56 protein-coding genes (1 of these 56 running past the window's edge) are annotated in these 55,628 nt (G+C 66.1%); 17 read left to right on the top strand and 39 right to left on the bottom strand.

All coding sequences use genetic code 11. From position 1 onward, the window contains the following. The 3 genes in view from V9K97_RS00280 to V9K97_RS00270 are tightly spaced (each overlapping or abutting the next) and all read left to right on the top strand, a layout consistent with a single transcriptional unit that may run on beyond the window. Positions 1 to 644: the 3' portion of an ATP-grasp domain-containing protein gene (locus V9K97_RS00280; protein ID WP_337315770.1), read on the top strand. Its footprint begins 343 nt before the window's first position; 644 of the gene's 987 nt are visible here — the last part of the coding sequence; its start codon lies off the left edge, out of view; it ends in the stop codon at positions 642 to 644. Then, on the top strand, positions 631 to 1,722 hold the full coding sequence (locus tag V9K97_RS00275; RefSeq protein WP_337315769.1) for a hydantoinase/oxoprolinase family protein: 1,092 nt from the start codon (positions 631 to 633) through the stop codon (positions 1,720 to 1,722). The genes V9K97_RS00280 and V9K97_RS00275 overlap by 14 nt, the downstream gene beginning before the upstream one ends. After that, entirely contained in the window at positions 1,722 to 2,321 is a 600-nt protein-coding gene (locus V9K97_RS00270) for an amino acid kinase family protein (protein ID WP_258505724.1), read from the top strand. Before V9K97_RS00275 ends, V9K97_RS00270 begins: the two co-directional genes overlap by 1 nt. Before the next feature lie 34 nt (positions 2,322 to 2,355). On the opposite strand, the gene V9K97_RS00265 is transcribed toward V9K97_RS00270, so the two are convergent. From V9K97_RS00265 to V9K97_RS00245, 5 genes are all read right to left on the bottom strand, one after another. Beyond that, positions 2,356 to 3,048, bottom strand: coding sequence for a (5-formylfuran-3-yl)methyl phosphate synthase (locus tag V9K97_RS00265; RefSeq protein ID WP_337316021.1), 693 nt, complete (start codon positions 3,046 to 3,048; stop codon positions 2,356 to 2,358). A gap of 5 nt (positions 3,049 to 3,053) precedes the next feature. Next, complete coding sequence (locus V9K97_RS00260; protein WP_337315768.1) at positions 3,054 to 3,635, bottom strand: DUF447 domain-containing protein; 582 nt, start codon at positions 3,633 to 3,635, stop codon at positions 3,054 to 3,056. Continuing rightward, positions 3,632 to 5,107, bottom strand: coding sequence for a DUF6513 domain-containing protein (locus tag V9K97_RS00255; RefSeq protein WP_337315767.1), 1,476 nt, complete (start codon positions 5,105 to 5,107; stop codon positions 3,632 to 3,634). The genes V9K97_RS00260 and V9K97_RS00255 overlap by 4 nt, the downstream gene beginning before the upstream one ends. Continuing rightward, positions 5,086 to 5,679 (bottom strand): flavoprotein, encoded by a 594-nt coding sequence (locus V9K97_RS00250; RefSeq protein ID WP_337316020.1) that lies wholly within the window; start codon positions 5,677 to 5,679, stop codon positions 5,086 to 5,088. The genes V9K97_RS00255 and V9K97_RS00250 overlap by 22 nt, the downstream gene beginning before the upstream one ends. A gap of 78 nt (positions 5,680 to 5,757) precedes the next feature. Then, the gene (locus V9K97_RS00245) at positions 5,758 to 7,803 is read right to left on the bottom strand and encodes a sigma-54-dependent Fis family transcriptional regulator (RefSeq protein WP_337315766.1); all 2,046 of its coding nucleotides are present in this window, start codon (positions 7,801 to 7,803) and stop codon (positions 5,758 to 5,760) included. Between the two features lie 299 nt (positions 7,804 to 8,102). On the opposite strand from V9K97_RS00245, the gene V9K97_RS00240 reads away from it, so the two are divergent. Next, positions 8,103 to 8,534, top strand: coding sequence for a dihydroneopterin aldolase (locus tag V9K97_RS00240; protein WP_258508358.1), 432 nt, complete (start codon positions 8,103 to 8,105; stop codon positions 8,532 to 8,534). A 67-nt stretch (positions 8,535 to 8,601) separates the two neighbouring features. On the opposite strand, the gene fae is transcribed toward V9K97_RS00240, so the two are convergent. The 16 genes from fae to ampC form a co-directional block, all read right to left on the bottom strand. Continuing rightward, positions 8,602 to 9,114 (bottom strand): formaldehyde-activating enzyme, encoded by a 513-nt coding sequence (gene fae, locus V9K97_RS00235; protein WP_012748178.1) that lies wholly within the window; start codon positions 9,112 to 9,114, stop codon positions 8,602 to 8,604. Positions 9,115 to 9,197: 83 nt separating this feature from the next. Continuing rightward, complete coding sequence (locus V9K97_RS00230; protein ID WP_337315764.1) at positions 9,198 to 10,136, bottom strand: triphosphoribosyl-dephospho-CoA synthase; 939 nt, start codon at positions 10,134 to 10,136, stop codon at positions 9,198 to 9,200. Further along, entirely contained in the window at positions 10,136 to 11,092 is a 957-nt protein-coding gene (locus tag V9K97_RS00225) for an ATP-grasp domain-containing protein (RefSeq protein WP_337315763.1), read from the bottom strand. The genes V9K97_RS00230 and V9K97_RS00225 overlap by 1 nt, the downstream gene beginning before the upstream one ends. A 10-nt stretch (positions 11,093 to 11,102) precedes the next feature. Further along, the gene (mch, locus tag V9K97_RS00220) at positions 11,103 to 12,110 is read right to left on the bottom strand and encodes a methenyltetrahydromethanopterin cyclohydrolase (protein ID WP_337315762.1); all 1,008 of its coding nucleotides are present in this window, start codon (positions 12,108 to 12,110) and stop codon (positions 11,103 to 11,105) included. Continuing rightward, positions 12,107 to 13,279 carry an ATP-grasp domain-containing protein gene (locus tag V9K97_RS00215; protein ID WP_337315761.1) on the bottom strand — a complete coding sequence of 391 codons (1,173 nt, stop codon included), beginning with the start codon at positions 13,277 to 13,279 and terminating at the stop codon, positions 12,107 to 12,109. The genes mch and V9K97_RS00215 overlap by 4 nt, the downstream gene beginning before the upstream one ends. Further along, entirely contained in the window at positions 13,276 to 14,193 is a 918-nt protein-coding gene (locus tag V9K97_RS00210) for an NAD(P)-dependent methylenetetrahydromethanopterin dehydrogenase (protein WP_337315760.1), read from the bottom strand. The genes V9K97_RS00215 and V9K97_RS00210 overlap by 4 nt, the downstream gene beginning before the upstream one ends. A 55-nt stretch (positions 14,194 to 14,248) precedes the next feature. After that, positions 14,249 to 15,292 carry a beta-ribofuranosylaminobenzene 5'-phosphate synthase family protein gene (locus V9K97_RS00205; RefSeq protein ID WP_337315759.1) on the bottom strand — a complete coding sequence of 348 codons (1,044 nt, stop codon included), beginning with the start codon at positions 15,290 to 15,292 and terminating at the stop codon, positions 14,249 to 14,251. Positions 15,293 to 15,481: 189 nt separating this feature from the next. Next, positions 15,482 to 16,354 carry a helix-turn-helix transcriptional regulator gene (locus tag V9K97_RS00200; RefSeq protein WP_337315758.1) on the bottom strand — a complete coding sequence of 291 codons (873 nt, stop codon included), beginning with the start codon at positions 16,352 to 16,354 and terminating at the stop codon, positions 15,482 to 15,484. 5 nt (positions 16,355 to 16,359) lie between these two features. Next, positions 16,360 to 16,533, bottom strand: a complete 174-nt coding sequence (locus V9K97_RS00195) for a hypothetical protein (RefSeq protein WP_337315757.1) — start codon at positions 16,531 to 16,533, stop codon at positions 16,360 to 16,362. A gap of 321 nt (positions 16,534 to 16,854) precedes the next feature. Beyond that, complete coding sequence (locus V9K97_RS00190; RefSeq protein ID WP_337315756.1) at positions 16,855 to 17,205, bottom strand: hypothetical protein; 351 nt, start codon at positions 17,203 to 17,205, stop codon at positions 16,855 to 16,857. Continuing rightward, positions 17,202 to 17,636, bottom strand: coding sequence for a hypothetical protein (locus V9K97_RS00185; protein ID WP_337315755.1), 435 nt, complete (start codon positions 17,634 to 17,636; stop codon positions 17,202 to 17,204). The genes V9K97_RS00190 and V9K97_RS00185 overlap by 4 nt, the downstream gene beginning before the upstream one ends. Before the next feature lie 3 nt (positions 17,637 to 17,639). Next, positions 17,640 to 18,365, bottom strand: a complete 726-nt coding sequence (locus V9K97_RS00180; protein WP_337315754.1) for a helix-turn-helix domain-containing protein — start codon at positions 18,363 to 18,365, stop codon at positions 17,640 to 17,642. Between the two features lie 3 nt (positions 18,366 to 18,368). Next, complete coding sequence (locus tag V9K97_RS00175; RefSeq protein ID WP_337315753.1) at positions 18,369 to 19,217, bottom strand: OmpA family protein; 849 nt, start codon at positions 19,215 to 19,217, stop codon at positions 18,369 to 18,371. A gap of 31 nt (positions 19,218 to 19,248) precedes the next feature. After that, complete coding sequence (locus V9K97_RS00170; RefSeq protein ID WP_337315752.1) at positions 19,249 to 21,402, bottom strand: YadA family autotransporter adhesin; 2,154 nt, start codon at positions 21,400 to 21,402, stop codon at positions 19,249 to 19,251. Further along, positions 21,363 to 22,109 (bottom strand): LysR family transcriptional regulator, encoded by a 747-nt coding sequence (locus V9K97_RS00165; protein WP_337315751.1) that lies wholly within the window; start codon positions 22,107 to 22,109, stop codon positions 21,363 to 21,365. Before V9K97_RS00165 ends, V9K97_RS00170 begins: the two co-directional genes overlap by 40 nt. A 12-nt stretch (positions 22,110 to 22,121) precedes the next feature. Further along, on the bottom strand, positions 22,122 to 23,303 hold the full coding sequence (gene ampC / locus V9K97_RS00160) for a class C beta-lactamase (RefSeq protein WP_337315750.1): 1,182 nt from the start codon (positions 23,301 to 23,303) through the stop codon (positions 22,122 to 22,124). A 119-nt stretch (positions 23,304 to 23,422) separates the two neighbouring features. On the opposite strand from ampC, the gene V9K97_RS00155 reads away from it, so the two are divergent. Beyond that, positions 23,423 to 25,150: a hypothetical protein gene (locus tag V9K97_RS00155; protein WP_337315749.1), complete on the top strand. Its 1,728-nt coding sequence runs from the start codon at positions 23,423 to 23,425 to the stop codon at positions 25,148 to 25,150. 56 nt (positions 25,151 to 25,206) lie between these two features. Here V9K97_RS00155 and ilvB read toward each other — a convergent pair whose 3' ends face one another. After that, complete coding sequence (gene ilvB / locus V9K97_RS00150) at positions 25,207 to 26,988, bottom strand: biosynthetic-type acetolactate synthase large subunit (protein WP_337315748.1); 1,782 nt, start codon at positions 26,986 to 26,988, stop codon at positions 25,207 to 25,209. Positions 26,989 to 27,053: 65 nt separating this feature from the next. Here ilvB and V9K97_RS00145 point away from each other — a divergent pair, with 65 nt between their 5' ends. The 3 genes from V9K97_RS00145 (at position 27,054) to V9K97_RS00135 (ending at position 28,498) form a co-directional block, all read left to right on the top strand. Then, positions 27,054 to 27,548, top strand: coding sequence for an Lrp/AsnC family transcriptional regulator (locus tag V9K97_RS00145; protein WP_337315747.1), 495 nt, complete (start codon positions 27,054 to 27,056; stop codon positions 27,546 to 27,548). A 141-nt stretch (positions 27,549 to 27,689) separates the two neighbouring features. Next, positions 27,690 to 28,136: an SRPBCC family protein gene (locus tag V9K97_RS00140; protein WP_337315746.1), complete on the top strand. Its 447-nt coding sequence runs from the start codon at positions 27,690 to 27,692 to the stop codon at positions 28,134 to 28,136. Positions 28,137 to 28,144: 8 nt separating this feature from the next. Further along, positions 28,145 to 28,498 carry a DUF2200 domain-containing protein gene (locus tag V9K97_RS00135; protein ID WP_337315745.1) on the top strand — a complete coding sequence of 118 codons (354 nt, stop codon included), beginning with the start codon at positions 28,145 to 28,147 and terminating at the stop codon, positions 28,496 to 28,498. A gap of 22 nt (positions 28,499 to 28,520) precedes the next feature. On the opposite strand, the gene V9K97_RS00130 is transcribed toward V9K97_RS00135, so the two are convergent. Next, complete coding sequence (locus V9K97_RS00130) at positions 28,521 to 29,414, bottom strand: LysR family transcriptional regulator (RefSeq protein ID WP_337315744.1); 894 nt, start codon at positions 29,412 to 29,414, stop codon at positions 28,521 to 28,523. Positions 29,415 to 29,503: 89 nt separating this feature from the next. On the opposite strand from V9K97_RS00130, the gene V9K97_RS00125 reads away from it, so the two are divergent. Next, complete coding sequence (locus V9K97_RS00125; RefSeq protein WP_337315743.1) at positions 29,504 to 30,304, top strand: NAD(P)H-dependent oxidoreductase; 801 nt, start codon at positions 29,504 to 29,506, stop codon at positions 30,302 to 30,304. A 22-nt stretch (positions 30,305 to 30,326) separates the two neighbouring features. Here the strand turns inward: V9K97_RS00125 and V9K97_RS00120 are convergent, their stop codons facing one another. The 5 genes from V9K97_RS00120 to V9K97_RS00100 all read right to left on the bottom strand — a co-directional run bounded on the left by V9K97_RS00120 (position 30,327) and on the right by V9K97_RS00100 (position 34,667). Further along, positions 30,327 to 31,295 carry a Bug family tripartite tricarboxylate transporter substrate binding protein gene (locus V9K97_RS00120; protein ID WP_337315742.1) on the bottom strand — a complete coding sequence of 323 codons (969 nt, stop codon included), beginning with the start codon at positions 31,293 to 31,295 and terminating at the stop codon, positions 30,327 to 30,329. Positions 31,296 to 31,342: 47 nt separating this feature from the next. Continuing rightward, on the bottom strand, positions 31,343 to 31,708 hold the full coding sequence (locus tag V9K97_RS00115; RefSeq protein WP_258505702.1) for an AtuA-related protein: 366 nt from the start codon (positions 31,706 to 31,708) through the stop codon (positions 31,343 to 31,345). Beyond that, the gene (locus V9K97_RS00110) at positions 31,705 to 33,099 is read right to left on the bottom strand and encodes an acyclic terpene utilization AtuA family protein (protein ID WP_337315741.1); all 1,395 of its coding nucleotides are present in this window, start codon (positions 33,097 to 33,099) and stop codon (positions 31,705 to 31,707) included. Before V9K97_RS00110 ends, V9K97_RS00115 begins: the two co-directional genes overlap by 4 nt. 72 nt (positions 33,100 to 33,171) lie before the next feature. Next, positions 33,172 to 34,143 (bottom strand): Bug family tripartite tricarboxylate transporter substrate binding protein, encoded by a 972-nt coding sequence (locus V9K97_RS00105; RefSeq protein WP_337315740.1) that lies wholly within the window; start codon positions 34,141 to 34,143, stop codon positions 33,172 to 33,174. 143 nt (positions 34,144 to 34,286) lie between these two features. Further along, positions 34,287 to 34,667, bottom strand: a complete 381-nt coding sequence (locus tag V9K97_RS00100; protein WP_258505699.1) for a helicase SNF2 — start codon at positions 34,665 to 34,667, stop codon at positions 34,287 to 34,289. A 222-nt stretch (positions 34,668 to 34,889) separates the two neighbouring features. Here V9K97_RS00100 and V9K97_RS00095 point away from each other — a divergent pair, with 222 nt between their 5' ends. Then, the gene (locus V9K97_RS00095; RefSeq protein ID WP_337315739.1) at positions 34,890 to 36,188 is read left to right on the top strand and encodes a GNAT family N-acetyltransferase; all 1,299 of its coding nucleotides are present in this window, start codon (positions 34,890 to 34,892) and stop codon (positions 36,186 to 36,188) included. A 78-nt stretch (positions 36,189 to 36,266) separates the two neighbouring features. After that, positions 36,267 to 37,118, top strand: coding sequence for a PA4780 family RIO1-like protein kinase (locus V9K97_RS00090; RefSeq protein WP_337315738.1), 852 nt, complete (start codon positions 36,267 to 36,269; stop codon positions 37,116 to 37,118). A gap of 31 nt (positions 37,119 to 37,149) precedes the next feature. Here V9K97_RS00090 and V9K97_RS00085 read toward each other — a convergent pair whose 3' ends face one another. Both V9K97_RS00085 and V9K97_RS00080 read right to left on the bottom strand, forming a co-directional pair. Continuing rightward, the gene (locus V9K97_RS00085; RefSeq protein WP_337315737.1) at positions 37,150 to 37,485 is read right to left on the bottom strand and encodes a DUF1090 family protein; all 336 of its coding nucleotides are present in this window, start codon (positions 37,483 to 37,485) and stop codon (positions 37,150 to 37,152) included. Between the two features lie 123 nt (positions 37,486 to 37,608). Beyond that, positions 37,609 to 38,967 (bottom strand): homoserine dehydrogenase, encoded by a 1,359-nt coding sequence (locus tag V9K97_RS00080; RefSeq protein ID WP_337315736.1) that lies wholly within the window; start codon positions 38,965 to 38,967, stop codon positions 37,609 to 37,611. A gap of 395 nt (positions 38,968 to 39,362) precedes the next feature. Between V9K97_RS00080 and V9K97_RS00075 the strand changes: the two genes are divergently transcribed. After that, on the top strand, positions 39,363 to 39,767 hold the full coding sequence (locus V9K97_RS00075) for a hypothetical protein (RefSeq protein WP_157613390.1): 405 nt from the start codon (positions 39,363 to 39,365) through the stop codon (positions 39,765 to 39,767). A 19-nt stretch (positions 39,768 to 39,786) separates the two neighbouring features. On the opposite strand, the gene ybaL is transcribed toward V9K97_RS00075, so the two are convergent. The 7 genes from ybaL to V9K97_RS00040 all read right to left on the bottom strand — a co-directional run bounded on the left by ybaL (position 39,787) and on the right by V9K97_RS00040 (position 47,326). Continuing rightward, positions 39,787 to 41,487, bottom strand: a complete 1,701-nt coding sequence (gene ybaL / locus V9K97_RS00070) for a YbaL family putative K(+) efflux transporter (RefSeq protein WP_337315735.1) — start codon at positions 41,485 to 41,487, stop codon at positions 39,787 to 39,789. 81 nt (positions 41,488 to 41,568) lie between these two features. Next, entirely contained in the window at positions 41,569 to 42,912 is a 1,344-nt protein-coding gene (locus V9K97_RS00065; RefSeq protein WP_258505691.1) for a dicarboxylate/amino acid:cation symporter, read from the bottom strand. 126 nt (positions 42,913 to 43,038) lie between these two features. Next, positions 43,039 to 43,776 carry an acetoacetyl-CoA reductase gene (gene phbB / locus V9K97_RS00060; protein WP_126747179.1) on the bottom strand — a complete coding sequence of 246 codons (738 nt, stop codon included), beginning with the start codon at positions 43,774 to 43,776 and terminating at the stop codon, positions 43,039 to 43,041. Between the two features lie 177 nt (positions 43,777 to 43,953). Then, a complete protein-coding gene (locus tag V9K97_RS00055; RefSeq protein WP_337315734.1) occupies positions 43,954 to 44,505 on the bottom strand; it encodes a hypothetical protein in 552 nt (183 codons plus the stop codon). Between the two features lie 31 nt (positions 44,506 to 44,536). Then, the gene (locus V9K97_RS00050; RefSeq protein WP_337315733.1) at positions 44,537 to 45,325 is read right to left on the bottom strand and encodes a DUF899 domain-containing protein; all 789 of its coding nucleotides are present in this window, start codon (positions 45,323 to 45,325) and stop codon (positions 44,537 to 44,539) included. Positions 45,326 to 45,372: 47 nt separating this feature from the next. Beyond that, on the bottom strand, positions 45,373 to 46,059 hold the full coding sequence (locus tag V9K97_RS00045) for a Vgb family protein (RefSeq protein ID WP_337315732.1): 687 nt from the start codon (positions 46,057 to 46,059) through the stop codon (positions 45,373 to 45,375). 46 nt (positions 46,060 to 46,105) lie between these two features. Continuing rightward, a complete protein-coding gene (locus V9K97_RS00040) occupies positions 46,106 to 47,326 on the bottom strand; it encodes a helix-turn-helix domain-containing protein (RefSeq protein ID WP_337315731.1) in 1,221 nt (406 codons plus the stop codon). 79 nt (positions 47,327 to 47,405) lie between these two features. On the opposite strand from V9K97_RS00040, the gene V9K97_RS00035 reads away from it, so the two are divergent. From V9K97_RS00035 to V9K97_RS00015, 5 genes are all read left to right on the top strand, one after another. Then, positions 47,406 to 48,146 (top strand): NUDIX hydrolase, encoded by a 741-nt coding sequence (locus V9K97_RS00035; protein WP_337296108.1) that lies wholly within the window; start codon positions 47,406 to 47,408, stop codon positions 48,144 to 48,146. Positions 48,147 to 48,215: 69 nt separating this feature from the next. After that, positions 48,216 to 49,079 carry a cysteine hydrolase family protein gene (locus tag V9K97_RS00030; protein ID WP_337315730.1) on the top strand — a complete coding sequence of 288 codons (864 nt, stop codon included), beginning with the start codon at positions 48,216 to 48,218 and terminating at the stop codon, positions 49,077 to 49,079. A gap of 26 nt (positions 49,080 to 49,105) precedes the next feature. After that, positions 49,106 to 50,293: a nicotinate phosphoribosyltransferase gene (pncB, locus tag V9K97_RS00025; protein ID WP_337315729.1), complete on the top strand. Its 1,188-nt coding sequence runs from the start codon at positions 49,106 to 49,108 to the stop codon at positions 50,291 to 50,293. Between the two features lie 5 nt (positions 50,294 to 50,298). Further along, positions 50,299 to 51,999 (top strand): NAD+ synthase, encoded by a 1,701-nt coding sequence (locus tag V9K97_RS00020; protein WP_337315728.1) that lies wholly within the window; start codon positions 50,299 to 50,301, stop codon positions 51,997 to 51,999. 7 nt (positions 52,000 to 52,006) lie between these two features. Continuing rightward, on the top strand, positions 52,007 to 53,083 hold the full coding sequence (locus tag V9K97_RS00015; protein ID WP_337315727.1) for an NUDIX domain-containing protein: 1,077 nt from the start codon (positions 52,007 to 52,009) through the stop codon (positions 53,081 to 53,083). Between the two features lie 39 nt (positions 53,084 to 53,122). Here the strand turns inward: V9K97_RS00015 and V9K97_RS00010 are convergent, their stop codons facing one another. Next, the gene (locus V9K97_RS00010) at positions 53,123 to 54,259 is read right to left on the bottom strand and encodes a YihY/virulence factor BrkB family protein (RefSeq protein ID WP_337315726.1); all 1,137 of its coding nucleotides are present in this window, start codon (positions 54,257 to 54,259) and stop codon (positions 53,123 to 53,125) included. Between the two features lie 175 nt (positions 54,260 to 54,434). Continuing rightward, positions 54,435 to 55,628: autotransporter outer membrane beta-barrel domain-containing protein (locus tag V9K97_RS00005; protein ID WP_337315725.1), on the bottom strand; the 1,194-nt coding region annotated here is incomplete at its 5' end.

Genomic DNA, 55,628 nt, shown 5'->3' with positions numbered 1-55,628 from the left:
TCGGCTGCAGCGCCGGTGCCATCGAGCTGACGGCGGGCAAGAAGGCCACGCTCGCGCACCTGGCGGCCCATGGCGTGCCAACGCCCCTGGCCTTTGCCGATGCGCCCGAGATAGAACGCTGGGTTGTCAAGCCCGACGACGGCGCCGGCGGCGTGGCCACCCATGTGCACACGCGCCACGCAAACGCGCTCGAAGACCAGGACCGGCGCACGCGGGCCGGCGCCACCTTGACGCTGGAGCCATGGATCGAAGGCGAAGCCCTGAGCCTCTCGCTGCTGTGCACGGAGCAGAATGCCGAAATGCTGAGCATCAACCGCCAGTGCATTTCGATCGACTCGCAGGGAAGCCTGTCGTTCGACGGTGTGAGCGTCGATGCGGTGGACCGGGGCGACCCGCGCCGTCAGCCGCTGGCCGAACTGGCCATGCAGGTGGCCCGCGCCATCCCGGGGCTGCGCGGGTTCGCGGGTATCGACCTGGTGTGGCATCCGCGGCACGGGCCGGTGGTGATCGAGGTGAACCCGCGCGTCACCTGTGCCTATGTCGGCCTCTCGGCCGCGCTGGGCCGCAATCTTGCAGCCGAACTGCTGGCGGACCGCGGGCGCGGCGAACTCGCCGAACGGGAACTTGCACGTGCCGACGCCTGAACGCATCACCATCGGGTGGGACATCGGCGGCGCGCATGTGAAGGCCTGCCTGCTGCAAGGCGGCGAGGTGGTCGACGTGGCGCAATGGGGTTGCCCGCTCTGGCAAGGCCTCGATCATCTGGCGCGCGCGCTGCAGGCTGCGCGAACGCGTTGGCCGGTTTTCGATACGGCACGCCACGCCGTGACCATGACGGGCGAAATGGTCGACCTGTTCCCCGACCGCGAAGCCGGCGTGCGGGGCATTGCGGCCGCGCTGGCGGCCGCGCTTCCCTCCCGGCCGGGCGCGTTGCATTTCTTTGCCGGAGACGCTGGCTGGTGCGCCCCCGCACAGGTCACGCGGCATTGGGAGCACATTGCATCGGCCAACTGGCTCGCCACCGCGCGGCATGCCGCGCTGGTGTTTCCGCAAGGCGTGCTGGTCGACATCGGCAGCACCACTACCGACCTGATCGCCTTCGGCAACGAGCGCGTGCTGGCCACCAGCCGCACCGACGCCGAACGCCTGGTGAGCGGAGAGCTTGCCTACCACGGCGTGGTGCGCACGCCCGTGTGTGCGCTCACGCAGCGCATCGAATGGCGCGGCCGGGCAAGCCACGTGATGAACGAGTTCTTCGCCACCACGGCCGACGTCTACCGGCTGTGCGGCGAGCTCGACCCGGCGCACGACCTGTACCCGAGCGCCGACAACGCGGCCAAGAGCCTGGCCGCGACGCGCCAGCGGCTTGCGCGCATGGTGGGCCTGGACGAGCGCGATGCCTCCGCGGAAGAATGGCTGGAGCTTGCGCGTGCCTGGCGCGCGGCGCAGGTCGAGGCCATCGGTTCGCAACTGCGCCGTGTGCTGGCGGTGCATGCGCTTTCGCGCGAAGCCGTGATCGTGAGCGCGGGCTGCGGTGCGTTCCTGGTACCGGATCTTGCAGCGGCGGTGGCAACAGCCGCGTCCGCCCCGCACCGCTTTGCTTCTTATGGCGGCGACGTCGCCAACGTGGCCCGCCATGCAACCCCAGGCACGACCGCCTGGGCGCAGGTGTGCGCACCCAGCGTCGCCGCGGCGGCGCTTTTCGAAAGGGAGCACGACTGATGTGGGTCGTCAAGATCGGCGGCAGCCTTTGCTCGGACCCGGTGCTGCCGCAGTGGCTCGATCTGCTCACGCAGATCGGCGGCGGCCGCGTGACGGTGGTCTGCGGCGGCGGCACCTTTGCGGACGAAGTGCGGCGCGTGCAGGCGCATTGGCAGTTCAACGACCTGGCCGCCCACAACATGGCGGTGCTGGCCATGGCGCAGACGGCGTATCAGCTGCATGCGCTCAACCCGGCGCTGCAGCTCGCAACACGCAAGACCGAGATTCCCGACCTGCTGCGGCGCGGAAAAACCGCGCTGTGGCTGCCGCTTGAACTGCGGCGCGACAAGCCTGATTCGCGCACCGGCTGGGAGGCCACCTCGGACACGATTGCGCTCGACCTGGCAAAGCATCTCAATGCCGAGCAACTGGTGCTGGTCAAGTCTTGCGCCATCGATCCGCAGATGACGCTGGGCGAGCTTGGCGATGCGGGTGTGGTGGACCAGCAGTTTGCCGACCGCTCCGGCGATGCGGCCTTTCCGATCACGCTGCTTCACAAGAACCAGCTGGAGACCATGCGGGCGCTGCTGCTGGGCGAAGCCACCTTCGTTCCGCGCTGAAGCTGCTGGCCGGATACGGCCACACGCCGGGCACTCAGGCGAGCGCGATCTCCACAGCCTCGCCGTGCAACGATGCGGCCAAGGCCACAAGCCGCTCCGGGCACAGCGCCGTCTTGCGATCGGCAACACAAACAGCACTGCGAAAGCCCGCGAAGTCGGGCGCCAGGGATTGCAGCAAGGGAACGTGCGCCATGCGCAGCGCGCCCGCCAGGCCGACGAGCCGGCCCGAAGCGCGCACACGGCCGACGAAGGCGCGCAGGTCCGCCGTCGGCACGGCATCGAACAGGCTGCCGGCCAGCTTGTCGGCAGTGTCGGCCATGAGCGCCGGAAACCCGAGCGTGCAGGCATGCGCGACCAGCGCCGCGTCGATGCCATGGTCTGCAACGAAGACCGGCACCACCGGCCAGTCGCAGGCGGAGAGCGCGTCGAGCACCGCGAAAGCCTCGGGCCCGCGCTCGATGCCGACCTTCACGTAGTCGACACCGCAAACACCGACCGCATCGACTTGCGTGAGGATCCTGTCGAGCGCATGCATGGGCAAGTCGCCGATCGTCGCACTCACCGGCAGGCCGATGCCGTGCGCGCGCAATGCACTCACGATGGCGCCGATGGTTGCCACGGGCAAGCCGCCCAGTGCGCCATCGCTCGGCTCCTTCAGGTCGATGAAGTCGGCCCCGCCGCGCGCGGCAATCAAGGCTTCATCCACGCTGCGCACGCTCACCAGCATGCGGGTCACGATGCGCGCTCCGGTGTGCCGTTGCGGTGCTGCGCGACGGCGGCGCGCAGCCACTCCCAGGCCTCATGCTCTTCGGGGCCGGCGGTCTTGTCGATGGCAATCTGCAGGTAGGTCATTTCGGTTTCCACTTTCTCGGGGGGCAGCATGTGCAGGCGGCTGACCAGCACGGCGCCTTCGATCACCGCGGCCTGTGCCCGGTTGAAGCCGACGAAGGGCGCATGGGTGGCCTCGTGCACCGCCACCATCCGCAGCACCGGCCGCTGCACGTCGTCGCGCTGCTCGGCCAGTTCAAGCTCTACGTGGCGCAGTGCCGCGGCAAGCCGTACGCCTTCAATGCGTTCGGCGGGCAGCGTGGGCCACAGCTTGCGGCCAGTGACGCAGCCCGCAAACACGCGGGTGTCGCACACGATGTTGAGCACCGCATGACCAGTGGCCACGATGTTGTCGTGCGTGGTCGAGGGCTTGAACGGCATCAGCAGGATGCCGTCTTCGCGGTAGCGGATGCCCATTGGCGCCACGTGCGGCTTGCCGCCGGGCGCAACGGTGGTGACCACGGCTTCGAAGATCTGGTCGTTCATGTGGGTGATGGCGCGGCGGCCGTGCTCACGGCGCCGGGCTCTTGCGCGTTGTTCTTCGATGTCTTCATGGTCGTGCCCGGCGCGCACCAGCGCGCAAGGTCTTCAGCAGGCCGCGGCGCGGCGCAGCCCCAGTCGAGCGGCTGGTCTTGCACATAGCGTTTGCCAAGCTGCCATGCGATCTCGGCGCGTGCGAGTTCCACGCCCATGTAGAAGGCATGGTCGGCATCGTCCTGCAGCTTGAGCTGCGGCCAGAGCTCGAAGGCGCCCTGCCCCAGCCGCAAACCGTCGCGGTTGTACACGTGCAGGCCCAGCGGCGAAATCTGCACGCGAAAGTTGGGGTCTCGCACCTGCGAGGCAATCTCGCCGATTTCTTCCGGCGTATCGGGGAACGGATGCTTGGCATGCACCGTCATCAGCGCATCGCTCATGCCCTTGGGCAGCGTGGCATTGCGGGCCGCCGCATGCATGATGCGGCGCGCCCAGTCGGCCTCGCTCACCGCGCGGCGCGCATGCTGGCTCACCTGCGTGGTCAGCACTGCCGCCACGTTCAGCTCGGCGGCAATGCCGAACAGCACCGCGTTGATGCCGCTGGTGTCGGCCTCGGTCAGCTCGGTGACGTTGCCCACGCCAAGCATGATCGGCGCATCGGGAAAACGCTCGCGCAGCCGGTGGTAGCGCACGATGGAGGCGGTCAGGCCGAAGGGTATGGGGTCGAGAATCGAATCGGCGAGGAATGCGCGGCCACGCTGCTGCATTTGCGCCACCGCTTCGTACAGCGATTCTTCGTCGGCCGGCACGCGCGGTATCAGCACCGGTGTTGCGGCCACCTCGTCGGCAATCCACAAGCTGTCGAGCGTCAGGCTCAGCAGGTAGTCGGCGCCGGCCTTGCCGCCGAGCAGCAGCTCTTGCGGGTCGCTCGAATCGACGCTCACCTGAAAGCCCGCGGCCTTGAGCGCCTGCACGCTTTCTGCCAGGTGGTCGAAGCGGGTCTCGGGCAGGCAGCCCATGTCGATGACGTTGGCCCCGTCGGCCGCAAGCTGGCGTGCTCGCTCGACGATCTGCGCCACGGTGAGCCGCGGTGCATCGACGATCTCGGCAAAGATCGCGACCTCGTACTCGTTCAGGTCGACGGCGCGCGCGCTGCGGTTGAAATGGCGCGGCAGATCTTTCAGCTCTTGCGGCCCGCGCTCCACCGGGACGCCGAAGTATTGGCTCAAGGCCTCGACATCGCCGCGGCAGCGGCCCGGCACCATGATGCGGTCGGCGCGGCGTGGCGCGGTGCCCTCGCCATCAGCCTCGGTAATCACCGGTGCCGCAACGCGGCGGCGGATCATGTCGGCCGTCATCAACGCGGCCACCTGCAACCCGATCTCCCGCACTTCCCATGTGAACGGTGCCGCCTCTATGCCGGCCAGCACCCGCGAGAGGCTGGCTTGGGCGAGACGCCCGGTCAGGAAGACGATGTGTTCCATGCGAGAGAGAGTTCCTTCATGCGTGCATCGAGCACGGCTTCGAGTTCGGCGGGCGACGAGACCACCTGGCAAAAATCGATGCCGCGCAGCCGCTCGACGTTGTCCAGTTCGATGCGCCTCGGACGCAGCGTGACCCAGTCATGCGGAGACTTGGTCACCACCACCGGTTCCGTATCGCATGCAAACACGATGCCAGGAATGCCGAGCTTGCCGGCCTGGGCAAACATGTTGGTCGGCAGCGAGTCGCTGATGCCGAATGCGCACTTGGCCACCGTGTTGCTGGTGGCCGGGGCCACCACCACGGTGTGATAGATGTCGTCGTAGAGCATGCCAACGGGCACGCCGCTGGCCGTCTTGTCGCGGAACACCCGAAAGCGCGACTTCAGCGCCTCGATGTGCAGCTTGTAGATGGGCAGCACTTCTTCTGCCGCGGCCGAAAGGAACAGGTCCACCGAAGGCAGCCGCCGCGCAATGGCCAATGATTCTTCGAGAAAGTGGCCGGAGCCCGTGACGCACCAGGCCAGCCGCGAGCGTGGCGGCGCTGCAGGCAACGGCGGCTCGCCGTCTTCCATTGCCAGGGCCGCGCCGCGCGGATCGATCTTGTCGGTACCCGATGAGCCTCCGTTCATCATGTCTGGCGAGCCTGCGGCTCAATCGGGTGGAGAGATCTCGATGTGAAGCTTGTGGAGTTTTCGGTACAAGGTGTTGCGGCTGACATCGAGCGCCTTGGCGACGTTGCTCACGTTCCAGCGGTGCTGCTCGAGCATCTGCAGCAGCACCTGCCGCTCGTTGGCCTGGATCGGATTGAGCTTGACGGCCGGCGGCGCATCGGCGGCCGCGGCTTCGCCTTGGGCGTCGGCCGCTTCGGCAGTCGCGGCAGGCAACGCGTAGGCCGGTGCGGGCGAAGGTGCAGCCCTTGCAACAAGCGAAGGCAGGTGCTCCCGCGTGATGGTCTTGCCGTCTGCGAGCGCGGCTGCACTGCGCAGCACGTGACGCAACTGGCGCAGGTTGCCGGGCCATGGATAGGCCATGAGCATGCGCTCGGCATCTTCGCCAAGCCTGCAGTCGCTGCCGCCCTCGTCCTTCAGCACGTCGTGGATCAGCTCGCGCTTGTCGGTGCGGTCGCGCAGCGCGGGCAGGTCGAGCTCGATGCCGGCCAGGCGGTAGTAAAGGTCTTCGCGGAAGCGGCCTTCCCGCACCAGGCTTGGCAGGTGCTGGTGGCTCGCGCTCACGAGCTGGAAGTCGACCGGGTGCGTTTCTTCGGTGCCCAGCGGCGTGACCTGCCGCTCGTCGAGCACGCGCAGCAGGCGGGCCTGCAGCTCCAGCGGCATGTCGGCAATTTCGTCGAGGAACAGCGTGCCGCCATCGGCCTGCAGGATCTTGCCGCGCCGGCCGCTGCGCTGCGCACCGGTGAAGGCGCCGGCCTTGTAGCCGAAGAGCTCCGATTCAATGAGCGTCTCTGGCAGGCTTGCGCAGTTGACCGCGACAAACGCGCCTTCGGCATGCGGACTGGTTTCGTGGATGGCGCGCGCGAACACCTCTTTGCCCGAACCTGTTTCGCCGCACAGCAGCACGGGGGTTCGGCGCGCCACCACGCGGCGCGCGGTGTCCAGGTGCGCCACGAGCCGCGCATCCTTGAATGTGCGGATGCCGGGCGCACGCGTTGCGGCGGGCCGCAGCGGCGCCCGAAAGGCGTCGGCACCCGCCTCCGCCGCCATGGGCGCCGTGATGGCACCCGCGGCACGCGCACGCGCCGGCGTGGCCGCATCGGAAGCGGGACGACGCGCCACCGCAAAGAAGCGCAGCGCGGCGTTGGCCCGGTACGCCACCACCGGATGGAACGAAGAAGAAAGACTGCGCTGCACGATGTCTTCGAGCGACGTCTGGAACAGGTCGTCGATACGCTGCGTGCGGATCTCGTCCATCGTTTGCACGCCAAGCTGGAACAAGGCGCTGCGGTTGGCCGCAAGAATGCGCCCGTCGTCACCGACGGCAAGCTTGCCTTCGTGCAGTGTGTAGACAAACTCCGGCCGGCTGTGAAAGTGCAGCGGGTGCGCGTTCGAGAAGCGCTTGTCGATGAGGCGGTTCTCGATCATGCGCGCCGTCATGCCAAGCAGCACGAGCACGTGCTGCTGCATGAGGCTCGAGCGGCTGGTCACGTCAAGCACCGCGATGATCTCGCCGGACGGATCGAACACCGGCACCGCCGAACACGTGAGCTGCGTGAAGTGGCTGAAGAAATGCTCTTCGCGCCGCACGGAGATAGGGTGCGCGGCCGCAAGGCAAGTGCCCATGCCGTTGGTGCCGGCTTCAGCCTCGCCCCACATGCCGCCTGCGCGCAGGCCCATGGGTTCGGCTTCGGCGGCAAACTCCGGCGACGACACCATGTGCACGATGACGCCGTCGGTATCGGTCAGCACCACGGCGGATTCCGCATCTGCCAACTGCTGGTAGAGCGTGGTCATCTCGTAGCGTGCGCATTCGATGACGTCGGCATGCTGGTTGCGCCGGCTCTGCAAGGCCGAAGACGCAATGACCACCGGTTCGCGCGGACGGCCCGGATCGAGCTGGTACTGGTTGAGGCAACGGCTCCAGGAGCGGGTGACCAGGTCGTTGCCCTCTTCGTGAAAGCCCCGCCTCACCACGTCGAGCACCCGGTCGGCGTGCCGGTCGCCTTGTCGCAGCGTCAATGTCATTGGATGTCTCCAGCGCGTTCCATCGTGTCTCCTTGGTCGGTCCATTGTTGTACTTGCCGACACGCTGCACACCCGGTGAAACACCAAGCAGTGAAAAGCGCCGCAGTGGATCCGCTCTCTCTGGCCTGCATTTTGCGTTGATGAATCCTGCCTGGGGGCATCGGCTCGCCGGCAGACACACTTTCAAACACATTCGAATCCACTGGAGACATCGCTTGAACACCAGCCAGAGCCCTTCCGTCGGCCACTTTGCTTCGAATGTTCCTCATGGCTCCAGTGCGCCCGCGGGTGCAACGCCCATGGACCTGATCTTCATCGAGGGCTTTCAAGGCAACACGGTCATCGGCATTCACGAGTCGGAACTTCACCACGCGCAGCCGCTGGTGATCGACGTGCACGCCGGCCTGCCCCGCGCACGCGCCTGCGACACTGACCGCATCGGCGACACCATCGACTACGGCGTGGTCCGCGAGCGGCTGCTCCGCCTCATGGCGGAACACCGGCTGCAGCTGCTGGAGGCTTTTGCAGAGGCCATCGCCGACATCCTGATCGACGAGTTCAACGCCAGCTGGGTGCGCGTCAAGGTCGTGAAGCCGCGCAAGTTCGACGATGTGCAGGCGGTAGGTGTGCAGATCGAGCGCCACGCCGCAACGCATCGCGCTTCGAAGCCGGCCCACAGCGCAACCGTGCTGAAGTTTCTCGCCAGCGGCATGGTGCCTGCGAAACACTGAACGAAATACCGAGCAAGAAAAAGAAGCCGACCGGTTCACGCGTCGGCTTCTTCCTTTCAGGTTTTCATCAGAGGTGCGCAGCGAACGGGTGTGCCGTGGTGCCCTTCTTGTCGACCACCTCAGCCGCGGTCGGCGAGCCAGCCACTGCGCGTTGAATGGCTTCGCGCGTAGCCTGATAGTTGTAGTCCTGGATCTTCTTGTCGTCGTCGGCAAGCCAGTGGATGAACACGCCCACGCAGATGAACAGGTTGTCGGCCTCGGCCATGGGAATGGTGCCGTCTTCTACGCTGTCGGCCACTGCCAGTGCAACGGCGCGCTGCGCCGGCCCGAACATCTGCACCGCCTGTTTGGCGCCCTTGATGGTCACTTTGTTGAACATCACGGTGGCCGGCTTGGTCAGCAGGTTGGGCGCCACCACTGCGAGCAGCGAAGTGAAGCCGTCCTTGTTGTTCGTCAACGCGTTGGCGAAGGCGGTCTCGGCGGCGCTTCCGCGCGGTCCGATGATCAGGTCGATATGGGCTACTTCGTTGCCGTCGCCGACGAGCGATTCGCCCACCATCAGTCGATCTATTTTTGCCATGGTTTCGGGTCTCCTCTTAGAGGTCCAAGGTGGTTAGGGTCATTACGACACCGGTCAGAACGACCAGCGCAATGCCATGGTTATCACGATCCGTGCCATCCGCCTGCGGGGCCGCGCGCGGGCGCCGCGCACGAGCGGATCCAGCCCGAAAGCAGCAACGCCGCCACGGTGAAATCGGCGCTGGTTCCCGGGTTGATGCCCGCCTCCTTGAGCGAAACGTCCCATGCCGCGAATTCGGGGTCCGCATCGAGCACCACGCCGTCGCCGGCGCGCTCGCGCCAGGCCTGCGCCGCCGTCATGACAGTCTGTGCCACGCGCCCGCCGTGTTTTCGAACAATGTGTGAATCGGGAAAGGCGCCCAGGCAAGCCAGGTAAAGCCGTTGGACGGAAGCCACAGTGGCCGCATCGGGATGTGCCTCGACGTCAGCCGGCGCGTTGCCCGGGCCCGCTTGATACACGGGCATCTGGAACGCCAGCGCGAACAGGTCCGCGAAGCCGTCGCGGTATTGGCGCGCGATGAGATCGCGGTCGGCCGCAAGCGCCATGGCTGCACGCAGGTCGACCGTTGGGGCGCCGTGCACGTCTTCCTTCGGCGCGCTTCCAAGGCCACCTGGGTGCGCACGAGCGATGGCCCGGTAGGCTGCGCGGGTATCGTCGATGTCGAGGGTGGCCAGCACGGACTCCACAGCGGCACGCAACGCAGCCGGGGTTGCTGCGGCGGGGTTCTGCTCCACGGCCAGCGCAATGGGTGCGCACAGCAAGAGAATGCCAAGGTTGGTGTTGCAGCCCGCGACCGCCCAAGTGGCCTCTACAGCGGCTTCGATGCGTTCCCCTACGCGCAGCCCGGGCGCGAACAGCGGGCCTGCCGCGGCCCTGGCGCTCTCGATGAACATCGACGCCTGCATGCGATGGCCGGGCGAATCGCGGCTGACGTTGCCCGGTTTGCGCACTGCAACATCGAGCCAGCAGGCGCGCAGGAAGCAGGCACGCGCCCGTTCGATGGCCGCCTGCCGCGCGTTCATCAGGCGCGGCGCTCCGGAGGCAGGGTTTCTTGCACACGGTTGTGGGTCTGAGCCATCTTGCGGTCGAGCAGGTCATCGACGATGGCGCGTGCGATGTTGAAGTCCGTGACGCGCTGCAGCCCCTGCCAGGCTGCCACGCCGTTGACTTCCAGTACCTGGATCTTCGGGCCACTGGCGGCGGCGATGAGGTCTACACCTGCGTAGTCCATGTCGAGTGCATGGGCCGCGCCCTCGGCCATTTGCGCGAGTGCCGGTTCGAGCTGGGCGGGCTCGCAGCGCGCGCCCTGGGCCACGTTGTGAACCCAGTGCGTGCTGACGCGCCGCATCGCAGTGATGGCACGCCCGCCGACCACGAGCACGCGCCAGTCGAAGCCAGGCGAGCCCATTGGCGGCACAAAGCGCTGCAGGTAGGCGAGACCCGCATAGCGCGCGTCGGTGTCGGGCATGGGGTGATGTACGCCGTCTACCTCGCCCACGAGCTGCAGGTCTTTGCCTTGCGAGCCGAACAAGGGTTTGATCACCAGCGCGTGCCCCGCGGCCGTTTCGCGCATGGCGATGCGCCTGGCCTGCGCGGCAGACTCGGTTGCCCATGTGGCGGGTGCGGGAATGCGCGTGGCATGGAGCAGCAGGCTGGTCATCGACTTGTCGACCGAGCGCTCGATGGCGCGCGCATCGTTATAGACCGGCACACCGAGCTCGCGCAATGCATGCAGAACGCCGAGTCGCTTGGTCACCTGCTCGAAGCTTCCGCCGGCAATGCCGCGCACCAGCACCGCGTCGGGCAGTTCGCGGCCGTAGCCGGGAATGACCAGGCCGTGCCACGCTGCGGTGGTGTCGATGTTGCAGTCGGCCAAGTCGACGCAGCGGCCCACCGCGCCGCGTGCGCGCAATGCGGCTTGCAACTGGCGGGTATGCCAGCCGATCTCATCCGTCATGATGGCAATACGCGTGGTCATCGTGCGGCCCTCATGCTTGCTGCAGCCACAGGCGCTGCAGCAGCGCCATGTCGGGCGCGCCGCCATGCCATGTGTTGCCGCTGTCGATGTTGCTCACCCACACTTCGGCGGGCGCAAACAGCGCACCGTCGATCTTGTAGAAGTCGTATTCGACCTCCTTGAAGATGTGGGCGAACGAGCGGCCGTGGTCGCGTGAATTGCGCGACGGCAATGCACGGGCCAGTTCGCGTGCTGCCTGGTCGTCGCCTCGAACCGTGAGGTGCACGCGGCCGCCGTAGAGAATGGAATCGTTGGTGCGCCCCATCGCCTCGACGCCATCGGCACTGGGCGAAGGCAGCGGTGCGGTGCCTGCGCCATCGACGATATTGGCGAGCGCGAAACCAAGCTCGTGCGACTTGTGCAGCGCCACTTCGAGCACGCGCGCCACCACCTGCGTGGTGCCTGCAAGGCTGGTGGTGGGCGTGAGGATCAGCGTGAGCGCGTCGGCCGCCAGGTTGCAATCGCGCAGCAGCTTGTCGATCACGACCTTTGGCGGTGCGCGATCGACTTCCAGCACCAGCACGCCGCACTCTGCGTGATCGCGATAGTCCAGTTCGGCGAAGAGCTTTTCCTTGACCGCCAGTGCGCGTGCGGGACCGGAGCCGAGTGAGAAAAACTTCTTTCCGCCGGTTTCTTCCTTGGTCGCCGAAAGGCTCCAGCCGGCGTACTGGCTGCCGAGGCACGCAAGCACGGGCTGCGAGCTGCGCACGTCGAGCCATGTAGGCCAACCCTCGGCATCGTTGCCGCTGCGCAAGTGCACATGGCCCAGCCCACCCATGCAGATTTCGCCGACGCGCAGGCCGGCCTCGATGCTGCCCGGCGCCTCGATACCGGCATCGACGATATGCACGCCGCTCTCGTCGCGGCGCACGTGCAGCCCGAGCGCATCGGCATCGTGCAGCAGGCGTTCGACCAAAGGCCGCGCCATGCGGTTGACGCTCAGGCCCTCGGCAAAGGCCGGCGGTGGTGTGTTGCTCATGCCGATGTCTCCAGTGTTTTGAACAACCGCTCGCGGCTTTCGGTGAGGCGGGCGCGCACCTCGTCCGCGCTGGTGCCGCACGCGGTGAGGGTGCACAGGGGATCGTCGATATCGAAGCGCTGGCCCGCGCCGGGAATGTCGCGGATGCCCGGCCATTCCGCGAGTTGCCGGGCCACGACCTCGTCGAGTTGCATGGGTCGCGGCGCGCAGACGATTTCGATGCCTTCAATGTCTTGCGCATGCGCAGACATCGCTGGCAGCTCGCCATGCAGGCAGGCGCGCAGGTGCGCGTGCATGAGGCCAGGCATTCTGGCCGGCGAGCGGTAAAGGCTCATGCTGGCCGGCGGCCTGGGGTTGACTTCGAGCACGCCGATGGCGTCGTCGTCGCGCATGAAGTCGAGGCTGCACAGGCCGCGCAGTTCGAACTCCGCGGCCAATGCGCGTGCGATCCCGGTCACACGCATTGCGATGTTCTCCGGCACAGGCACCGGCCCGACCGCACCGCAGAACACGAAAGGCCGCGCGCCGAAAGGCCGCACGGTCATTTCATTGAAGCCGAGCACATGGACCTCGCGCCCATTGGCGATGAAGGTGGCGGACATCGGCTGGCCCGGCATCTCGCGCTGGAAGTAGTCATGCGAAGACAGCGGCTCTTCCACCGGCCACGGCGCGTGGCGAACATGCCAGCCGCCGCAGCCGTGCGCGTCTTTCATCAACCATCCGGCGGGGTCTTCGGGAGCGTCCAGCAGCACCTGCGGGTAGGGCATCACGCGTGCGCGAAGAAATCCGAAGAAGCTGGCCGGGTCTCGCAGGCGGCGCACGGCATCGGGCGCGGTGCCGATCAGGGGCAGCACAGCCGCGCCCTGTTCGAGCAAGCCAGGCTCGCCCTCGAAGCCGCTGCCTGCGATCCAGCCCACCACCGGGTCGCCGCCCTCGCCTTCTTGGGCCAATTGGCGCAATGCGGCCAGCGTGCTCGCCGCATCGATCTGCAAACTGCCGGGCGTGCCGATCGGCAACCAGCGCGATGCGGCGCGGCGCGTGTCGAGGTCGCCGAAAAGGTCGAGCGCAACAACGTTGAAGCCGTCGTTCGCCGCCGCCTCGGCCATGGCGCGCGCGGAGATGGCGGCGACGGCAATGGTCTGCATCTCGCGGACAGGCGTGGCTGTCAAGACGCCTTCGCGGCCTGCTCGACCAGGAATGCGCGCGCCACCTCAAAGGCTTCGGCAAAGCTCAGCACCTGCGCCTTCTCGGCCTCGCACATCTGCACCAGCAGCCGATGCTGCGTCTGGTACTTGACGTTGCCCACGGCCAGCGCGCCGATGCCCACGGCCTGCGTGCCCGCGATCGGCTTGGCGTCGTCCATCACGCCGACACCCGCAATGCCTTCGGGCGGCACGGCGTTCACATCGGCGGCAACCTTGAGCCGCGTGGCGGCGCTGAGCGCTTCGCTGGACACCACCTGCACGCCCGCGGCCGCGCAGGCCAACAGCACGTCGGCATCCGCGATGGAGCGCCGAACGGCATCGGGGTCGCCGCCCGAGAGGCCGTGCAGCTTCACGCCGAAGCGCTGGCCGGTTTCGTCCGCCGCTTCTTGCGCCGCGTCGATGCCGTTGCGGCTGGAGAGGTAAACGTCGGCGCCGGCCTGCGCCGCGATCACGCCGGCCACGCGCCCCACCGGACCGGTACCACCAAGGATCACCACACGCTGGCCCTCGAGGCCCTGGGCATGGTGGCGCTTCAAGGCGGCCTCCACGCAGGCCACCATGGCCGCGGCGGTTGTGTAGGCGCCGCTGGGGTCGGCCATGACTGAAACGACGAAGGGCTTGACCATCGAGGTTCTTGCGCGCTCGAGCATGTCGGCGGCCAATTGGGCATCGCGCCCGCCAATGAAGATGCCCGTTCGCGCAACACCCTTGGGACCGCGCGAGAAGATGGTGTCTTGCGTGAGCCCTGTGATGCGGTCGAGCGCCACATCGCAGTAAGGCACGATGATCTGGTAGCCCGCGTCCGCCGCCATGTTGATGTCGAAAGGACTCATCTGCGGACCGGGGGTGAACATGTGAAGAATGCGGGGACGTTCCATGAGGGCCTGCGTGGTGTGGAAGAAGTGGCGTCGGGTTGGGACGAGAGCGATGAGTTCAGCGGGTGCGCGGCTGCACGATGCGGTCGTGCACCGCCGCGCCGCTGTTGCGGCCCGAGACAATGTGCAGTTCCAGCTGCGGTGCGGCGCGTTCGGATGCGCGCGCGGCATCCACAAGCAGTTGCGCCTGTGCTTCCGTGGGCACGATGGCAAAGCCGGTCGGCCCCCAGGAGCTTTGGCCGATGGCGGCGCCGCCCGAGCGGCTCGCGTCCGCGAACCATTGCATCAGCCGCGCGACCGCCGGGCTGGTGAAGATGCCGCCCTGCGCCGGCGCGAAGTGCTCGCCGAGCAGCTGCTGCATGCGGTTGATGCCGGCGGCAAACGGTGCGAACTCCGCGCTGGCGGCGGCGGGCAGAACGCGCATCAAGACCTGGTGGCAAATTTCTGCAGCGGCCGCTTGCGGCAACGGCGGCAAGGCTGCGATGGCTTTTTTCTCTTCTCCGCCTGAAAGCCCGCGGTGCGCGGGATCCTGCACGACGACGATGCGCCATGCCGGCGGGAATGCGATGCGCGACAAGAGCGGCGCGGGCAGGCCATCCGGACCGGGGCCGCCGTCGAGCAGCAGGCCGCCCGCGTCGAAGCCCGCAATTCCGATGCCCGAGCGCAGCCCGCGGCCAAGCCAATGCGCCAATGTGGCAGTGCCGAGATCGAGACCATGCCACTCGGCAAAGGCTCGTCCGATGGCCGACGCCAGCTGCGTGCCCGAGCCAAAGCCCGCGTGTGCCGGCAACACCTGGCGCAATCGAAGCGAAAGCGGCGCGTGGCAGCCGCTGCGCTGCTTCAGCCGTTGGAGATGGGCTGCGGCCCGGTCGAGCTCCGCCCCCGCGGCCGGCGTGTCGGCCGTCAGGCGGTCAGCGTCGGATGCCGTCAGTTCGACCTCGGTGGTGAACCCGTCGATGACCACCCCGAGGCTGCCGAACGAGCGCCCCAGTGAACCAGAAGGGTCGAGAAAGCCCAGGTGCAGGCGCCCGGGAGCACTCACGCCCACTGTGCGAAAGCTCAGGTCGTGCCGCGGAGCAACGGCGAAGTCGGCGGAGGTCATGGGTGGGTTCGGGCGGCGGGACGAAGTCATGGACTTGCATGTCATAGCAAGGGCCGTTCCGTCTGCGCGTCCACAGGGCGGCGCACGCGGGCTCGCGTGCGGTGAGTGCGGGCGATGTCCCAGGAGCGTGACAATGTGTCACGCCTTTTCCAAGGCAAGGAGGATGGCTGCCGCAGTGCGGCGACGGTGCTATCGGAGAAGCACCAGGCCCGACGGCGTGGCAGCGTCGGCCAGCGAAATCGGCTCGAAGCTCAGGCCGTGCATCTTTGCGAACGCACCGGGCGAGCAGCCCCTGTGCTTGCGAAACACCAGCCCGAAGTAGGCAGGATCCGTGAAGCCGCAGCTGTAGGCCACCTGCGAGATCTGGGTGTTAGAGATGCTGGAAGTGCGCAGCATCCGCATGGCGGCCTCCATGCGTTCGTGCAGCACCGCATCCAGAAAGGTCATGCCGCGTCCGGCGCTTGCGAAGGCCTTGTGCACGTAGCGCACCGAGACGTTGAAGTCGGCCGCGAGCTTGGCCGCGCTGACCTCCGGGTCGGCATAGTGATCGCGAATCCACATGCGCATGCGGGCGTGCAATGCACGATCGCGCGCCGACACCGCTTCCGCGTCGTGCACGAGCTTGTTCTGCGAAAGCGCCATCGACAGCATGGACAGCACATGCTCACCGACCAGTTCGCGCTCGAACGCGCTGGCCGCGGCATTCAGATGCTCCAGGCTCATGGCGCGCAGGTAACCTGCCAGCACGCTTGTCCACCCCTTGTCGCCCTTGAGCGCAACAGCGGCGGCGTTGCTCGCATCGGGCAGCCAGCGCGCCACAAGCGATTGCGACAAGCCGATGATCCAGGCATCGGTCCCGTGATGCGAGCACAGCCGCATGGGCTCGTTCGAATCGATGATCAACATGTCGTTGACACCGATGGTGGCGCTGCGGCCCTGCTGCTCGCTGGTGGTGAAGCCGTTGTTCAGCTTCACCAGAAGATGAAAAGGGTACTCGGCGGCTTCCTGTATCCGGCTGGGCACGCCGCGGTACACGTCGAGCGGGCTTCCACGAGCCCGCATGAAAGTCACGCCATTCGAATTGACGACGACAGTTCCTGGCGGAAGGTGTCGCGCTCGGGGCTGTCGTAGCTCGTGAAGCCGCGCTTGGTGCCCATCTCCTCGGCCCAGAACGCAAACTTGTCGCGCGCCGACAGCGCATCGGTGTCGATGCGCAAGATGGCGGAGGGTTTTTCGTCCATGGTGGCTTGGGCCTGCGGGATTATTTGGCAACTGTTAACAGTTTGCAATCCGGGCATCTTCTGATGCCGTGCATCTAATCCATAGAGCCGCGCGGGACTTCCCAGCCGCCCGGCGGCTTCAGCAGTTGCTTTTCGCCTCTTGCGAAGCCAACTTGACGCATTGCGCCGCAGCATTTCGCGGTGCCGGGGACTTGGCAAGCCACGTCAGAGCCATGGCTTGGCCGGCCAGAAAGCCGATCAGCACACCCGCGAGGGTTGTTCGCCAGGTGCGAAAGAACGGAATCGCGTCGATATTTCCGCGCCAAAGCGACGAAAGCTGGTTCACCACTCGCCCATTTCGCGCACGCGCTGGTCGAAATCCATCCGATCCAACCGCTCCAATTGCTGCATTCGTTCGAGCACGCGCTCTTCGTTCGTGTGCCGCGTTCCGTTGAGCCTTGCAAGGCTGCGCGAGATGCTGGCCCACAGCGAGCGGGTTTCAGCAGGCTTTTGCCGGCGAGCGGTTCTTGAAGTGTGGACCAGACTTTTCATGGCGTTTCGTTGGGATGGGCGTTCGATCTGGAGAGCAACGCTGTCCCGAACGAAAACGCGTACCGCGTACGAACTGGAAGAAGCCGGAAATCGGTCATTTCGCACACTCGCTGCAGCAGACGCTCCGTCATGAACGTTCATCGCAACCTCGTGCTGTAGCGCCGGCTCAAACGGCTGCGAAACCGTTCGGGTTCGGCCCTGGGCCGGCCTTCGGGTCGCGGCAGCTCCGACAGGAACATCGAAACGACCAGCGCCGCCGCACGCTCGAATTCAAGTACCTGGAGCACGCTGTAGTGGCGCCCTTGCAGGCGTCCATCGGCACTGGGCAAGCCCCGGACTTCAAGCAGAACCTCGGCCGCCAGGTCGCGGTCGCTGCGCGGCTTTCCGTTGGAAACGAGCCAGTTGTCGATGTTGTCGCTTGGCATGAACCGAAAAGCGGCAATCACCGGAACATATTTGCATTCCTCGCCGATCAGGATCGGCAGATCCATCGGACGGCTGAATTTCTCTTCTTCAGTTTTCAGCATATTTGCCTCCCATCTTTCAATGCATGCCGCAAGCGGCTTGGCCAACTGCTAGAGCGCCCTGGCCGCCTGGCTCAACTGGTAGCCCGTGCCCCAGATCGACTGCAAGCTCAACCCATGCTTGCCCGTGTGCAACCCGAGCTTTCTGCGAAGGCACGACATGTTGGTGTCGAGCGATCTCGATTGCAGGTCGAACCCTCTCTCCCACACGGTGGACCAAAGCCACTCGCGGGTCAGCGGCCTGTCGATATTGCGAAAAAGCTCCATCGCCAGGTCGAACTCGATCGGTCGCAACTTGACCTCATCGCCCGCCACATCCGCCTTGCCCAAGGGCAAGACGAAGCGGTAAGCGCCCCACCCGGCCACGCGCTCCGGCACAGGAATGCGGTGCTGGCCGAAGAACGACTCCAGTACCGCGTATGCGCCTTCGAACGTGCTGGGGGTCACCACCACGCTATGGAAAGCGCCCGAATACACATCGGACAGGAACCGGGCCTGGCGCTTGGAGGTACTCAGCACCAGGGGAAGGTAGGTGCCCAGGCTCTTTCGCAGCTGCGCAACGAGCAGTCGCGCTTTTTGCGGGTCCTCCGGGCACATCAGCAGCACAGCGCCGAAGGGCGCCGCCGAGCTGCCGCACTCGTGCAGCAACTCGGGCACGCCGCCAAAGGTGACGGGCGTGTGCCCGAGCCTGCGAACGGCGCGACGCACGCGCTCGCGGGTTTTAACGGTGGAATCGACGATGGCAATTCGATATCCACCATCACCTTCGCGCAACACGGCTTACTGTTCCCCGGACACCTCGATGTCCACGCGCCGGTTGGGCTGCAGGCAGCTCACCAGCTCCGGCGTCTTGCGCATGCCCGGGCATTCCGCCACCGGTTGCCGCTTGCCCATGCCCTGCGTGCGAATCGCCCGGCCGTCGATGCCCTGCTGTACCAGCAGGTCGCGCACCGTGTTGGCCCGCGCCATGGACAGCGCATCGTTGTACGAATCGCTGCCCAGGCGGTCCGTATGGCCGGTGACGCCGATCGCAGTCAGCGACTTGACGTTGCCCTTGATGTCGCGGGCCAGCGCCTCGACCTTGCGGCGGCCCTCCGGCATCAGGTCGGCCGCGCCGCCGCCGTCGAAGCGAAAGAGGCCGTCGGCTCCGAGCGTCACCTTGCGCAGCACCGGAGGCGGCACCGGGACGGGTGCCACCGCGGCTACCGGCTGCGCCAGCACGTCGCTGCAACCGGCCGGCAGCCAGTGGAAGGTCTGTGCCTTGTAGTCCTTGTCGAAGATCGCCTTGTACTGGCAAGTGGTAACCCCGCCGCCGGCCTTGCGGAAGTGAAAGATGTAGTCCCATTCGCGCGGGCCGGCCATGCCTTCCCTGAAGTGCGGACGGCCGAGCAGGTCGTACAGCTGGTCCTTGGTGACGCCTGGCGCCACCGCGCGCAGGTTGGCCAGGTTGGGGAACGTGCCCTCCTTGAGCCAGGCGTCGTTGTCGATGCTGGGGAAGACCACTTCCGTGGCCTTGCCGTCGTCACTGATGCCCTTGCTCACCGAAGAAGTACCGCAGGCCTGGAGCACCAGAAGGGCCGCAGCCCCCGCTGCGATGGCCGAGAAGCGGTGAAATTGCGTTTTAGTCATGATGATGTGTTCCTGTTTTGTTGCGGACGGCTTACCAATGGAAGCCCGCACCGGCCGACACGCCGACCTTGCCGCGCGAGTTGGCCGAGCCGCTGAACTTGACGATCCAGCGACCGTTGTCCGACAGCTTGGAGACGCCGATGGCCAACGCGGCCTGGCCGTCGTAGCCCGCCACGCCCGCGGCCAACATGCTCTTGCCCGGGATGTAGGCTTGCGGCATGCCCGCCATGGCCATCGCGCCCGCCGTGCCGGCGCTCGCGTCCTTTGCTGCGCCCTTGATGTCGCCGCGCAACTGGTTGACGCGCGAATCGGTGTACGCGTTGGCGCCGGCGATGCCGCTGTTCAGTTGATTGACGTTGACTGCATCGTTGCCGGCGACGCCCGGTGCCACGTTGTGGATCGTGGTCGGGCCCGTGTTGTTGCCCAGCGTCACGTTGTTGTAGTTCACCGAACCATCGGCGTTGGTGTCGTACTTCACACCGCCGGCCTGCACCGCCTGCAGTTGGCGCACATTCACCGCGTCGGTCGCTTGCGTGCCGCCCGCCACATTGGTGATCTGCCGCTCGTTGCCGGCGCTGCCCACCGACACCGCGCCCTGCGTGGAACCCACCGCCGTGTTGGAGAACAGCTCCGTGCCGCCCGCCATGCCCGCACGGTCGGCCGTGGAACCCGCGCCCAGCGCCACGCCGTTGGCGGCCGTGGCCACAGAGCTGTTTCCCACCGCAATGGAACCCGCGCCTTGCGACACGGCCTGCGGGCCGATGGCCACGCTTTCGGCGCCCGCGGCATTCGAATCGGCCGCCGCCGAGTTGGCGTGGAAGTACTTGATGCCGGCGCCGCCGATCGCGATGTTGTTGATCGCCTGGTTGGTCGCGTAGAGCTGGCTGCCGTTGATGGCGTCCGTGCTGGTGGCGCTGATCTGGCCCGCCGCCACGTTGGTGATCTGGCGCTCCTGCCCTGCACTGCCCACGCTCACCACGCCGACCGGTGCCGCACCTGCGAAGTTGTAGGTGTCGCCGCGAATGGTCACGCTGGGCGTGGCCACTGCCGTGCCGGTGGTCGAACTGTTGCCCAGTGCCACGCTGTTGGCGGTAGTGGCCGTGGCGCCGGTGCCGACGGCTACGCTGTTGTTGGCGCTGACCGAAGCGCCAGAACCCACTGCGGTGCTCTCTGTGCCGCTGGCCACCGGAGCCACATAGCTCGTCGTTTGCGAGCCGGTGATCCACTTGTTGCTAGCCACTGCAATCGTCGCATTCACAGCCTTCAGCTGTGCGACATTGACTGCATCGCTATCAGCCGTGCCCGCCGCCACACCGGTGATCTGGCGGAAGATGCCGTTGGCGGCATCGCCCACCGAAACCGCACCGCGCGTGCCTGTCGTGGCATTGATTGCCGCGATCTGCGCCGCATCGCCCGGCGGAGGAACGTAGCCGGCAATGCCTGATGCCGTGCTGGCCACTGATCCGCTGCCCAATGCCACGGCATTGTCAATCGTTGCTCTGGCGTTTGAGCCGATCGCGACAGTATCGTTAGCGGTCACATTGGTGCCTGCGTAAGACCCGATTGCCACGTTGTTGTCACCCGTGAGCACGTTGCCCGAGGCGCCGCCGACCGCGATGTTGAAATTCCCGGCCATCAGGACGCCGGAATCAGCTCCAAGCGCGGTGTTGCCAGCGCCTGTGGTGTTTGTCCCCGCGCCGTTGCCGACCGATGTATTTGCACCAGTCGAGTTGATCGAACCCGCCGTGTTTCCGATTGAGACGTCCGTATCGCCGTTGGCCCTGGCGCTATTACCCATTGCTATCGCGCGGTCGCCTGCTGCCGTAGCAGCCACACCTGCGGCAATCGAATTCAGCCCGGTCGCTCCATCGTTGTCGTAGTTGCCGCCCTGCACGCTGTTGTCGTTGACGCTGTAGTAGTGCGTTGCGCCGGCATCGACCTTGGTAGTCAATGCATACAACTGCGAGCCGTTGATGGCGTCGGTGCTGCCCGTGCCGATCAGGCCGGCAGCCACGTTCTGCACGCGGCGTTCCGCGCCCACCCCGCCCACGCTGACCACGCCCACTGGTGTGCCGCCGGCATAGTTGTAGGTGTTGCCGTTGATGGTGCTGCTGCTGTACGCCGTGGTACCTGCGGTCTGGGCGGTCAGCGCGCCCTGCATGGCGGCGTTGCTGCCCAGCGCCACCGAGTTGCTGAGGGTGGTGGTGATGTTGCGATGCCGCTGTTGGCCTGCAGGCTCCCGGCTATGGCAACGGCGTGGGTGCGTCCGTCCAGACCGGTGAAGCTGGGCTGGCTGGATTTCTGCGCAAGCGAATAAACCAGGCAGTTGTGCCGTGCCAGGTCGGCCGGCACCAAGGGTGTCCCGTGCGCCTTCAAATAGGCGGGCGACGCAACCCACCATTCTTCGCAGCTGGCCAAGCTCTTGGTAATCAAGGTGGAATCCGGCAGCGCATAGGCCAGGCGCAAGCCGACGTCGAAGCCTTCTTCGATCAGATCGACGAAACGGTCGTTGCACACCAGATCGACCGACACCTTGGGATAAGCGGCAATCAAGGCCGGCAACCAGTGCGCGAGCTCCTGCAGGCCGAACGACATGGGAGCGTTGATGCGCAGCACGCCAACCGGTTGCACCTGGTGCCGCGTCACCGCGAGCGCAGCCTCCTCGAGTTGCTCGAGAATTCGCGTGCTGTATTCGTGATATGTCTGGCCAGCCTCCGTCAGGGCAAAGCGCCGAGTCGTGCGATTCAGCAGCTGAGTGCCCAGCAGCGCTTCCAGCTGGGTGACCTGCCGCGATACGACGGTGTGCGACACCTGCAATATCTTTGCGGCGGCCGAGAAGCCTCCCGCCGTCACCACGGTCTGAAACGCCTTTATTGCCGCGATCTGGTCCATGTCGATGACGCCTTACTGCCTGGCTCGGGCGCAGCAGTCCAGTTGCTCGAGAATTTGGTGTGCCAAGCGAACGCGCGACTCGTTGGGATAGTTCTTGTTGGCCAGCACCACGATACCGATCTTCTTTGCGGGCACAAACGCTACATAGGCACCAAACCCGTTGGTCGATCCGGTCTTGTTGATCCACACCTCCTTCTGCGGAGGCTGAGGCGATTTCAGCTCAACTACAGCATGGCTCTCCAACGCCATCTTGGCGGAATTGCCCTCCAGCAGCGCGTTCAATGTGGCCGGATAGCTGTATTGCTCCCAGATGAGGTCCTGCGTCATCGCACCCAGCTTGTAGTAACCGGTGTGCGTGCCGGTGATCGCGCGCTGGAGCTTTTCTTCCAGCGATATCAAGCCCATGTTGGCTTCGACAAAACGAATCAAGTCTTTGGCGCTGGTTTTCACTCCATAAGCCTCGGCGGCAAGCACCCCGGGGTTCACCCTGACCGGCTCGTCGTTCCTGTTATAGCCCTGGGCGTAAAGCGGCATCTTGCCCCCTGGCACATTGATGAAGCTGTCGAACATGCCAAGCCTGCGAAAAAGCTGCTGCTCCATCGCTTCTTCAAAGGGCATCTGCATGCTTTTTGCAACGACCACACCGAGCATTCCGATACTGGGGTTCGCATAGCTTCTCTCCGTGCCTGCAACGTGCGCGGGCTGCCAGGCCTTGAAATAGTCCATCAGCTGCCCCGTGTTCCCGATGGCGTCGGGAACCCGCAGGGGAAAGCCTCCAGCGGTGTGAGTTCCGAGGTTGACCAGCGTGACCTTATCGAGGCTGGTGCCTCGAAGCTGAGGCAGGTACTTGCCCGGGCTGTCAGTGAGTGAAAGCTGGCCGTTGGCCTGGGCGTAGGTTGCCAACGTGGCGGTGAATGTCTTGCTGACCGATCCGATTTCGAAGATCGTGTCTTCTGTGATTTTTTGCTCCGTCTTCTTGGAAGCCACACCGTAGCTGTAGAACCACTGCTCGCCCCCCGCGGCAATCGCAATGGCCAGACCGGGAATGCCGTGCTGCCGCATGGCGTCTTCGGCTGCGTTCTTTACAACGGCGTCCATGTCCGCCTTGCGGGCGCTCGGCATGGCGTAGCTGTTGAACGAGGCGACACACGCAACCAGCAACCATCCAGTGCTGAGCTTTTTGATCAGGCGCATTCGATCTCCCCGGGTCTCTTGTTCATGACAATCGGAATTATCAGCTTCGCATGGCCGGGCGGCGCCTTCGAGCCGGCTTGGCCGTCGGTTTGCGTGAGCGGCGCGGCACAATCGGCCGCGTGCCGCTCTTCAAAGACAAACTGCTTGCCGTCCTCCCGCTGGCTCTGGCTTTCGGCATGCCCGTTGCCAAGGCGAATGAGCCTCTGCTTCTCGTCACCTCGCCGGTAACCCTGCAGGCCGCCGAAAAATCAGGCGCCAGCTTCGCTCGATGGTTCGGCGAAATGCCCGCGTCAGGCGACGGAACCGTCACCAACCACAAGCTGATGGCTTCGCCGGCGTGGCAATCCATCGCGCGCCCGCTGAGCGAAAGCCTCGTGCGCATCCAGCGCAGCGACAAGCAGGCCGGTGTCGGGATCTCGCGCTATCCGCACCGGCTGTTCGACGCGCGCTGGCTCGCGAGCCCCGATGCGTTTTTCGAACTCGTGGGCGTCGCCAACCGCATGGACCGGCGGCCGTTCCAGAGCGGCGCATGCGGTGAGACGCGGCTCGTGTACCGGCTCGCCTACCGCACGCCCGCAATGCAGTCCCGCCTGCCGATGACCGTCAATGTCGAACTCCGTGGCGATGCGCCCGATGCGGGCGGTAGTTGCGCGCGCGCCGTGCGGCGCTGGCAACCGCCGAAGACTTCGATGACTGACGAAGCGCTCGGCCGCTGGCTGGTGTCGCCCGACGGTCCGCTTGCGCCGGAGCGCCTGGCGACCGCGCGGATTGCGCAAATCACCACCAACCTGCAGAGCGTACGCTGGCCCTCCGCGGTTAGGCCCGACTTGGGTGGCCACGCGGAATACATGCTGCGCGCCTTCCGCTGGAACGCAGGCGCACAACGCTTCGACGTAGCGCCGCTCGAAAACACGCCCGACGTCGCACGACTCAAGGCCAACGCTCCGTTGCGCAACGAGCTGCGGCAGTGGCTGCAGCAGCCTGCCAACATGCGCGCGCTGGATGAAGCCACGCTGCAGTTGCCCGAGAAGTTCCTGGCGACTGAATCCGTCTCCGTAGCACCTCGCGGCCTTGAACGGCTGGCAAATCGCCCCTTTGCCCAAGTCTTTCCGTCCGGCGAATGGCAACCCGTGCCCGGCAGCCGCACGCTTCAATCGCCGCAGGCGATACTGCGCCGGCTCGACGATCTCAGCTGCGCGGGCTGCCACCAGAGCCGCGCGGTCGCGGGCTTTCACCTGCTGGGCATCGACCGGCGCGGCGCATCGCGCACCTTCACAGCGGGCAATGCGCTTGCACTGCCGCACTCGCCACACCTGCAAGACGAACTTTTGCGGCGCGGCCGCTATGTGCATGCGGCCCTGTCGACACCTCAGCCCGATCCTTTCCGCCCGCTGGCCGAACCAGACGACGCGAACGGCACGGTGAAAGAAGCAACAGTCGGCGCAAGTTGCGAACCCACCCGCATCACACAGTCGGCCAATCCCTGGCTCGATCGCGCAGAGAAACTGCCGCGCATCGCCTGCGAAGGCGCCCTTTCCGTCTGCGAGAAAACCTCGGTCGGTTTTCCGGGCGGCATGTGCTCCGGACCGTGCGACCCGCGTGACAAGAACGGCACCTGCGGCGGCATCGCGATCTTGAGCGACTTCAACCAGTGCCTGGCCGCGAACAAACCATTTGGCGAATGCCTGAGCAAGCACACGCGGCCCGGCAACCTGCGAAGCTGCTCGGCGCAGCAACCCTGCCGCGACGACTTCATCTGCGCGCAGGCAGAGGGCCAACCCGAAGGCCGCGGCGCATGCATTCCGCCCTACTTCCTCTTTCAGATGCGGGTAGACGGCCACTCCTGAAGACGGAAGTCTGCAGGCCGCGCGACCACTGCGCCTGCCTCGTGCATCAGGGCCGCTCAGCGCTCCTCGAACCAGCGGTCTTTCCCAAGCATGACGCGGTGATGCCCGTGCCCCGAAGGCATCATCGGAAAGCAGTTCTCCTGCGGCGCGACCTGCACGTCGAGAAAGAATGGACCGTCGCTCTCAAGGCATTCATTCAGCGCGGCCTGGAGCTCGGCAGGGTCCGACACCCGCCGTGCGCCCCAACCGAAGGCCTTGGCCAGCGCCACGAAATCGGGCAGCGCCTCGTTCCAGCTGTGGCTCAGCCGGTTGCCGTGGTTGAGCTCCTGCCACTGGCGCACCATGCCCATGTAGCCGTTGTTGCACAGCACCAGCTTTACCGGCGTGCGGTGCTGCACGGCGGTTGAAAGCTCCTGGATGTTCATGAGCACCGAGGCATCTCCGCTCACGCAAACGACCAGCGCCTCCGGGTGCGCCACCTGCGCGCCGATGGCCGCAGGCAGTCCGTAGCCCATGGTGCCGGCACCGCCCGAGGTAAGCCAGCGGCGCGGCCGCTCGAAGCGCAGATATTGCGCAGCCCACATCTGGTGCTGGCCCACGTCGGTCGACACGATCGCGTCTCGCCCGTCGATGGCCTGCTGCAGCGACGCCATCAGTTGCTGAGGCAGGATTGCATCGCTTCGCGGCTCGAAGCCGAGGCAATCTTCCGCACGCCAGCGCTCGATGCGCTGCCACCAGGGCGCGAGCCGCTCCGGCGCAAAGCTTTCGGCGGGCAGCATTGAAAGCAGGGCATCGACGATGGCGCCGCAATCGCCCACCATCGGCACATCGACCTTCACCACCTTGTTGATGCTGCCCGGATCGATGTCGATATGGATCTTGCGCGCATGCGGGCAGAACTCATCGAGCTTGCCGGTGACGCGGTCGTCGAAGCGCGCACCCACGCACACCACCAGGTCGGCCTCGTGCATTGCAAGATTGGCCTCGAGCATTCCGTGCATGCCCAGCATGCCGATGAACTGGGGGTCAGACGCAGGAAAGGCGCCGAGCCCCATGAGCGTGAGCGTGCAGGGTGCATGCAGGCGGTGCACCAATTGCGCGAAGGCCTCACACGCAGCGGGTCCCGAGTTGATCAACCCGCCGCCGCCATAGAGCACCGGCCGGCGCGCCGTTGAAATCAGGTCAGCCGCCCGCTGCAGCATGGCGCGTGGGGGCAGCGCCGCCCTCCCTGCGCGCAAAGCACGCATCGGCGCAGATGCGGTGCCATGGCCCAGCCGAGCAAGCTGAACGTCCTTGGGTACATCCAGCAGCACCGGCCCCGGCCTCCCCGAGGCCGCGATTTCGAGCGCGCGCCGCACCAGTGCCGGCACGTCGTCGGCCTTGCGCACCTGCTGGTTCCACTTGGTCACGGGCCGCGACATGCCGAGCGCATCGCTCTCCTGGAAGGCCTGCGTGCCGATCACGCCGGTTGCCACCTGGCCGCTGATGCACAGCAGCGGAACCGAATCGCTGATGGCGTCGAGCAGGCCGCTGATGGTGTTGCCAACGCCCGGCCCCGAAGTGACGAGCACCACGCCCACGCGCCCCGTGGTGCGCGCATAGCCTTCGGCCGCATGCACCGCCGCCTGCTCGTGCCGCACCAGCACATGGCGCAGCCTCGGCTCGCCATGAAGCGCGTCGTAGAGCGGCAGCGCAGCGCCGCCGGGGTAGCCAAAAAGCGTGTCGACGCCGCATTCGACCAGCGTGTCGAGCAGGGCCTCGGCGCCGTTGCGAACGCGGGAAACCGGGCCGGGCGGCAGGGGTGGAGAAGAAGTGGAAGGAAGGTCGAGCAGTCGCATGCCGTCGATTCTTCCGGCTTTGATGCAGAATTTGCATCTTTCTTTTGGCTCATTCGGCTTAATTCATGAAAACCAATCGTCAAACCGGCAATAACGGAGAAGGATCTTTCGACAAGACCGATTTGGCGATCCTGCGGGTGCTGCTGCTCGACTCCCGCAAGACACTGCAGGAAATCGGCAACGAGGTCGGCCTGTCGCCCACCAGCTGCTGGACGCGCATCAAGAAGCTCGAAGCCACGGGCGTGATCAAGCGCTACACCATCGACGTCGACCCGGCCAAGCTCGGCTATCACGACTCGGTCATCGTGCAGGTCACGCTCGAAAGCCATACCGACGAAACCCTGTACGACTTCGGCCGCACGCTCGCCACCATCCCCGAGATCCAGGAGGCCTACCTGGTCTCGGGCGACTACGACTACTACATCCGCATTGCTGTGCGCGACACGCGCGACTACGAGCGGTTGCTGCGCGAAAAGCTCTACAAGATTCCCGGCATACGCCACAGCAAGTCGCACTTCGTGCTGCGCGTGCTGAAAGAAACCAGCGTGCCTGTGATCTGACCGGCACAACGCGGGCTCGAATCGGTACTATCGGCCGGCCGCCGGGCGGGTCTAAAAAAACAGAGCGTCGTGTCGATTTCCCGGCGGCTCGTTCGTCGTGCCAGTAGAGGGTCGTCCTCTGCACTTCAGGAGAACACATCCATGGCTACCAACACCATTCGTCTGCACCGCGTACTGCGCACTCCGCCGGACCGGCTCTACCGCGCCTTTACCGAGCCCGCCGCCTTCGAGCGCTGGCTGCCGCCCTTCGGATTTACCGGCAAGGTCCACAGCATGGAGCCAGTGGTCGGCGGCACCTGGCGCATGTCGTTCACCAACTTTGGCACGGGCCACAGCCACTCGTTCGGCGGCAAATACCTGGAGCTCGTGCCCGGCGAGCGCATTGCCTACGATGCGGCCTTCGACGACCCCAACCTGCCGGGCACCATGAAGACCAGCGTCACGCTGACGCGGGTGTCTTGCGGCACTGAAATCTCCATCGTCCAGGAAGGCATTCCCGACGTGATTCCTGCCGAGATGTGCTACCTGGGCTGGCAAGAGTCGCTGGTTGCGCTGGCCCAGCTGGTCGAGCCCGATATTCCGGGTTGAGAAAACCGATGGCGCCCCGGCAGTCGTTCTCCACGATGCCTTTTGCGAAGGTCTATCCCTTGTATGTTCAAAAGGCGGAACGCAAGGGCCGGACGAAAGAAGAAGTCGATCAGATCATTTGCTGGCTGACGGGCTATGACATGCCCGGGCTGCAGCAGCAGATCGAGCAGGCGAACAATTTCGAAACCTTCTTCGCCCAAGCTCCGGCCATTCATCCGAACAGTTCGCTCATCAAGGGCGTGGTGTGCGGGGTTCGCGTGGAAGACATCGACGATCCGCTGATGCAGAAGGTCAGGCATCTGGACAAGCTGATCGATGAGCTCGCCAAAGGCAAGGCAATGGAGAAAATTCTGCGAAAGTAGTTTTTCTGCAAGCGGTTGCCGTTCACAGGCTTTCGGCAATCCGCTCCCGCAGCCATCGGTGCGCCGGGTCGCGGTGCCGTCGCTCATGCCACAGCATGGCCATTTCGTAGCCCGGCACCTCCAGCGGCGCATCGACCACGCGAAGCCCCGGCGCGCCGCGCGCCAGCCGCTCGGGCAGCATCGCGACCATGTCGGTACTGGCCAGCACCGACATCATGAAAAGGAAGTGCGGCACCGACAATGCCACGCGGCGCTCGAGCCCTTTCTTCGCGAGCGCCTCGTCCGTGGGCCCGATAAAGCCGCCGCCGCCCTGCGACACCACCACGTGCTCCAGCGCGCAGAACTGCGCCAGTGTGAGCCGGCGCTTCAGGCGCGGATGGCCTGTGCGCCCGGCAAGCACATAGCGCTCGTGGAACAGCACCCGCCGGTGCAGCCCGGGGGGCGCACCCACGCTGGTATGAAAGAACAGGTCGATCTCTCCCTGCTCCAGCTGCCGGGGCATGCGCGAAGGCACCGCCTCCACCACGGCCAGGCGGGTGTTCGGCGCTGCCGCGCGCAGCCCGGCAAGCGTAGGCAGAAGAATCGCCGACTCGGCATAGTCGGCCGCGGCCACGCGCCAGGTGGTGGTGGCCTCGGCGGGGTCGAAAGGCCCGGTGGGCGCCACGGCGCGGCCCAGCGACTCCAGCGCCGCACGCAGCGGCTCGCGCAATTCATCGGCGCGGGCGGTCGGCCGCATGCCGCGTTGCGCGGGCACCAGCAGCGGGTCGCCGAACACTTCGCGCAGCTTGGCGAGCTGCACGCTTACCGAGGGCTGTGAGAGGTTGAGGCGCTCGGCTGCACGGGTGACGCTGCGTTCTGCCAGCAGCACATCGAGCGTGAGCAGAAGGTTGAGGTCGAGCCGATTGAAATTGTTCAACACTATTCCTGGAATTTTAAATATTCATTTCCAATATAGCTCGGCTGTACCTAACCTGCATGCATCGTCATTCAACGCAACATGCAGCCGTGAAAATTCTTCTTGTTCATGCCCACCCCGAGCCCCGCTCCCTCAACGGATCGCTCAAGCAGTTCATGGTGGAGCGCCTCGTGCAATCCGGACACGAAGTGCGCGTGTCCGACCTTTACGCCATGCGATGGAAGGCAACGCTCGACGCGGACGACTTCCCGCACATCGAGCCCGGCGCGCACTTCGACCCGGTGACCGACTCGTTGCGCGCATTTGAGGGCGGCACCCAGCGCGACGAGGTCGCGGCCGAACAGGCCAAGCTGCGGTGGGCCGATGCGGTGATCTTCCAGTTTCCGCTGTGGTGGTACACGATGCCGGCCATCCTCAAGGGATGGATCGATCGCGTGTATGCCTACGGCTTTGCCTACGGCGTTGGCGAGCACTCCGACTCGCATTGGGGTGACCGCTTCGGCCAAGGCGTGATGAGCGGCAAGCGAGCCATGCTGGTGGTCAGCACCGGTGGCTGGGCTTCGCACTACAGCGCCAGAGGCATCAACGGACCGATGGACGACCTGCTGTTTCCCATTCACCACGGGGTGCTGTACTACCCCGGCTTCGACGTGCTGCCGCCCTACGTGGTCTACCGCACCGGCAAGGTCGACGCTGCCGCCTACGCAAGGATTACCGAAGAGCTCGGCCGTCGCCTGGACACGCTGTGGACGACGGACCCGATTCCGTTCCGCCCGCAGAACTTTGGTGACTACGACATTCCGGCGCTCACGCTGCGCGACGAGATCGCGCCGGGTGAATCAGGCTTTGCGGCGCACACTGCTCCGAAGAAGGGCGCGAACGTGCGCTAGCAGCGGCCGCCGCCTTCCCCGGTTACTCGGCTTCGATGCCAGCGGCCTTCACGATGCGGCCCCATTTCTGCGACTCCGCCGTCTGGAACTTGGCGAGCTCCTCAGCCGAGGTGGTGAACACTTCGGTGCCCGTCGGTTCGTAGAACGCGGTCTTGGCAGACTCGCTCTTCGCGGCCTTCACCAGCAGTTCGTTGAGGCGCTTGACCACGGCCGGCGGCGTCTTCGCGGGCGCATAGGCCGCAAACCAGTAGCCCATTTCATAGCCCTTCACGCCGGCCTCGGAAATGGTGGGCACGTCGGGCGCGAGCGGTGAGCGCGCCGCGCTCGACACACCCAGCGCGCGCAGCTTGCCGCCCTTGACCTGCGGCAGCCCGGTGGCCGCGTCGGTGATCATCATGTGGATCTGCCCGCCCAAGAGGTCGGTCACTGCCAGCGTGTTGCTCTTGTAGGGCACGTGAAGCAGCTTGATGTCGGCCATCTGCTGCAGCAACTCGCCCGCCATGCGGCTGGACGAGCTGCCGCTGCCAAAGCTGTACTTGCCCGGCTCCTTCTTTGCGAGGGCGATGAATTCGGCCACGCTCTTGGCCGGGAACGAGGGGTTCACCACCATGATCTGCCCACCCTTGCCCAGCGCGGCAATGGGCGAAAAGTCTTTCACCGGGTCGTACGGCAGCTTCTTGAACAGGTGCTCGTTGGCCGCGTGCGTGGTGTTGGTGGTGATCAGCACGGTGTAGCCGTCCGCCGCGGCCTTGGCCACCTGCTGCGAGGCGATGAAGCCGCTTGCACCTGCCCTGTTGTCGATGACCACGGGCTGCTTTGTTTCCGCCGTGATGCTGTTGCCCAGCGCGCGTGCGATCTGGTCGGTGGCCGTACCGGCTGCAAAGGGCACCACGAAGGTGATGGGCTTGTCCGGAAAGGCCTGCTGCGCATGGCCAAGCAGCGGCACCAGGGCCAGTGCGGCAGCCGAAAGGGTGAGGGAACGTCGTTTCATTGTTTTGTCTCCGGATGGATGGGTGAGGAAAAGAAGTCGAATTGCCGCTATGGCCCCGCCAGCAGCGGCACAAGCGGGCGCGGCACGCGAATGGGCATGTCCAGCAACAGGAACGAGAGCGCCTTGCCGTGCGCATCGAGGTTCAGCGCATCGTTGACGCCGCCGTCGAGCACCGCATCGAGCACGAAGTTCATCGCATGCAGCCTGGGCAGCAAAAAGCGCTGCACCCGCGAGGGCTCGCGGTGGCGAAACTGCGCGGCCACGCGTTCAGGCGTGAGCTGCTCGGCCAGCAGCGGGTAAAGGTCCGGATGCCAGGCGATCACGCTGATGTTGGAGCGATCGCCCTTGTCGCCGGTGCGGCCATGGGCGGCACGGTAGAGCGGCACTTCGATGAAGTCTGTCGGCGTGTTCATGCCAGAGCCTCCGCGCCAAGCAGTTCGAAGCTCACCGGCACCGCTTCGCGCGGCAGCAGGCACGACAAGGTATTGAGCCGCGGCGTGAGCGCGGTGCGCACACCGCCGCCGCCCGCCGGCCCGCAGGTGTAGAGCGCCACGACTTCGCGCGTGAGGCGCTCGGCCTGCGCACGGTCTGTATGCGAGGCCGCGATGCGCAGGCGCACGTCGCGCAGGCCGGCGTCCGGCGTATCGGCCAGCATGCGGCCGGCGTCGTCGCCAAGAATGCTCAGCGCACCGATCAGGTCCACGCGCAGCGCAAGGCCGCCCAGCCGCTTGCGCAGCACGTCCGCCGCGAGCCGCGCACGCGCCTCGGCGCGCGGCCCCGCATAGGAAATTTCGCCCTCGGCCAGCCAGCCGCCTTCATGGCACACATTCACCTTGTAGTGGCTCGGCCGCGCATGGCCGCGCACGCCCGACAACGCCACGCGATTCGCAGCGTCCGGCAGCTGCGTGACCTCGGCTTCGGCGATGTCGGCCACCACGTCGGGCGTGAGGTAGGCGCTCGGGTCGTGCACCTCATACAGCAGCTGCTCCTTCACCGTGGCCTCACTCACGAGGCCGCCGGTGCGGTCGGCCTTGCCGATGGTGCAGTGACCGTCGGCATCGATCTCCGCAATCGGGAAACCCACTTCTTCGAGGCCCGGCACATCCTTGTAGCCGGGGTCGGCAAAGTAGCCGCCGCAGACCTGCGCGCCGCATTCGAGCAAGTGGCCGGCCATGGTGGCTCGGCCCAGCCGGTGCCAATCGTCGGCGCGCCAGCCGAAGTGCGACATGGCCGGGCCTACCGTGAGAGACGGGTCGGCCACGCGGCCGCACACCACGATCTGCGCGCCCGCGTCGAGCGCTTCGGCAATCGGCTCGGCGCCGATGTAGGCGTTGGCACTGACGATGTGCAGGCCGTCCATCTGCGCGCCAAGCGCTTCGTGCAACAGCGCAAGATTCGAGGGGCCGGAGAGATCGTCACCCTCCACCACCGCGATGCGCGGCGCAGCGGCCCCGAGCTCGCGTGCCATGCGGGCGATGTGACGGGCCGCGGCGCGCGGATTGGCGGCGCCAAAGTTGCTCACGATGCGAATGCCGTGCGCCAGGCAACGCGCCAGCACGGGCCGCAGCATGGCATCGAGCAAGGGCTCGTAGCCGGCGTCGGGGTTGTCGCGTCGGCGCAGTTGGGCGAGCGCGAGCGTGCGCTCGGCCAGCGTCTCGAAGATCAGGAAAGCGCGTTGCTCCGCCGGGCCGCCTTGCAGCCGGGCGATCAGCGTATCGACCACCGGCCCGGCCGCGTCGGTGCGGTCGCCGGAAAAGCCGGCAGCGCAGCCGATCAGCAGTGGGGGCGAGGCGGTGGCGTTCATCGAGGCGGACTTTAGGCAGCCCGCCTTCATCCGTAAAATCGAAAATTCAGATCGATTGATCCAAATTCCGGATCATTGATCGAGCCGGATGCCGACCTTGCCGATGATGGCCCCCCACTTGCGGCCCTCGCTGTCGATGAAGGACCTGAATTCTTCAGGCGAGCCGCCTCCCGTCACAAGCCCCTGACCAGCCAGCAACTCGCGCACGGCCGGCTCCTGCAGTACGGTGTTCACGTCGGCATTGATGCGGCGCACCACCTCTGGCGGCGTGCCGCTTGCGGTGAACAGGCCGTTCCAGGCCAGCGCCTCGAAACCGGGGTAACCGGACTCCGCGACCGTGGGCAGGTCTTTCATGAGCTCGGAGCGCTTTGCGCTGGTGATCGCCAGCAGCTTGATGCGCTTGCCCTGGATAAGCGGCAGCAGTGCCGGCGCCACGGTGAACAGCGCTTGCGTATCGCCCGCCGCCACCGAAAGCCCGGCCGGCGGCGAGCCCGCGTAAGGCACGTGCACCGCCTCGATGCCGGCGGTGCTGCGAAACATTTCCATCGTGAGATGGGAAGAACTCCCCGCTCCCACCGACGCATAGCTGAACCCGTTGCCCTGCTTCTTCGCCCATGCCACGAACTCCGGCAATGTGTTCGCGGGATTGCCGGCCTGCACTGCCAGCACATTGGGCTGCGAGGTCGTGAGCACGATGGGTACCAGGTCGCGCGCGGGTGCATACGGCATGCGGCTGTACATGTAGGGGCCGAAGGCAATCGGCCCGTTGAAGCCGATGCCCAGCGTGTACCCGTCATGCGGCGCCTTCGCCACCGCGTCCATGCCGATCAGGCCGCCCGCGCCGGGTTTGGTCTCGATCACGACGGGCTGCTTCCACATTGTTCGCAGCCGGTCGGCCAACGTGCGCGCGATCAGGTCGAGCGAGCTGCCCGGCGGCGCGGGAACGATCACGCGCACAGGCTTTGCCGGCCACTCCTGTGCTTGGGCAGCCAGGCTCATTGCGCATGCGAGAAGGAATACGGCGAGCTTGCCCCTGTTGTTCATTTTCAAGATCCTGGCTTGAGCCGACCGGCTACCTTAGCTCAGCATTGCGCCGCTGGCGTGCCCAAAGAAAAAGCCGGCCTGCTTTCGCAGGACCGGCCTTCGGTGCATCGTCCTTGCAGACGAGGTGTGCGGCTGCCAGGCAATTACAGCGGCAAGGCGTCGCCGCGCGCGGCAGCATAGGCTTGGGCACGCACCGTTGCACGGTCTACCGCGCCCGCCACCATCGGGGCGACACCCGACGAGGCGCCTTCGGCGTACGGATCGGCGTTGCGAACCGTGGCCACCGCTTCGGCGCGTACGGCTTCGCGGCTGTTCATGGCGACCGGCGCAGAGGTTGGTCCCGAATCGGCACCGGTGGCGTAGGGATTGCCCACACGCGCGGCAACCACAGCGCCGGCGGCCACGTCGGCGCGGCTTTCGGCGGAGGTCAGGGGATGGACGCCTTCATAGGTTTCGGCATGGGCGGCACCAGCAGCAGTTACCAGGGCCAATGCAGCGGCGGAAAAAAGCTTGGAGGCGGTCATTCAGGTTCCTTTGTTCAATAGCTTGAAATGGGTTGGAGATGCTTCGAACCGTTCTTGCTCGATGCGCAGGTCCGTGAAATCAATTCTGCGACCACATCTAAGTACAAACCCTTGTCGAATGGAATCCCGGCAACCGCGACGTGGAAACGATGCGCCGGCTTTTGAAATGACGCGCGAAAACTGGTATGGCTCAGCAGTGCGGATGCCACAAGTCACTTCACATTGCGCAACAAGGCCGCTACATTCGACGCTTCGACAAACAACCAGACCGGAGGTGCGCGATGGAAGACACAGCTATTCAACGCCCCACTCCCGGCCGGTTTGTCGATTCTTCAATGGCCTGCTGACGCGCTTTCTCCCGTAGCGCGAGCCCTGAACGGGCACAGCCGGTTCGACCATTGCGGCACTGCTGCCGCAGCGACAAACCGCCCGAGATTCAAACGCCGCCGTCGGCATGCAGGTGCCGGCCGCGATTGCCCGTTTCCAGAATCATCAAGGCTCACCATGCTTGAACCCCGTGCCGCGAATGTGCGGCATTTCGCAACTTCTGTTTTCGATCCTCAGCAGGCATCCGCTGAAGAGTGGAGGAAGGCCCTTGCCTACTGGCGCCTCCGCAACGAGCGGGACTTTCCGGGCGAACCCTGGCCGAGCGATGCAGACACGATGCAGAACGTGCGCCAGCACACGCCCCTGCAGGTCGTGCATCGCATTTTTGCGCTGGATGGCTGCGGTAGCATCGTCGGCAGCCTCAACATGAGCTTTCGCCGCGAAGGCACGCCCGATTACCAGGCTTATGCGCCCTTCGTGGATGTGTGGGGCGGTGTGCTTCGGTCACATCGGCGGCAAGGCATTGCCACCATGCTCATGCGCGCGCTGCTTGCCGCCATGAAAGAGCGCGGCAAGACAATGGCGACCATCAAGGCCTCGCTTCCCGAGGGGCACGCATTTCTCGCGGCCGTCGGTGCGGCCGAGAAGCACCGCAGCATCGAGAACCGCATGGTGTTCGCCGATCTCAATGACGCCGAACTCGCTCGCTGGCGGGCCCATGCGTTCGCAGCGGGCCGCGGGTTGCGCTTGGAAATCCACGCCGGCCGGGTGCCCTTCGAGCGCCTTGGGATGCTGATGGCGCCGCTGTCCGCGCTGCTGAACGACGCCCCCACAAGCCAGCTCGAGTGCCCACCCATGCGCTATGAGCTCGAGGACTTTCGCGCCTGGTATGCCGAAATCGACCGGCGCGGCGGCGAGCATTTCCTCGTGCTGCTGCTCGACGGCGACGAAGTGGCCGCGGTGTGCGACGCCAGCTGGAACCAGCTGTACCCCGACCGCATGTTCCAGCGGCTCACAGCCGTGGATCCTCTCTGGCGCGGAAAGGGCCTGGCCAAGGGGCGTGAAGGCCGTCATGCTGCAGCTGGTGCGCGAGCGCCATCCCGCCGTCATGATGGCCGTGACGCACAACGCCGAGGTCAATGCCCCCATGCTCGCCATCAACCGACGGCTGGGCTTTGCCGCGCACAGGCATGATGCGGCCTACCAGATCGGCCCGGAAAGCCTGAGGGCCTTCCTCTCGATCCGCCCGCTGGCCCCGAGGGAGCAACATCGATGAAAGCACCGCCACGACTGCAGTCGCTGGTCGACGAAGGACTGATCGACACGGTGGTACGCCAGCTGATGAGCGGCAAGGAAGCCATGGTGTACGTGGTGCGCTGCGGCGACGAGACACGTTGCGCCAAGGTCTACAAGGAAGCCGACAAGCGCAGCTTTCGTCAAGCCGTCGACTACACCGAGAACCGCCGCGTGCGCAATTCGCGCGAAACGCGTGCCATGGCCAAGGGCACGCGCTTCGGCCGCCAGGTGACCGAGGCCATCTGGCAAAGCGCCGAGGTCGACGCGCTCTACCGCCTGGCGGCAGCCGGCGTGCGCGTGCCGGTGCCCTACAACTTTCTTGAAGGCGTGCTGCTGATGGAACTGGTGACCGACGCCAACGGCGACGCGGCGCCGCGGCTCAACGATGTGGCCTTTACGCCTGAAGAGGCAGTGCGCCACCACGGCAGCCTGCTGAAGGAGGTGGTGCGCATGCTGTGCGCGGGCGTGGTGCACGGCGACTTGTCTGAGTTCAACGTGCTGCTGTCGGTCGACGGCCCGGTGGTCATCGACCTGCCGCAGGCGGTGGATGCGGCGGGCAACAACCACGCCAGGCGCATGCTGCTGCGCGACGTGGAGAACCTGCGCAACTTCTTCGGCCAGTTTGCGGCGGAGCTGCTGGACACACACTACGGCGACGAGATCTGGCACCTGTATGAGCGCGGCCTGCTGCGCGTCGAATCGGTGCTCACCGGCACGCACGTGCGCGACACCGGCCCTGTCGACCTGGGCAATGTGATGCGCGAAGTGGACGATGCGCGCGAGGAAGAAGCGGCGCGCCGGGTGCGCATGCAGCTGCCGCGGCTCTAGGCAGCAGCTTGATGCTTGGCGGGGCAACCTGTCATGGCCGCTGGTTTCTCTGGTCGCGCAGTTGATCTTCGGCGCGTTCGAGTTCCGAGCGAAGCGCGCGGATCTCCTGCTCGAGCTTGTCGATGCGGGCCGCGCGGCTCTGCTGAGTTTCCGAGCCGTGACAACGCGTGCGCAGCGCGGCCAGGGTTTCGGCCAGCTGCCGCCGGCGCAGCATCTGGCCCCGGGAGCGCGCAAGGTCCATCTCACGCTCGAGCGCAGCTTCTTCCGCCTCGCAGGACGCACCCTCCGCTTGCCTGGCCTGCTCCACCGGCTGGGCAAAGACGGGAGCTGCCCAAGCCAGCGCGATAGCCATGAACCAGCGCTTCACGCGCGGTTTCCCTCGCAGGCTTGAAGCTCATCCAACCCATAGACATCCATTGCGGCTCCCATTGCATGTGCGGTGCAGGCGCCCGCGTTCGGGCGCATTCTGTCCCAGTTAGAAGGAAGCGCTTCACGCCAGTTCCTCCACCCGCAGCGCCGTGATTGCTCCCGCCACCGCCGGGAGCGCCTGGAGTGCGCCCAGGGCCAGGTCCATCGCGGCTTGCCGCACCGGTTGGGTCAGCACCAGCACCTGCGGGGCAGTGCCGGCCTGCCCGGCCGCAAGCGCGACTTGCCGCACCGGCAGCTGTCGGCCGGCAGCCCAGCCCGCTACGGCCTCGATGCCGCTTGCGGCATGCACGGGCACTCGCAGGTAGTGCGACGAACACACGTCGGCGCGAGAGACCACAGGCAGAGTGTTCATTGCATGCGCATGAAAGCCCAGGTGCGGCACCCGCTGGGCGGCGCTGGTGCCCGCCAGGCGTGCGACATCGACCAGGTCGGCAATCACCGCCGACGCGGTCTGCTCCGAGCCGGCGCCCGCGCCGTAGTACATCGTCACGCCGGCCGCGTCGCCCTTGACCATGATGCCGTTCATCGACCCGTTCACATGCGCCATGAGGTGCGAGGCCGGCACCAGCGCGGGCTGGACGCGCAGCTCCACGCCGTCTTTCCGCCGCCGCGCCACGCCCAGCAGCTTGATGCGGTAGCCCAGCTGCTCCGCGCAGGCCACATCCACCCGCTGCAGCGCCGTGATGCCTTCCACCTGCACGTCATCGAAGCGCACCGGCGTGCCGAACGCATTGGCGGCCAGCAGCGTGAGCTTGTGCGCGGCGTCGATGCCCTGCACGTCGAAAGCCGGGTCGGCTTCCGCGTAGCCCAGCGCCTGGGCCTGGACGAGCGCGGCGCCGAAGTCCAGGCCTTCATCGCGCATCTTGCTCAAAATGAAGTTGGTGGTGCCGTTGATGATGCCCGCCACCCATTCGATGCGATTGGCCGTGAGCCCTTCGCGCAGCGCCTTGACGATGGGAACGCTCACCGCCACCGCGCCTTCGTAGGCGACGGCGACGCCATGCTGCCGGGCGGCTGCGAAGATTTCGGCGCCGTGCACCGCCAGCAGGGCCTTGTTCGCCGTGACCACATGCTTGCCGTGGGCAATGGCGGCCAGCACCCAGTCGCGTGCCGGGCCGGTACCGCCGGCAACTTCGACCACCACGTCGACGTCGGGGTGTGTGGCAACGCGCAGCGGGTCGTCCGTCAGCGGAACGTTCCCGCCCACGACGGCGGCGGCCCTCGCCAGGTTGCGCGCCGCGACCATCACCACCTCGATCGGCCGCCCGGCGCGGCCGGCAATCTCGGCCTGGTTGCGGGCCAGCACGCGAAACGTGCCCGAGCCGACTGTGCCAATGCCGATCATGCCCACGCGCAATGCGTGGGGAGCCGCGCTGCGGCTGGGCAAGGGTTCGAGTAACTGGACTGGATCGCGGTACATGGAAATCTCCGGATGAAAAAACAAAAACCCAGCTGCCAGAGCTGGGTTTCAATCATTCGGAGAGAAGAGCGATACACCAGGTGGCTGCCGAAACGGCCACCTGCGCGTGCTCAGGTGGCCGCGGTGGTAATGGTGGTAATCATTCGTGCAACCAATGCCCCATTCGCCCGCGCAAAGGCAGGCGGCATCATGCGGGCCATGGAGGCGGCGCAATCGGCGGTGGGGAAAAGGCAGCAAGACATGAGAGGCGCAGTGTACAGGAGCCTGCCGGGGCATTGCGCACGCTTTGCCGTGCCAACCTGCGGAAATATAGGGAGCAGGCCTACAGCGCACGGGCCGCCGGAGGCCTAGCGTGGTGGGCAAAGCAAAGAACTGCATCACCTGGAGGCAGCACCATGAAGAACTTCGTCCTAGAACCCCGCATGCGAGCAACCATTGGCGGCGCCTTTTACCCGAGCGGCTACTCGATGGTGATGTTTCCGAGCGCGGAAGACGCCAACCGCATCGGCCATCAGCTGCTCCAGAAGGGCGTGAGCGGCGACGAGATCTACCTGATTCCGCCGCAAACGGTGCTCGAGGAGATCACCCCCACTGTGAAGGAATCCGACGACCCGCTGCCTTCGGCGGGTACCGACGCCGCCACGGTGCGCGCCTACACCAAGCTCGCGCGCGAAGGCCACACGGCCTTGCTCGTCAAGACGAAGAACGAAGAGGAAGCGAACCGCCTGATGGAGGTGGTGCGCGCCGTGCCGTATTCGATCGCGCAGCGCTACCGCACGCTCGTCATCGAAGACCTCTGAACCGCTTGCCCCCGGCGGTTCACGCCGCTGCCGCGGCGCGCCGAACAACGTCGCGCGCCATCGCCTGCGCCAGTTCCTGTTCGCCAAGAAATACCGTTGCCGCCGTCTGCTGGGTCAGCAGTTCGGCTTCGTCTTCGTTGTGGCTGCGAATGACAGTGTCGATTCCGGGGTTGAGCGTGCGCGCGGTTTCCATCATCTGGCGCACGTTCAGGGCGTCAGGCGTTGCGACCACCAGCACACGGGCTCGCGCAATGTGCGCCTGGATCAGCACCGCCGGGTCGGCCGCATCGCCCCACACCGCGGCAACGCCGGCTTCGCGCAATTTCTCGACCAGCTCGCGGTTCTGCTCGGCCACCACATAGGGAATGTCGTTGGCCTCCAGCTCGGCCGCAATGCGCCGCCCGACGCGGCCGTAGCCCACCAGCACCACCTGCCTGGAGAGGTATCTGGCCTCGGTGGTGGTCGGCAGCTCGGCCAACGGATGGTCTCGCGACTCGAGCCCGCGGGTCACCGGCAAGCGGGCATGCAGCCACTTCTGCAACGGCGCGATCAGGCTGAACCACAGCGGATTGGTGGCAATGGAAATCAGCGCGCCGGCAAGGATGAGGCTCTGGCCCTCGACCGGCAGCACGCCAAGCGATACGCCGAGCCCCGCCAGGATGAACGAGAACTCCCCGATCTGCGCGAGGCTCGCGCTCACCGTCAGCGCCGTACCCAGCGGATAGCGGAAAGCCAGCACCAGCGCGCAGGCGGCAAGCGACTTGCCCAGCACGATCACGCCCACCACGGCCAGCACCTGCAGCGGACGCTCGATGAGCACCGAGGGGTCGAACAGCATGCCCACCGACACGAAGAACAGCACCGCGAAGGCGTCGCGCAGGGGCAGCGATTCTTGCGCGGCACGGTGGCTGAACTCCGATTCGCGCATGACCATGCCCGCGAAGAATGCGCCCAGCGCAAACGACACACCGAACAGCGCCGCCGATGCGAAAGCGATGCTGACGGCCGCCGCAATCACGCACAGCGTGAAGAGCTCGCGTGAGCCGGTACGTGTGACCTGCCAGAGAATCCAGGGGAAGGCCCGCCTTCCGACCACGAGCATGAGCGCCACAAAGCCGCCCACCTGCAGCAGCGTGAGCCCGAGCGTCTGCCACAGCGGGTCCGCGGAACCTGCCGCATCGGCGGCAGGGCCACCCAAGGCTCCTGCAAGCGGCGGCATCAGCACCAGAACCAGCACCATGGCCAAGTCTTCGACCACCAGCCAACCCACGGCGATGCGGCCGGTGAACGAGTCGAGAATGCCCAGGCTTTCGAGTGCCCGCAGCAGCACGACCGTGCTTGCCACCGACAGGGCCAGCCCGAAAACCAGCGCCTCGCCCCAGGACCAGTCCCACCAGAGCGCCAGCGCACCGCCGAGCAGCGTGGCCACCGCAATCTGCGCCAGCGCTCCTGGCAAGGCGATCTTGCGTACGGCCAGCAGATCGTCCAGCGAAAAATGCAGGCCCACGCCGAACATCAGCAGCATCACGCCGATTTCGGCCAGCTGCGCCGCAATGCCCGCATCGGCCACGAAGCCCGGCGTGAAAGGCCCGATGATCACCCCCGCCAGCAGGTAGCCCACCAATGCGGGCAACCGCAGGCGCACTGCGAGAAAACCGAACACGAGCGCCAGACCCAGGCCGGCGGCGATGGTGTTGATGAGGGAAACGCTGTGGGGCATCGTTCCATTTTGCAGGAACGATGCGCGGCCTTTTACTTCATCCGGCCCTTCATGGGGCCGTCATCGTGCCTTCAGGGCCGTTCAGTCGGCCATCTTGCTGACGCGCGCACCTTCGAGCACCTCAGGCTCCTGCGACTCGACCCAGCTTTCATTGTTGAGCCCGGCCTTCAGCCGCTCGGTGTCGAGTTCGTTGGTCCACTTGGCCACCACGATGGTGGCCACGCCATTGCCGATCAGGTTGGTCAGCGCACGCGCTTCGGACATGAAGCGGTCGATGCCCAAGATGAGCGCAAGGCCGGCCACCGGCACATGGCCCACGGCCGACAGCGTGGCGGCCAGCACGATGAAGCCGCTCCCGGTCACGCCCGCTGCGCCCTTCGACGTCAACAGCAGCACGGCCAGCAGCGTGATCTCCTGGGTCAGCGTCATCGGCGTGTTGGTGGCCTGCGCAATGAAAACCGCCGCCATCGTCAGGTAGATCGAAGTGCCGTCCAGGTTGAACGAATAGCCGGTCGGAATCACCAGGCCCACGCAGGCCTTCTTCGCGCCCAGGTTTTCCATCTTCTCCATCATGCGCGGCAGCACCGATTCCGAAGACGACGTGCCCAGCACGATCAGCAGCTCTTCCTTGATGTACTTAATGAACTTCCAGATGCTGAAGCCGTGGAAGCGCGCAATGAGCCCCAGCACCACGAAGATGAACAGCAGGCAGGTCAGGTAGAACGTGCCCATGAGCTTGCCGAGCGAGAACAGGCTGCCCAGGCCGTACTTGCCGATGGTGAACGCCATGGCGCCAAAGGCGCCGATGGGCGCGAGCTTCATGATGTAGCCCACGATCACGAAGAGCACGTGCGAGCCCTTCTCGATCACGTCGAACACCAGCGTGCCGCGTCCGCCGAAGCGGTGCAGCGCAAAGCCGAACAGCACCGCGATGAGCAGCACCTGCAGGATTTCGCCCTTGGCAAAGGCATCGACCACCGTGCTGGGAATGACGTTGAGCAGAAAGTCGACCGTACCGGTCATCTTGCCGGGGCCGGTGTAGGCGGCGATCGACTTGGTGTCGAGCGTGGCCGGGTCGATGTTCATGCCCGCGCCGGGCTTCAGCACGTTGACCAGCAGCAGCCCGACCACGAGCGCGATGGTGCTCACGATCTCGAAGTAGAGCAGCGCCAGGCCGCCGGTCTTGCCCACCTTCTTCATGTCTTCCATGCCGGCGATGCCGACCACCACCGTGCAGAAGATGATCGGCGCGATGATCATCTTGATGAGCTTGATGAAGCCGTCGCCGAGCGGCTTCATGGCTTCGCCGATGGCGGGATAGAAGTGCCCGAGCAGCACGCCGATGACCACCGCGGTGATCACCTGAACATAAAGCGAGCGGTAGAGAGGAAGTTTCTGGGTCGGTGTGATTGTTGTGTCTGCCATGTCGTGCCTCCAGGGGGTGCGAAACTTTATGGCCGTTCTCGCGGCTTTCCATTCGTAGAAGCCACATCGCTGGAAACAAAAAAACCCGCCGAAGCGGGTTTTTCGATCAGGTTCCGGTCAGCATGCTCAGTGCATGTGAAGCCCGCCGTTGACCGAGAAATCGGCCCCGGTGGAATAGCCGCCCTCGTCCGTGGCAAGCCACGAAATGATGGAGGCGATTTCGCTGGGTTCGCCCAGGCGCTTGACGGGAATGGTGGCCACGATCTTGTCGAGCACTTCCTGGCGGATGGCTTTCACCATGTCGGTGCCGATGTAGCCCGGGCTCACGGTGTTGACCGTGACGCCCTTGCTCGCCAGCTCTTGCGCCAGCGCCATCGTGAAGCCGTGCATGCCGGCCTTGGCCGCCGAATAGTTGGTCTGCCCCGCCTGACCCTTGGCGCCATTGACCGAGCTGATGTTGATGATGCGGCCCCAGCCCTTCTCGACCATGTCGCCCACCACCTGCTTGGTGACGTTGAACATGCTGTTGAGGTTGGTCTCGATCACCGCGCTCCAGTCCTCCGGTGTCATCTTCAGGAACATGCGGTCCCGGGTGATGCCGGCGTTGTTGACGAGCACGTCGATGGGGCCGTGCGCCGCCTTGGCGGCGGAAAACGCCTCCACCGTGGATTGCCAGTCGCCGACATTGCCGACCGATGCGTGGAACTCGAAGCCCTGGGCTTTCTGCTCGGCCAGCCATTTGGCATGGTCGCGCGTGGGGCCGCAGCCTGCGACGACAGTGAAGCCGTCCTTGAAGAGGCGTTGGCAGATGGCAGTTCCGATGCCACCCATGCCTCCGGTGACATATGCAACTTTCTTGCTCATGAAATTTTCCTTGATGTGTGCGACGCAAAAGCCTGAACGGCCGCCTTCACTCTAGCGAGTTTCAAGCCATCGTTCTCTGAGGAAAACACTGAGCCAAGCTTGCAACCAGCTGTCAGGGCACCGCCAATGTGCAACCAGATGCGCAAGTCTGTACCTTGTTGCTCCTTTCGCAGCACCTCACGAGTTCGAAAGTATGAGTTTCAGCCCTCGGCACACTCCGCTGGCGACCAGCGCCGTCACGGCAAGCATGGCCGCGGTGTGAACGCCAACCGCCGCAAGCGCCAGCATCAGCGTGCCCGATGCGGCAACGTCCAGGGCCGGCGTGTCGCCCATGCAGAGCGGAACCAGCGCCGGCACCAGCATCAACCCGGCCCCGTGCGCGGTGGCCATCATGAAAGACCAGAGCGCCAGCCCGGCATGCCCCGCCGGCGCACGCACCGCCTTGGGTGTGCGGCCTGAGAGGTGCAGCACCACGAAGACGACGACCAGCACGCCCGCCACCACTTGCATCACCGTCCGGTCCACCGACACGCCGAACGCCACTGCGGCCGCCACCAGCGCGACCGACGCGGCGTGCCCGACCGCAATGGGCACCAGGGCCCGCAGCGCCTGGCCCCGATCTTTCGACCGGACGCCCCAGGCCGCGGCCCACATCCAGCCGGTGGCCGGGTTCAGCCCGTGGATGGCGCCGAGACCCACCACCACCAGCCAGGGCCAGAGGCTTTCCACTGCATGACCTCGCGTTCAGCCCGGTTGCCGGTCAGTTCGACGGATGGCAGCAGGCATGGGCCGCCGGTTTGCTGGCTGGCGCGGGCTCGTAGCGGTCGTGGTGGCGCACCCAGTCCATGGTGTAGACCGCGTTGTGCTCGTCGCGGCCCTTGGGCGTAAGGTCGAGCAGGTTGTACGTGCCCATCATCACTTCAACGCCGCGCTCGTAGGTCGAATAAGTGTGGAAGATCTCGCCCGCGTCGTTCTTGTAGAACACGCTGATGCCGGGTGCCTCCTCCGCCGGGAAGGGCCGCACGCTGTAGTTGTAGTAGACCTCGCCCTGGCCCTCGGCCCATTCCTCCGACTTGAAGCTCACGCCGAAGTCGTAGTTGAAATCGCTGCCGAAGGCCGACACCCACTTGAACTGCCAGCCCATGCGCCGGCGAAAGCGCTCGATCTGGTCGAGCGGCGCGCGGGACACAGCCAGCATCGTGACGTCGCGGTGCTCGAGATGCACCTTCATGCCGTCGACGTGGTCCGCCATGTAGGAACAGCTCGGGCAGCCCTGCTCCCAATCGGGGCCGAGCATGAAGTGCTGCACCAGCAACTGGCGGCGGCCCTCGAACAGGTCGGCAAGCGCGCGGGGGCCGTCGGGCGTGTCGAAGGTGTAGTTCTTCTCGACGCGGGTCCACGGCAGGGCGCGGCGCTCGCGGGCGATCTGGTCGCGCAGGCGCGTCAGCTCCTTTTCGCGGGCCAGCAGCGCCTTGCGCTGCGCGAGCCAGCGTTCCTTGGCAACGACGGGGTGATCGGCAATGCCGGTTTCAGCAACAGTGGTGTTCATGGCGGTGTGCTCCTTGGCTCGATGAATCGTTTCGCGGGCGGATACGCTCACGCCCTGGCGGCTGTTTTCGGACGGCGCACGGCGCGGACTTTTCCGCTGCCCCCGCCGCCGCAGTAGAAGAGGTCTCCCCCGTCGGATTCGAGCCCGCTCACGCCGGTGCCGCGCGGCATTTCCAGCCGCTCGAGCACGGCGCCGCTTTCGGGGTTGATGCGGCGGAGCTCGCTCTCGTCGCCCTCCCAGGTGCCGTGCCACAGCTCGCCGTCGACCCAGGTCACGCCGGTAACGAAGCGGTTGGACTCGATGGTGCGCAACACGGCGCCGGTGGCCGGGTCGATCTGGCGGATCTTGCGGTCGCGGTACTGGCCCACCCACAGGCTGCCCTCGGCCCAGGTGAGCCCCGAGTCGCTGCCGTTGCCCGGGGCGGGAATCGATGCGACCACGGTGCCCGTTGCCGGATCGATCTTGTCGATGCGCGCCTCGGTGATCTGATACAGATGAGTGCCGTCGAAGGCTGTGCCGGCATCTCCGGCGCAAGCCAGCGTGCGCGTGGTCTTGCCGCTCACGGGATCGAAGGCAATCAGCCCGTCGCGCGTGGCGGCCCAAACGCGTTGGCCGTCGTGGGTCACGCCGCCCACGCTCGCCTCGCCGGCCAATGGGCCGTACTCGCGAACGATCTCGGCTGCGCGCGCCGTCACGGGGGTCTGGTCCTTGCCTGTCTTGCTGCCAGTGCTCATTGCTGCTCCTTGTTTGCGCCCGGGAATCGGGGCCTTGGAGACAACTCTATTCAATCGGCAGTGCGGCGGGGAGTAACAAGATCGTCGTGAATCCGGTCAGCGGCGGCGAAAGCCAGCGCTGCGCCCGCGCCCGCCCGATGGCGCGCACGCGCCCCGCAGCCTCCAACTCGGCGAGCGCGCGCTGCACAGTGCGCTGGCTGGCTCCCAATGCCAGCGCCAGGGCCGAGGTGGACCACGCCGCGCCGTCGGAAAGCAGCGCCAGCAGCGACGCCTGGTCGCCGTCGATGGGTGGCGCCAACACGGCAACCTCGCGCCCGCCGTGCGGCTTCAGGACAAAACCCCGCGCCGTCGCCTCGATGCCCGCCAACGGCGCAACGAGCGCGCGCAGCCTGCCGACTTCGACCCGCAGGCGCGCCCGGAGCGTCTCGTCGGGGTGGCGGGTGTTGAACGCATAGGCGATCAGCGCTTCGCGATCGACATCGCCGGGCCAAGCCTCCGCCAGCGCGCGCGCCAATGCGAACAGCACCGGGCGCCGGGCCAGCGGCCGCCATGCATCGCCCGCGCCGACGCCGCGGCGGCATGCGTCGACCACCAGCGCGTCCGAGGCTAGGAGCGCTTCCACCTCGTGCAGGCGCAACGTCTCTTCGCCGCCGGCGGAGCGGCGCCGCGCGGCGGGACGATCGAGCGCGGCCCGCGCCTCCGCCACCTCGGCCAGGAGCGCCGGCACGCGCGCGCGTTCGGCCGCCTCATGTGCGCGGTCGAGTGCCGCCTGCGCAACGCCGGTGCGCAGCGATCGGAGCGCCAGCTCGGCGGCGGTGAGCTCGGCCACCGCCGCAAGCGACGGTGACAGGCCGCGCGCATCGAGCGGCGCCAGCGTGGCCGCCGCCTCGTCGAGGCGGCCGAGCAGCAGGAACTTGCGCGCCGCAATCAGTCGCGCCTGCAGCGCATTGCCATGGTCGGCATGTGCCTCGAGCGTGGCGGCTGCCGCGGCAAGAGAGCGCGGCGATCCGCCAAGGTCGCGCATCGCGAGCGCCACCTCGGCCTCGGCAACAAGGCAGCGGGCGCGTGCCAGTTCCTCGTGGGCGCCAAAGCCTCGGGCGGCCCGCCGCAGGAGCTCGCGCGCACGTGGATGCTCGCCAAGCTGCGCCATGGCAATGCCGCGCAGGGCCAGCGCAGGCGGGTCGTCGCGCAAGGCGACCCGCTTGAGGGCACCGAGCGCGTCGCCGGCGGCAAGCGCCCGCGCGGAGGCGGCGATCAGGGAATCCATAGGTCGCGGAGGTTAACCCGGCCTGTCGGCCGGCCCATTGGAGTTGTACAGTACAACCTCTTTAGAAAGGAGGCCGGTCTTGAAACCTTCCAACACACAGGCCGAGTTGAAATTCCCCAGGCCGCTGGTCACCGTCGACGTCGTGATCTTCACCGTGCTGGAAGATGAACTCAAAGTCGTCCTGATGCGCCGCCCCAGCGATGCCCACGAGCCGTTCCCGGGTCGCTGGGCCCTGCCGGGAGGGTTCATCGATGTCGACAAGGACGCCAGCCTGCTCGGCTGCGCCCTGCGCAAGCTGCAAGAAAAGACCGGTGTTTCCGCGCCGTACCTGGAGCAACTGGGCAGTTGGGGCGGCGCAAGCCGCGACCCGCGGGGCTGGTCGACCACGCACGCGTTTTTCGCCCTCGTGCCGAGCCAGGACCTGGTGCTCGAAAAAGGAGCGAACGCCGCGCAGGTGGAATGGATCGAGGCCACCGCGGCCGCCCGCAAGCGCCTGGCCTTCGATCACGCAGAAATCCTCGAAGCCGCCATCGCCCGCCTGCGCAGCAAGGTCGAATACACCTCGCTGCCAGCCTTTCTGCTGAGCGAACCCTTCACACTGCCGCAGTTGCAGCACACCTATGAGGTCGTGCTGGGCCGCCCTGTCGACAAGAGCGCCTTTCGCAAGCGGATGCTCGACGCCGGCTTCATGGAAGAAGCCGGCACTGTGGAAGGCACCTTCGGCCGGCCGGCCATGGGCTACCGCTTGCGCGACCGGTCTCAGGCAGCCCTGTTCCCCCGCACCTTCAGCCCGCGCGACTCCTCGGAGCTTGGCGCTTGACTTCCTCTCGCTAAGTTGTACTATGCAACCCATATAGTTGCACAGTACAACTCAACTAAAGAACACACCATGAAGCAGAACATCCAACTTCTCCTGATCGATCCCCAAAACGACTTCTGCGACCTTCCGGCCAGCTGGCTTCCGGCAGACGCAGCCACGGGCGCGCAGTTGCAGCCGGCACTGCCGGTTGCGGGTGCCCATGCCGACATGCTGCGGGTGGCCCAACTCATCCGCGAGGGGGCGCAAGGCATTGCGGGTATCACCGTTACGCTGGATTCGCACCACAGGTTCGACATTGCGCACCCCACGTTCTGGCAAGCGCGCGATGGCGCCGGTGTGCAGCCTTTCACCTCGATCACCGCGGCCCAGGTCAATGCCGGCGACTACCGTCCGCGCGACCCCGCTGCCCTCCCCCGGGCGCTGGCATACATCGACGAGCTCGAGCGCCGCGGCCGCTATACGCTGATGGTGTGGCCGGTGCATTGCGAGATCGGCAGCTGGGGCCACAACGTGCATGGTGCAGTAAAGGCCGCCTACAACACCTGGGAGGACGAGCAACTGCGCGTGGTGGAAAAGGTCGGCAAGGGGAGCAACCCCTGGACCGAGCACTACAGCGCCATTCAGGCCGAAGTGCCGGACGAGGACGACCCCGCCACCCTGCTCAACAAGCCGCTGGTCGGGTCGCTCGACCGCGCCGACCTGATCGTGATTGCCGGCGAAGCCAGCAGCCACTGCGTGAAGGCCACCACGGAGCACATTGCCGCCAACCTGCCCTCCGGCAATCCTGCCAAGCTGGTGCTCGTCACCGACTGCATGAGCCCGGTGACCGGCTTCGAGGCGCAGCACCAGGCGTTCCTGCAAGACATGGGCAACCGCGGCGCCCGGCTTCTCACCAGCGCCGAAGTGCGTTCCCTTTTGACCGCCAACACCTGACCGAACGAACAGCGAAGGACCGCACCATGCAACCCATCATCCATAGCCTGCTGGACACCGACCTGTACAAGTTCACGATGTGGCAGGCCATGCTGCACAGCCACCCGCAAACGCAGGCCGAGTACACCTTCGTCTGCCGCAACCAGCCCGCTTATCCGCTGGCCGAATTGCTCCCGGACGTCAACGAGCAGCTCGACCACCTCTGCACCCTGCGCTTTGCACCCGGCGAACTCGCCTACCTGGGAAGCCTGCGCTACATCAAGAGCGACTTCGTCGACTTCCTGCGCATCTTCAGCTTTCAGCGCGAGTTCATCTCGGCCACGGTCGAAGGCGATGCACTGCGCATCCGCGCGGTGGGGCCTCAGGTGCACACCATGGCTTTCGAGATCTTCGTTCTCGCCATGGTGAACGAGCTGTATTTCCGCCGCTTCGATGCGGAGGCCGCTCTGGCCGAGGGCCGTAAGCGCCTGCAGGGCAAGATCGAACTGCTGCGCGGCTTTGCGCAGGAGCCGGCGGCCCGGCACCCTTTCGAGTTTTTCGACTTTGGCGTGCGCCGCCGCTTTTCACGCGACTGGCAGCGGGAGGTGGTCACCACGCTCAAGCGCGAGGTGCCCATGTACTTCAAGGGCACTTCCAACGTGCTGCTGGCCAAGGAGTTGGAGCTGGTGCCCATCGGCACCATGGCGCATGAATACCTGCAAACCTACCAGGCACTGGGTGTGCGGCTGCGCGACTTCCAGAACGCGGCGCTCGAAGGCTGGGTGCAGGAGTACCGCGGCGACCTGGGTGTGGCACTGACCGACGTGGTCGGCATGGACGCCTTCCTGGCCGACTTCGACCTGTACTTTGCCAAGCTGTTCGACGGCCTTCGCCACGACTCCGGCGACCCGGTCGTTTGGGGCGAAAAGGCACTGGCGCACTACACCAGGCTGCGCATCGATGCGCACACCAAGCGGCTGGTGTTCTCCGACGGGCTCGACCTGCAGACGGCCATCCGGCTGTACCGCACCTTCGCCGATCGCACGCAGACCGGCTTTGGCATAGGCACCAACCTGACCAACGACGTCGGCCTTGTGCCGCTGAACATCGTGATGAAGCTCACCGGGTGCAACGGCCAACCCGTTGCCAAGCTGTCCGACAGCCCCGGCAAGACGCTGTGCGAAGACCAGACCTTCCTGGCCTATCTGCGCCAGGTGTTTCATATCGAAAGCTGAAAGCCATGCTCCGAATCACCGCCGCCCAACTCAACTACACCATCGGCGACCTGCGCGGCAATGCCGCGCGAATGATCGAGGCTGCACGCAAGGCGTCGGCTGAAGAAGCCGACCTGGTCGTGTTTTCCGAGATGTCGCTCACCGCCTACTACCCGGCCGACCTGCTGGAAGAGGAAGGCTTCATGGACCGCGTGGAGGCCGCTTTTCAGGAGCTGCTGTCGGCATCCCGCCAGATGCCGGCGCTGCACTGGGCCGTCGGGTTGCCAGCGCGGCGCGAAGGCGTAGGCAAGAAGCTTCGCAACGTGCTGCGCGTCATTCGCGGGGGCGAAGTGCTGCTCGAATACGCCAAGCAGCTGCTGCCCACCTACAACATCTTCGACGAGCGTCGGCACTTCGAACCGGGGCCCGACGTGGCGCGCGTCCTTCGCATCCGCGAATTTCAGGTCGGCCTGCTGATCTGCGAAGACGGCTGGAACGACGAGGGGCAGGACTACCTCGTGAATCCGTTCGAGCGCATGCGCGATGCGGCGCCCGACCTGGTGGTGTCGATCAACGCAAGCCCGTCGAACATCGGCAAGCGCGAACAACGTCACCAGATCTTCGGCTCGGCCAGCCGCCGCAACGGCCTGCCGATTCTCTACGTCAACCAGGTGGGAGGCCATGACCAGCTCGTGTACGACGGGGCCTCTTTCGCGGTCGAGCCGCAGGCCGGTGTGGTGTACGAGGCTCGCCGCTTTGCGGAAGATGTGAGCACGCTCTGCTTCGACAAGGGCCGTTTTCTGACGCTGGCCGGCAAGGCCCCGCCGCCGGTGACACCCGAGGGCCTGCCCGCGCTGGAGTTCTACCGCCAGCAGATCGTGCTGGGCTTGCGCGACTATGCGCGGCGCTGCGGGTTTCGCCAGGCCGTCGTCGGCTCGTCGGGCGGCATCGACTCGGCGCTGACACTGGCGCTGGCGGTCGAAGCGCTGGGGGCAGAGAACGTGGTCGGCATCACGATGCCGTCGAGCTTTTCATCGGAGGGTTCGGTCAGCGACTCCGAAGCTTTGTGCCGCAACCTGGGCGTATCGCTGAAGCACCATGCCATTGCCGGCATCGTGTCGCAGTTCACGCAAGGTTTCGAATCGGCATTGGGCGGCGAGCTGCACGGCGTGGCTCTGGAAAATCTTCAGGCGCGCGTGCGGGGCACCGTTCTCATGGAGTACTCCAACAGCTTCGGCCACCTGCTGCTGACCACGGGCAACAAGTCCGAGATTTCGGTCGGCTATTGCACGCTCTATGGCGACACCAACGGCGGCCTGGGGCTCATCGGCGATCTCTACAAGACCGAGGTCTTCGCGCTCTCGCGGCACTTGAACGAAACGGCGGGGCGAGAGATCATTCCCCAGGCCATCATCGACAAGGAACCCTCGGCCGAGTTGGCACCGGGCCAGAAGGATGTCGACAGCCTGCCGCCCTACCCCGTGCTCGACCAGATCCTCAAGCTGCTGATCGAAGGCCCGCGGCTCGCCCAGCACGAGTACCAAGAGGCGCGCACGTTCGTCGACACGCTGCGGGCGCAAGCTTCCGGCGAAGTGCTTGTCGAGCGCATCCGCGGCATGGTCGCGCGCAACGAATACAAGCGGCGGCAATCGCCGCCCATCGTCCGGGTCAGGGCGCGAGCCTTCGGCTCCGGACGCCAGATGCCGATCGCAGCCAAACTGCCTTGAGAACCCAATGACAAGCCAAACCCAAATCCAAACCCAAGCCAAAGCACACGATGTCGCCGTCTACATCGGGCGGTTCCAGATCTTCCACAACGCGCAGTTGGCGCTGCTGCGGCGCGCGCTGGCCGCTGCGCCCGAGTGCGTCGTGGTGTTGGGCTCGTCTTTTCAGGCCCGCACGCCGCGCAATCCTTTCACCTGGGAAGAGCGCGCGGAAATGATCCGGCTCGCGCTTCCGCAAGCGGACCGGGAGCGGGTGAAGTTCTTGCCTGTGCGCGACTACTACGACCAGGCGCGCTGGGTGGCCGCCGTGAAGCAGGGCGTGGCCGAGATGTATTCCGGTCAGCCGTCGGTGGTGCTGGTGGGCCACCTGAAGGACGCGACCAGCGTGTACCTGCGAGATTTCCCGCAATGGACGCTCGACGACACTGGCTTGCAGGGCGACATTCATGCGAGCGCCTTGCGCGACGCCTACTTTGGAGCGGCGGCCGATGGGTCGCTGGAGCCGGCCCTGGCTGCATTGGTGAACCAGGCGCCCGCCAGCACGCTGCAGTTCCTGAGCGCCTGGGCGAAGCTGCCGCACTATGCCGCGCTGGTGCAGGAATGGGAGAGCCTGCGCCAGGACAAGGCCATGTGGGCGGGCACGCCCTACCCTGTCATCTTCGTCACGGTCGACACGGTGGTGCAATGCGGCGACCAGGTGCTGCTGATCCGGCGCGGCCGCTCGCCGGGCAAGGGCATGCTGGCGGTGCCGGGCGGCTATCTCGAGCCGCGAGAAACGGTGTGGCAGTCGGCCCTGCGCGAGCTCGACGAGGAAACCGGCTTGCGCCTGCTCGACAGCGACATTCAAAGCGCATTCAAGGCGGTGCAGGTGTTCGACAACCCGGACCGCAGCCAGAAGGGCCGCGTCATCACCCACGCGCATTGGTTCGACCTGGGCCCGCGCCGCCCGCCGGAGCTGACGGCCGGCGACGACGCGTCATCCGCCGAGTGGGTGCCCATTGCAAAGCTGGCCGGCATGGAAGACCAGTTCCATGACGATCACTTCCACATACTCGATTCCTTCTTCGGGCTTACGCGGTCCAAGTGAGGGCCGCCGCAAGCCATAGCTGGAGCACCTGATCCCGCCTCACCCCGTGCGGCGAATTTCCCGTTGCATGCGCGCGGCATGGCGGCGGCGCTGCTTGCGCCGCCGCGCAAGCAGCGTGGTCGTCACGCTGATCGCAAACAGGCCGATCGCCTGCTGCAGCAGCTTGGCAGTGGCCTTCCTTGTGCGCACCTCGAGTGCCCGCTGCGCGTTTTCCATCTTCTCGACGGCCTCGAGCTTCTCCGTTCCGGGCTGCCGTGCAGCGGTGCCGTCTGTGCCCATGCGGGCCTGCTCCGCCGCGGCCTCTGTCGCAGCCTGCGCCCTGGAGGCCGCGACCGAGCCCTGGGCATTGGCATAGACCTTGGTGAACTCCGCACCCAACAGAAAGATTTGCGCGGCGTAGTACACCCAGGCCAGCAGCACGACCAGCGAGCCGGCGGCCGCAAACGATTCGCTGACGCTGCTTTTACCGAGGTACAGGCCGATCAGCACCTTGCCGATCTCGAAGAGAACCGCCGTTACCGCCGCGCCAATCCACACGTCGGGCCAGGCGATGGGCGTGCTCGGCATCAGCTTGAAGATCATCGCGAACAGCAGCGTGAGAATGCCCAGCGTGACCAGCGCGTTGGCAACCTGCAGCAAAAGCTCCCACCCCGGAAAGAGCCCGCTGCTCCAGTTGTCCACCGCCGCCAGCACGGCGCTGACCACCAGCGACACCATCAGCAGAAACGCCAGCCCGAGAATCAGGCCGAACGACAGCACCCTGGCACGCAGAATGCCCCACACGCCGCTGGGCTTCGCGCGTTCGGGCACATGCCAGATGCGGTCGAGCGCGCTTTGCAGTTCGGCAAACACCGTGGTGGCGCCGACGATCAGCACCACCACGCTGATGGCGCCGGCAATCAATCCGCGAGACGGCTCGTTGGCGCTCTTGACCAGGGCCTGCACCGCCTGCGCGCCCTCCTGGCCGATCAATCCCGACAGCTGCGCGGCAATCTGGCCCTGCACGGCCTCGGTGCCGAAGAGTGCGCCCGCCACCGCGATCACGATCACGAGCAACGGCGCCAGCGAGAACATCGTGTAGTACGAGATCGCCGCGCCCATGCTGGGCGCGAAATCGTCGATCCAGGCCATGGCCGCCTCCTTGAAAAGGCGGGGTAGATGCTTGAGCTTGTTCATGGTGGACATTGGCCGGGCCCAATCAATGTCGATGTTGGATGCCAGGCGCGCCCTCGCCCGCCTGCACGCCGAACGTGGCTCTTTCATGCAGGCTTTGTTGTAGGTAGACACCGCGTCGGTGTGCTGGCGCAGTCGGATTCCGGCCACTGCGCCAGCGCACGCGGCGGTGCCCTCCTCACCACTTCACGCGCACGCCCACCGATGCATTGATCGAGCTCTTCACCCTGGTGTCTCCGCCCGAGGCCCACAGCTTGCCCACTTCGCCGTAGACGCTCGTCCTGTCGCCGAGCGCCAGGGTGAAGCCGCCGGCCAGCTCGGTGCTCGTGCCGCCGGTGGACGATGCGATGTCGGTGCGGGTCGCGCCGTTGACGAAGCGCGCGACGTCCGCGCCGCTCGAGCTCCGGTAGACGTTGAAGCGCCCGTAGGGCTGCAGCGTGCCCAGGCCGGTCGCAATCGTGCCCTTGACACGCACACCCGCGCGCACGATCCAGCCGCTGTCGGCGTCGGGCTGCACGACCGCGCCAGAGATGACCGAGTTGTCGAGGTCCATGTGCTGGTGCACCAATTGCAGCTGCGGCTCGACGCTCCAGCCGCTGGCGCCCAGCGCAAAGGCCTGGCCCACTTCGATGGAACCCAGCAGGCTGCGGCCCTTGCCTTCGACGCCCGCGCCCAGCACCGGCTCCACCGTGTAGCGGTGGCGGCCCGACTGCACCACCGCGTCGGCATAGAAGCCGCCGTTGCCGGTGTAGGTGCCGTAGATGCCGAAGTACTGGCTGCGCAAGTCGTTGCGGCCCACGTGCTGGTTCTGCAGGCCGCTGGCAAAGCCGCTGACTCGCCCGTCGCCGTCGAGCTGGCCCACGTAGAGGCCGGCGCGCCAGTTGGTTGCGGCCATCAGGTCTGTGCCGGCCTGGAAGCCCGTGAGGCGGCCCTTGCTGGAAGGCGAGACGGTGCCGCCCTGGCGAATGTCGATGTCGGTGGAGAGCACGCGGGCCCAGGCGCGGCGCTCCGGGCCTGCCGGGTTTGTCGAAGTTGCAGCGGCGCCCCTGGCATCGTCGTCGCCTATGCGCTTGTGCAGGTCGCCGATCATCGCGAGGTTTCCTTGCCGCAGCTGGCTCGGCAGCGCCGCATACAGCGAGGCTTCGGCGCGGTAGGTGGGCACGATGATGCCGAACACAGGTCCGGGGGCGGCAAGGCCCTCTCCGCTCGGTGCGGCGGCGCCGCCGCCTTCGGTCGGCGGGTTGCCTCCGCCTTCCCCGGGGGGAACGACGGTGGTAGTGGACCGCAAATACCAGTTCTCCCCCGCCCCCGAGGCATCGGCCGCATGCAGCCGGTACTCGTAGGCCCCCGCATCCACATGGCCACCGGCCAG

The organism is Variovorax sp. CCNWLW186, from assembly GCF_037203865.1.
Taxonomy (GTDB): Bacteria; Pseudomonadota; Gammaproteobacteria; order Burkholderiales; family Burkholderiaceae_C; genus Variovorax.
The sequence above is the reverse complement of the archived record's forward strand: the minus strand, read 5'-3'. Positions and strand labels throughout refer to the sequence as shown.

Bases quoted from the DNA above. Each gene is read 5' to 3' on its own strand.
- V9K97_RS00270 (WP_258505724.1), top strand. From the start codon at position 1,722: ATGTGGGTCGTCAAGATCGGCGGCAGCCTTTGCTCGGACCCGGTGCTG.
- V9K97_RS00265 (WP_337316021.1), bottom strand. From the start codon at position 3,048: ATGCTGGTGAGCGTGCGCAGCGTGGATGAAGCCTTGATTGCCGCGCGC.
- V9K97_RS00260 (WP_337315768.1), bottom strand. From the start codon at position 3,635: ATGAACGACCAGATCTTCGAAGCCGTGGTCACCACCGTTGCGCCCGGC.
- V9K97_RS00255 (WP_337315767.1), bottom strand. From the start codon at position 5,107: ATGGAACACATCGTCTTCCTGACCGGGCGTCTCGCCCAAGCCAGCCTC.
- V9K97_RS00250 (WP_337316020.1), bottom strand. From the start codon at position 5,679: ATGGAAGACGGCGAGCCGCCGTTGCCTGCAGCGCCGCCACGCTCGCGG.
- V9K97_RS00245 (WP_337315766.1), bottom strand. From the start codon at position 7,803: ATGACATTGACGCTGCGACAAGGCGACCGGCACGCCGACCGGGTGCTC.
- V9K97_RS00240 (WP_258508358.1), top strand. From the start codon at position 8,103: ATGGACCTGATCTTCATCGAGGGCTTTCAAGGCAACACGGTCATCGGC.
- fae (WP_012748178.1), bottom strand. From the start codon at position 9,114: ATGGCAAAAATAGATCGACTGATGGTGGGCGAATCGCTCGTCGGCGAC.
- V9K97_RS00230 (WP_337315764.1), bottom strand. From the start codon at position 10,136: ATGAACGCGCGGCAGGCGGCCATCGAACGGGCGCGTGCCTGCTTCCTG.
- V9K97_RS00225 (WP_337315763.1), bottom strand. From the start codon at position 11,092: ATGACCACGCGTATTGCCATCATGACGGATGAGATCGGCTGGCATACC.
- mch (WP_337315762.1), bottom strand. From the start codon at position 12,110: ATGAGCAACACACCACCGCCGGCCTTTGCCGAGGGCCTGAGCGTCAAC.
- V9K97_RS00210 (WP_337315760.1), bottom strand. From the start codon at position 14,193: ATGGAACGTCCCCGCATTCTTCACATGTTCACCCCCGGTCCGCAGATG.
- V9K97_RS00205 (WP_337315759.1), bottom strand. From the start codon at position 15,292: ATGACCTCCGCCGACTTCGCCGTTGCTCCGCGGCACGACCTGAGCTTT.
- V9K97_RS00200 (WP_337315758.1), bottom strand. From the start codon at position 16,354: ATGCGGGCTCGTGGAAGCCCGCTCGACGTGTACCGCGGCGTGCCCAGC.
- V9K97_RS00195 (WP_337315757.1), bottom strand. From the start codon at position 16,533: ATGGACGAAAAACCCTCCGCCATCTTGCGCATCGACACCGATGCGCTG.
- V9K97_RS00190 (WP_337315756.1), bottom strand. From the start codon at position 17,205: ATGAACGTTCATGACGGAGCGTCTGCTGCAGCGAGTGTGCGAAATGAC.
- V9K97_RS00175 (WP_337315753.1), bottom strand. From the start codon at position 19,217: ATGACTAAAACGCAATTTCACCGCTTCTCGGCCATCGCAGCGGGGGCT.
- V9K97_RS00165 (WP_337315751.1), bottom strand. From the start codon at position 22,109: ATGGACCAGATCGCGGCAATAAAGGCGTTTCAGACCGTGGTGACGGCG.
- ampC (WP_337315750.1), bottom strand. From the start codon at position 23,303: ATGCGCCTGATCAAAAAGCTCAGCACTGGATGGTTGCTGGTTGCGTGT.
- ilvB (WP_337315748.1), bottom strand. From the start codon at position 26,988: ATGCGACTGCTCGACCTTCCTTCCACTTCTTCTCCACCCCTGCCGCCC.
- V9K97_RS00145 (WP_337315747.1), top strand. From the start codon at position 27,054: ATGAAAACCAATCGTCAAACCGGCAATAACGGAGAAGGATCTTTCGAC.
- V9K97_RS00140 (WP_337315746.1), top strand. From the start codon at position 27,690: ATGGCTACCAACACCATTCGTCTGCACCGCGTACTGCGCACTCCGCCG.
- V9K97_RS00135 (WP_337315745.1), top strand. From the start codon at position 28,145: ATGGCGCCCCGGCAGTCGTTCTCCACGATGCCTTTTGCGAAGGTCTAT.
- V9K97_RS00120 (WP_337315742.1), bottom strand. From the start codon at position 31,295: ATGAAACGACGTTCCCTCACCCTTTCGGCTGCCGCACTGGCCCTGGTG.
- V9K97_RS00115 (WP_258505702.1), bottom strand. From the start codon at position 31,708: ATGAACACGCCGACAGACTTCATCGAAGTGCCGCTCTACCGTGCCGCC.
- V9K97_RS00110 (WP_337315741.1), bottom strand. From the start codon at position 33,099: ATGAACGCCACCGCCTCGCCCCCACTGCTGATCGGCTGCGCTGCCGGC.
- V9K97_RS00105 (WP_337315740.1), bottom strand. From the start codon at position 34,143: ATGAACAACAGGGGCAAGCTCGCCGTATTCCTTCTCGCATGCGCAATG.
- V9K97_RS00100 (WP_258505699.1), bottom strand. From the start codon at position 34,667: ATGACCGCCTCCAAGCTTTTTTCCGCCGCTGCATTGGCCCTGGTAACT.
- V9K97_RS00090 (WP_337315738.1), top strand. From the start codon at position 36,267: ATGAAAGCACCGCCACGACTGCAGTCGCTGGTCGACGAAGGACTGATC.
- V9K97_RS00080 (WP_337315736.1), bottom strand. From the start codon at position 38,967: ATGTACCGCGATCCAGTCCAGTTACTCGAACCCTTGCCCAGCCGCAGC.
- V9K97_RS00075 (WP_157613390.1), top strand. From the start codon at position 39,363: ATGAAGAACTTCGTCCTAGAACCCCGCATGCGAGCAACCATTGGCGGC.
- ybaL (WP_337315735.1), bottom strand. From the start codon at position 41,487: ATGCCCCACAGCGTTTCCCTCATCAACACCATCGCCGCCGGCCTGGGT.
- V9K97_RS00065 (WP_258505691.1), bottom strand. From the start codon at position 42,912: ATGGCAGACACAACAATCACACCGACCCAGAAACTTCCTCTCTACCGC.
- phbB (WP_126747179.1), bottom strand. From the start codon at position 43,776: ATGAGCAAGAAAGTTGCATATGTCACCGGAGGCATGGGTGGCATCGGA.
- V9K97_RS00050 (WP_337315733.1), bottom strand. From the start codon at position 45,325: ATGAACACCACTGTTGCTGAAACCGGCATTGCCGATCACCCCGTCGTT.
- V9K97_RS00045 (WP_337315732.1), bottom strand. From the start codon at position 46,059: ATGAGCACTGGCAGCAAGACAGGCAAGGACCAGACCCCCGTGACGGCG.
- V9K97_RS00040 (WP_337315731.1), bottom strand. From the start codon at position 47,326: ATGGATTCCCTGATCGCCGCCTCCGCGCGGGCGCTTGCCGCCGGCGAC.
- V9K97_RS00030 (WP_337315730.1), top strand. From the start codon at position 48,216: ATGAAGCAGAACATCCAACTTCTCCTGATCGATCCCCAAAACGACTTC.
- pncB (WP_337315729.1), top strand. From the start codon at position 49,106: ATGCAACCCATCATCCATAGCCTGCTGGACACCGACCTGTACAAGTTC.
- V9K97_RS00020 (WP_337315728.1), top strand. From the start codon at position 50,299: ATGCTCCGAATCACCGCCGCCCAACTCAACTACACCATCGGCGACCTG.
- V9K97_RS00015 (WP_337315727.1), top strand. From the start codon at position 52,007: ATGACAAGCCAAACCCAAATCCAAACCCAAGCCAAAGCACACGATGTC.
- V9K97_RS00010 (WP_337315726.1), bottom strand. From the start codon at position 54,259: ATGAACAAGCTCAAGCATCTACCCCGCCTTTTCAAGGAGGCGGCCATG.